49 protein-coding genes (1 of these 49 only partly in view) are annotated in these 57671 nt (G+C 66.3%); 37 read left to right on the top strand and 12 right to left on the bottom strand.

Features of this window, described 5'->3' with window-relative positions:
* Positions 1 to 799, top strand: the 3' portion of a protein-coding gene (locus TK49_RS02460; RefSeq protein ID WP_045785291.1) for an ABC transporter substrate-binding protein. 350 nt of this gene lie to the left of the window's left edge; the window shows 799 of its 1149 coding nt (coding positions 351–1149); its start codon lies off the left edge, out of view; it ends in the stop codon at positions 797 to 799.
* A 67-nt stretch (positions 800 to 866) separates the two neighbouring features.
* On the opposite strand, the gene TK49_RS02455 is transcribed toward TK49_RS02460, so the two are convergent.
* Complete coding sequence (locus TK49_RS02455) at positions 867 to 1880, bottom strand: aldo/keto reductase (RefSeq protein ID WP_045785290.1); 1014 nt, start codon at positions 1878 to 1880, stop codon at positions 867 to 869.
* 85 nt (positions 1881 to 1965) lie between these two features.
* Between TK49_RS02455 and TK49_RS02450 the strand changes: the two genes are divergently transcribed.
* The 14 genes from TK49_RS02450 (at position 1966) to TK49_RS02385 (ending at position 15440) form a co-directional block, all read left to right on the top strand.
* Complete coding sequence (locus tag TK49_RS02450) at positions 1966 to 2904, top strand: LysR family transcriptional regulator (RefSeq protein WP_045785289.1); 939 nt, start codon at positions 1966 to 1968, stop codon at positions 2902 to 2904.
* A gap of 171 nt (positions 2905 to 3075) precedes the next feature.
* A complete protein-coding gene (mnmG, locus tag TK49_RS02445; protein ID WP_045785288.1) occupies positions 3076 to 5025 on the top strand; it encodes a tRNA uridine-5-carboxymethylaminomethyl(34) synthesis enzyme MnmG in 1950 nt (649 codons plus the stop codon).
* Entirely contained in the window at positions 5025 to 5693 is a 669-nt protein-coding gene (gene rsmG, locus TK49_RS02440) for a 16S rRNA (guanine(527)-N(7))-methyltransferase RsmG (RefSeq protein WP_045785287.1), read from the top strand. The genes mnmG and rsmG overlap by 1 nt, the downstream gene beginning before the upstream one ends.
* Positions 5694 to 5732: 39 nt before the next feature.
* Positions 5733 to 6518, top strand: coding sequence for a ParA family protein (locus tag TK49_RS02435; RefSeq protein ID WP_045785286.1), 786 nt, complete (start codon positions 5733 to 5735; stop codon positions 6516 to 6518).
* Positions 6519 to 6544: 26 nt separating this feature from the next.
* On the top strand, positions 6545 to 7459 hold the full coding sequence (locus TK49_RS02430) for a ParB/RepB/Spo0J family partition protein (RefSeq protein ID WP_045785285.1): 915 nt from the start codon (positions 6545 to 6547) through the stop codon (positions 7457 to 7459).
* Positions 7460 to 7940: 481 nt separating this feature from the next.
* Positions 7941 to 8369: an ATP synthase subunit I gene (locus TK49_RS02425; RefSeq protein ID WP_373271744.1), complete on the top strand. Its 429-nt coding sequence runs from the start codon at positions 7941 to 7943 to the stop codon at positions 8367 to 8369.
* A 232-nt stretch (positions 8370 to 8601) separates the two neighbouring features.
* The gene (gene atpB, locus TK49_RS02420) at positions 8602 to 9483 is read left to right on the top strand and encodes a F0F1 ATP synthase subunit A (protein ID WP_045785283.1); all 882 of its coding nucleotides are present in this window, start codon (positions 8602 to 8604) and stop codon (positions 9481 to 9483) included.
* Positions 9484 to 9563: 80 nt separating this feature from the next.
* Positions 9564 to 9830 (top strand): F0F1 ATP synthase subunit C, encoded by a 267-nt coding sequence (atpE, locus tag TK49_RS02415; protein WP_003262709.1) that lies wholly within the window; start codon positions 9564 to 9566, stop codon positions 9828 to 9830.
* A 106-nt stretch (positions 9831 to 9936) separates the two neighbouring features.
* Positions 9937 to 10407: a F0F1 ATP synthase subunit B gene (locus tag TK49_RS02410; protein WP_045785282.1), complete on the top strand. Its 471-nt coding sequence runs from the start codon at positions 9937 to 9939 to the stop codon at positions 10405 to 10407.
* A gap of 2 nt (positions 10408 to 10409) precedes the next feature.
* The gene (locus TK49_RS02405) at positions 10410 to 10946 is read left to right on the top strand and encodes a F0F1 ATP synthase subunit delta (RefSeq protein ID WP_045785281.1); all 537 of its coding nucleotides are present in this window, start codon (positions 10410 to 10412) and stop codon (positions 10944 to 10946) included.
* A gap of 62 nt (positions 10947 to 11008) precedes the next feature.
* The gene (atpA, locus tag TK49_RS02400) at positions 11009 to 12550 is read left to right on the top strand and encodes a F0F1 ATP synthase subunit alpha (protein WP_045785280.1); all 1542 of its coding nucleotides are present in this window, start codon (positions 11009 to 11011) and stop codon (positions 12548 to 12550) included.
* Positions 12551 to 12610: 60 nt separating this feature from the next.
* Positions 12611 to 13486, top strand: coding sequence for a F0F1 ATP synthase subunit gamma (gene atpG, locus TK49_RS02395; protein ID WP_045785279.1), 876 nt, complete (start codon positions 12611 to 12613; stop codon positions 13484 to 13486).
* 42 nt (positions 13487 to 13528) lie between these two features.
* Positions 13529 to 14932: a F0F1 ATP synthase subunit beta gene (atpD, locus tag TK49_RS02390; protein WP_096745665.1), complete on the top strand. Its 1404-nt coding sequence runs from the start codon at positions 13529 to 13531 to the stop codon at positions 14930 to 14932.
* Between the two features lie 91 nt (positions 14933 to 15023).
* On the top strand, positions 15024 to 15440 hold the full coding sequence (locus tag TK49_RS02385; protein ID WP_045785277.1) for a F0F1 ATP synthase subunit epsilon: 417 nt from the start codon (positions 15024 to 15026) through the stop codon (positions 15438 to 15440).
* A gap of 84 nt (positions 15441 to 15524) precedes the next feature.
* Here the strand turns inward: TK49_RS02385 and TK49_RS02380 are convergent, their stop codons facing one another.
* The gene (locus TK49_RS02380; RefSeq protein WP_045785276.1) at positions 15525 to 17846 is read right to left on the bottom strand and encodes a DUF6600 domain-containing protein; all 2322 of its coding nucleotides are present in this window, start codon (positions 17844 to 17846) and stop codon (positions 15525 to 15527) included.
* Positions 17847 to 18413: 567 nt separating this feature from the next.
* On the opposite strand from TK49_RS02380, the gene TK49_RS02375 reads away from it, so the two are divergent.
* The 3 genes from TK49_RS02375 to TK49_RS02365 all read left to right on the top strand — a co-directional run bounded on the left by TK49_RS02375 (position 18414) and on the right by TK49_RS02365 (position 21153).
* Entirely contained in the window at positions 18414 to 19556 is a 1143-nt protein-coding gene (locus TK49_RS02375; RefSeq protein WP_045785275.1) for an RsiV family protein, read from the top strand.
* A gap of 14 nt (positions 19557 to 19570) precedes the next feature.
* On the top strand, positions 19571 to 20032 hold the full coding sequence (locus TK49_RS02370) for a CoA-binding protein (RefSeq protein WP_045787705.1): 462 nt from the start codon (positions 19571 to 19573) through the stop codon (positions 20030 to 20032).
* A 161-nt stretch (positions 20033 to 20193) separates the two neighbouring features.
* On the top strand, positions 20194 to 21153 hold the full coding sequence (locus TK49_RS02365) for an alpha/beta hydrolase (protein ID WP_045785274.1): 960 nt from the start codon (positions 20194 to 20196) through the stop codon (positions 21151 to 21153).
* Positions 21154 to 21160: 7 nt separating this feature from the next.
* Here TK49_RS02365 and TK49_RS02360 read toward each other — a convergent pair whose 3' ends face one another.
* Together TK49_RS02360 and pstS are read right to left on the bottom strand one after the other, a co-directional pair.
* A complete protein-coding gene (locus TK49_RS02360) occupies positions 21161 to 21361 on the bottom strand; it encodes a DUF3562 domain-containing protein (RefSeq protein ID WP_045785273.1) in 201 nt (66 codons plus the stop codon).
* A 150-nt stretch (positions 21362 to 21511) separates the two neighbouring features.
* Complete coding sequence (gene pstS, locus TK49_RS02355) at positions 21512 to 22573, bottom strand: phosphate ABC transporter substrate-binding protein PstS (protein ID WP_045785272.1); 1062 nt, start codon at positions 22571 to 22573, stop codon at positions 21512 to 21514.
* A 194-nt stretch (positions 22574 to 22767) separates the two neighbouring features.
* Between pstS and TK49_RS02350 the strand changes: the two genes are divergently transcribed.
* The 3 genes from TK49_RS02350 to TK49_RS02340 are packed head-to-tail and all read left to right on the top strand — an operon-like array spanning position 22768 to position 24300.
* Positions 22768 to 23091 (top strand): ArsR/SmtB family transcription factor, encoded by a 324-nt coding sequence (locus TK49_RS02350; protein ID WP_045785271.1) that lies wholly within the window; start codon positions 22768 to 22770, stop codon positions 23089 to 23091.
* Positions 23092 to 23107: 16 nt separating this feature from the next.
* On the top strand, positions 23108 to 23602 hold the full coding sequence (locus tag TK49_RS02345) for an arsenate reductase ArsC (protein WP_045785270.1): 495 nt from the start codon (positions 23108 to 23110) through the stop codon (positions 23600 to 23602).
* 5 nt (positions 23603 to 23607) lie between these two features.
* Positions 23608 to 24300: an aquaporin gene (locus TK49_RS02340; RefSeq protein WP_045785269.1), complete on the top strand. Its 693-nt coding sequence runs from the start codon at positions 23608 to 23610 to the stop codon at positions 24298 to 24300.
* Between the two features lie 11 nt (positions 24301 to 24311).
* Here TK49_RS02340 and gstA read toward each other — a convergent pair whose 3' ends face one another.
* The gene (gene gstA, locus TK49_RS02335; RefSeq protein WP_045785268.1) at positions 24312 to 24917 is read right to left on the bottom strand and encodes a glutathione transferase GstA; all 606 of its coding nucleotides are present in this window, start codon (positions 24915 to 24917) and stop codon (positions 24312 to 24314) included.
* 114 nt (positions 24918 to 25031) lie between these two features.
* Here gstA and TK49_RS02330 point away from each other — a divergent pair, with 114 nt between their 5' ends.
* Complete coding sequence (locus TK49_RS02330) at positions 25032 to 25913, top strand: LysR family transcriptional regulator (protein ID WP_045785267.1); 882 nt, start codon at positions 25032 to 25034, stop codon at positions 25911 to 25913.
* 197 nt (positions 25914 to 26110) lie between these two features.
* A complete protein-coding gene (locus TK49_RS02325) occupies positions 26111 to 27913 on the top strand; it encodes a methyl-accepting chemotaxis protein (protein WP_045785266.1) in 1803 nt (600 codons plus the stop codon).
* Positions 27914 to 27924: 11 nt separating this feature from the next.
* Here TK49_RS02325 and TK49_RS02320 read toward each other — a convergent pair whose 3' ends face one another.
* Positions 27925 to 28272, bottom strand: coding sequence for a GFA family protein (locus tag TK49_RS02320; protein ID WP_045785265.1), 348 nt, complete (start codon positions 28270 to 28272; stop codon positions 27925 to 27927).
* 115 nt (positions 28273 to 28387) lie between these two features.
* Here TK49_RS02320 and hemE point away from each other — a divergent pair, with 115 nt between their 5' ends.
* The 6 genes from hemE to TK49_RS02285 all read left to right on the top strand — a co-directional run bounded on the left by hemE (position 28388) and on the right by TK49_RS02285 (position 40467).
* The gene (gene hemE / locus TK49_RS02315; RefSeq protein ID WP_045785264.1) at positions 28388 to 29482 is read left to right on the top strand and encodes a uroporphyrinogen decarboxylase; all 1095 of its coding nucleotides are present in this window, start codon (positions 28388 to 28390) and stop codon (positions 29480 to 29482) included.
* Between the two features lie 583 nt (positions 29483 to 30065).
* Positions 30066 to 32363, top strand: coding sequence for a primosomal protein N' (locus TK49_RS02310; RefSeq protein WP_045787704.1), 2298 nt, complete (start codon positions 30066 to 30068; stop codon positions 32361 to 32363).
* Positions 32364 to 32671: 308 nt separating this feature from the next.
* Positions 32672 to 36643 carry a trifunctional transcriptional regulator/proline dehydrogenase/L-glutamate gamma-semialdehyde dehydrogenase gene (putA, locus tag TK49_RS02300; protein WP_045785262.1) on the top strand — a complete coding sequence of 1324 codons (3972 nt, stop codon included), beginning with the start codon at positions 32672 to 32674 and terminating at the stop codon, positions 36641 to 36643.
* 130 nt (positions 36644 to 36773) lie between these two features.
* Complete coding sequence (locus TK49_RS02295) at positions 36774 to 37907, top strand: branched-chain amino acid ABC transporter substrate-binding protein (RefSeq protein WP_045785261.1); 1134 nt, start codon at positions 36774 to 36776, stop codon at positions 37905 to 37907.
* 197 nt (positions 37908 to 38104) lie between these two features.
* Positions 38105 to 39328 (top strand): cation:proton antiporter, encoded by a 1224-nt coding sequence (locus TK49_RS02290; protein ID WP_045785260.1) that lies wholly within the window; start codon positions 38105 to 38107, stop codon positions 39326 to 39328.
* Between the two features lie 5 nt (positions 39329 to 39333).
* Positions 39334 to 40467, top strand: a complete 1134-nt coding sequence (locus TK49_RS02285; RefSeq protein ID WP_045785259.1) for a YbdK family carboxylate-amine ligase — start codon at positions 39334 to 39336, stop codon at positions 40465 to 40467.
* A 15-nt stretch (positions 40468 to 40482) separates the two neighbouring features.
* Here the strand turns inward: TK49_RS02285 and TK49_RS02280 are convergent, their stop codons facing one another.
* The 5 genes from TK49_RS02280 to alc all read right to left on the bottom strand — a co-directional run bounded on the left by TK49_RS02280 (position 40483) and on the right by alc (position 46145).
* Positions 40483 to 40998, bottom strand: a complete 516-nt coding sequence (locus tag TK49_RS02280) for a GNAT family N-acetyltransferase (protein WP_045787703.1) — start codon at positions 40996 to 40998, stop codon at positions 40483 to 40485.
* Positions 40999 to 41018: 20 nt separating this feature from the next.
* Complete coding sequence (locus TK49_RS02275) at positions 41019 to 43073, bottom strand: OPT family oligopeptide transporter (RefSeq protein ID WP_045785258.1); 2055 nt, start codon at positions 43071 to 43073, stop codon at positions 41019 to 41021.
* 169 nt (positions 43074 to 43242) lie between these two features.
* The gene (locus TK49_RS02270) at positions 43243 to 44517 is read right to left on the bottom strand and encodes a M20/M25/M40 family metallo-hydrolase (protein ID WP_045785257.1); all 1275 of its coding nucleotides are present in this window, start codon (positions 44515 to 44517) and stop codon (positions 43243 to 43245) included.
* A gap of 93 nt (positions 44518 to 44610) precedes the next feature.
* On the bottom strand, positions 44611 to 45138 hold the full coding sequence (locus tag TK49_RS02265; protein WP_045785256.1) for an ureidoglycolate lyase: 528 nt from the start codon (positions 45136 to 45138) through the stop codon (positions 44611 to 44613).
* The gene (alc, locus tag TK49_RS02260; RefSeq protein ID WP_045785255.1) at positions 45135 to 46145 is read right to left on the bottom strand and encodes an allantoicase; all 1011 of its coding nucleotides are present in this window, start codon (positions 46143 to 46145) and stop codon (positions 45135 to 45137) included. Before alc ends, TK49_RS02265 begins: the two co-directional genes overlap by 4 nt.
* Positions 46146 to 46467: 322 nt before the next feature.
* On the opposite strand from alc, the gene TK49_RS02255 reads away from it, so the two are divergent.
* The 3 genes from TK49_RS02255 to TK49_RS02245 are packed head-to-tail and all read left to right on the top strand — an operon-like array spanning position 46468 to position 49135.
* On the top strand, positions 46468 to 47808 hold the full coding sequence (locus TK49_RS02255) for a C4-dicarboxylate transporter DctA (protein ID WP_045785254.1): 1341 nt from the start codon (positions 46468 to 46470) through the stop codon (positions 47806 to 47808).
* 37 nt (positions 47809 to 47845) lie between these two features.
* Positions 47846 to 48541 carry a GntR family transcriptional regulator gene (locus TK49_RS02250; protein ID WP_045787702.1) on the top strand — a complete coding sequence of 232 codons (696 nt, stop codon included), beginning with the start codon at positions 47846 to 47848 and terminating at the stop codon, positions 48539 to 48541.
* A 6-nt stretch (positions 48542 to 48547) separates the two neighbouring features.
* Positions 48548 to 49135: an IMPACT family protein gene (locus tag TK49_RS02245; protein ID WP_045785253.1), complete on the top strand. Its 588-nt coding sequence runs from the start codon at positions 48548 to 48550 to the stop codon at positions 49133 to 49135.
* A gap of 13 nt (positions 49136 to 49148) precedes the next feature.
* On the opposite strand, the gene TK49_RS02240 is transcribed toward TK49_RS02245, so the two are convergent.
* A complete protein-coding gene (locus TK49_RS02240; protein ID WP_045785252.1) occupies positions 49149 to 50060 on the bottom strand; it encodes a LysR family transcriptional regulator in 912 nt (303 codons plus the stop codon).
* Between the two features lie 350 nt (positions 50061 to 50410).
* On the opposite strand from TK49_RS02240, the gene gcl reads away from it, so the two are divergent.
* The 5 genes from gcl (at position 50411) to TK49_RS02215 (ending at position 57346) form a co-directional block, all read left to right on the top strand.
* The gene (gene gcl, locus TK49_RS02235) at positions 50411 to 52186 is read left to right on the top strand and encodes a glyoxylate carboligase (RefSeq protein ID WP_045785251.1); all 1776 of its coding nucleotides are present in this window, start codon (positions 50411 to 50413) and stop codon (positions 52184 to 52186) included.
* A 43-nt stretch (positions 52187 to 52229) separates the two neighbouring features.
* Entirely contained in the window at positions 52230 to 53012 is a 783-nt protein-coding gene (gene hyi / locus TK49_RS02230) for a hydroxypyruvate isomerase (RefSeq protein WP_045785250.1), read from the top strand.
* Positions 53013 to 53243: 231 nt separating this feature from the next.
* The gene (locus TK49_RS02225) at positions 53244 to 54509 is read left to right on the top strand and encodes an IS256 family transposase (RefSeq protein WP_045220114.1); all 1266 of its coding nucleotides are present in this window, start codon (positions 53244 to 53246) and stop codon (positions 54507 to 54509) included.
* A gap of 529 nt (positions 54510 to 55038) precedes the next feature.
* A complete protein-coding gene (gene glxR, locus TK49_RS02220; protein WP_045785249.1) occupies positions 55039 to 55950 on the top strand; it encodes a 2-hydroxy-3-oxopropionate reductase in 912 nt (303 codons plus the stop codon).
* Positions 55951 to 56026: 76 nt separating this feature from the next.
* A complete protein-coding gene (locus TK49_RS02215; protein WP_045785248.1) occupies positions 56027 to 57346 on the top strand; it encodes a glycerate kinase type-2 family protein in 1320 nt (439 codons plus the stop codon).
* Positions 57347 to 57671 lie beyond the last annotated feature (325 nt).

Here is a 57671-nt window from a genome sequence, read left to right as displayed (position 1 = left end):
AGCCTCGGCGCGCATCGTCGAGCCGGTGGACGCCAAGCGCGCGTGGGTCTTCAAGACGCCGCAGAACGATTCGCACATGGCAACGGCCATTGCCGAGCACATGGCAAACCATGGCGTAAAGACCGTCGCGCTGATCGGCTTTGCCGATGCCTATGGCGATTCGTGGGCGCAGGAGTTCGACAAGGTGGCGGGGCTGCGCAAGCTGAAGGTTGTCGCCAACGAGCGGTTTGCGCGCACCGATACGTCGGTGACGGGCCAGGTGCTGAAGATCATGGCGGCCAATCCGGATGCAGTGCTGATCGCAGGCTCAGGTACGCCGGCCGCGTTGCCGGAGCGTGCGCTGAAGGAGCGCGGCTACAAGGGCAAGCTGTACCAGACGCACGGTGTGGCGAATGCCGATTTCCTGCGCGTGTGCGGCAAGGATTGCGAAGGCACGTTCCTGCCGGCCGGGCCTATCCTCGTGGCCGAGCAATTGCCCGACAGCAACCCGGTGAAGAAGCCGGCGCTGGCGTACAAGACCGCGTATGAGAAGGCCTACGACGGCCAGGTCTCCACCTTCGGCGGGCACATGTGGGATGCCGGTCTGCTGCTCGCCCATGCGCTGCCCGAGGCGCTGAAGAAGGGTCAGCCGGGCACGCCGGCGTTCCGCAAGGGCCTGCGCGACGCGATGGAGACGACCACCAACCTCGCCATCTCGCACGGCGTGATGAACATGAACCCGAAGGACCACCTTGGCCTGGACCAGCGCTCGCGCGTGATGGTCGAGATCAAGGACGGCAAGTGGAAGCTGCAGAACTGACGGCGCTTCGCCTTCATCGCCGCACGCAAAACGCACGGTCCGCGCCGTGCGTTTTTGCTGTGAGGGCTCAGGCTTCGACCACGCTTTGCGGGACTGGCGCCGCGCTGCCTTCGGGCAGGGCGGCCTGAATCTCGGCGAGATCCGCGTCGCTCAGCTTCAGGTCTGCCGCGCCGAGCAGGCCATCGAGCTGATCCGGCCGCCGCACGCCGACGATCGCACCCGTGACCACCGGCTTGCGCAGCGTCCAGGCGATGGCGACTTCCGCCGGTGTCCTGCCGTACCGTGCGCCCACGCCACGCAGCACTTCCACGAGGGCCAGGTTGCGTGTCAGATTGGGCTCTTGGAACTCGGGGCTGCGTTGCGCGCGCCAATCATTGGCGGGCAGCGCGGCGATGCGCTCGCGCGTCATGCGCCCGGACAGCAGCCCCGATTGCAGCGGCGAATACACGATGTTGCCGATGCCATGGGCCGCCGTGTACGGCAGGATCGAGGCCTCGATGCCGCGCATCAGCAGCGAGTAGGGCGGCTGCAGGGACGCAATGGGCGCCACCGCGCGGGCGCGTTCCAACTGCGCCGCATCGAAGTTCGACACCCCGATGTGGCGGATCTTGCCCGCCTTGCGCGCCGCGTCCAGCGCCGCAATGGCTGCTTCGATCGACTGCTCGGGTGCCCCGGGCGGGAAGGCCGGCCAGTGGATCTGGTACAGGTCGATCGCGTTCACGTTCAGGCGGCGCAGGCTCTCGTCGATTTCACGTGAAAGCGATGCGGGGTCGAGCGAATGCGAAATCCGCCCCTGCGCATCCCACACCAGCGAGCCCTTGGTGAACACGTACGGGCGCAGTTCTGCGGGCAGCTCCCGCAGCGCGCGGCCGACCACCGTTTCGGCGTGGCCCAGCCCATAGGCGGCTGCCGTGTCGATCCAGTTGATGCCGGCATGCGCGGCCGCTGCGATGGCGCGGATGGTGTCTCCGTCATCCTGCGCGCCCCAGCCGTATTCCCAGTTGCCGCCGCCCGAGGCCCATGTGCCGAAGCCCAAGGGCGAGATGTGCAGGTCCGATTGGCCGAGTTGTCGTGTTTGCATGGCGATGTCCTTCAGAGGTGGGAAGAGGAGTCGCCAGTCTAGGCAGCGCCGGCGTGTGAATTAAGTGGATAGAATCGGATGCACTATGAAGAGGACATTCACAATCGACCCGGACCTGCTGCCTGCGCTTGACGCGCTGCGCCGCGTGGCGGAGGCCGGCAGCTTCACGCACGCGGCGGCGGCGCTGGACGTGTCCACGTCGGCGTTGTCGCAGACGATCCGACGGCTGGAATCGGCGCTCGGGGCGCAGTTGCTCGCGCGCACCACGCGACAGGTGAGCGTGACCGAAGCAGGGGAGGCGCTGCTCGCGGTGGTGCGGCCGAGTCTCGATGCGCTGTACGGCGCCATGGCGGAGGTAGGCGAGCGTGCGACCGAGCCGCGCGGCACGTTGCGCGTGACGGCCTCGCGGGTCGCGTATCAAGCCGTGCTGCAGCCGGCGCTGGCAGACTTCCTGTCGCGGTATCCGCGTATTGAATTGGAGGTATCGGTGGACGATGGGCTCTCCGCCATCGTCGCAGACCGCTTCGATGTCGGCATCCGCTTTGGAGAGCGCGTGGAGCACGACATGGTGAGCGTGCCGATCGGGCCGGCCCGGCGGATTGCGGTCGTGGGCAGCCCCGCCTATCTGCACGCGCACGGCGCGCCCGACACCCCGGATGCGCTGCGCGAGCACCGTTGCATCCGCTACCGCTTTCCGAGCAGCGGCGCGTTGTACGCGTGGGAGTTTGGCGAGCCCGGACCGGGCGGCGCAATCCAGACGGTGGATGTGGCGGGCGGCCTGGTGACCAACGACGTGCTGGCGATGGTCGATGCGGCGCGACGGGGGATCGGGCTCGCGCATGTGCTGGAAGACCTCGTCGCCGAGGACTTGGCGGCTGGGAGGCTGGTCCGCGTGCTCGAAGCGTGGTGCCCGGCCTTGTACCGTTTCCATCTCTATTTTCCACGCATGCCGCAGATGCCGGGCAAGCTGCGCACCTTCATCGATTTCCTCCGCGCCGGTGCCGGAGCCACGCCAGCGCGTTGAAGTGTTTCACGTGAAACACAGTCGCTTCCAGGGAAGCGGTGCATGTTTCACGTGAAACACAAAACGCGCACGAATTTCACGCCGATTGCCGCATCGTCGAACAGCGGGGTAGGTGGACGACTTATAATTCCGCTTCTTCAAATTCCGATGCCTCCATGCGAGGAGGAAGCCATGCTGTATCCAATTGAGTTCGATGTGATCGTGGTGGGCGGCGGACACGCCGGCACCGAGGCCGCGCTGGCGGCCGCGCGCATGGGTTGCCAGACCCTGCTGCTGACGCACAACATCGAGACGCTGGGGCAGATGAGCTGCAACCCGTCCATCGGCGGCATTGGCAAGGGTCATCTCGTCAAGGAAGTCGACGCGCTCGGCGGCGCCATGGCCATCGCCACGGACGAGGGCGGGATCCAGTTCCGCATCCTCAATTCCAGCAAGGGGCCGGCTGTCCGTGCGACACGCGCCCAGGCGGACCGTGTGCTGTACAAGGCGGCCATCCGTCGCCGGCTGGAAAACCAGCCGAACCTGATGCTGTTCCAGCAGGCCGTGGAAGATCTGCTGGTGGAAGGCGATCGCGTCGTCGGCGCGGTGACGCAGGTTGGCGTGCAGTTCCGTGCGCGCGCTGTTGTGCTGACCGCGGGGACGTTCCTGGACGGCAAGATCCACGTCGGCTTGAACAACTACACCGGCGGCCGCGCGGGCGACCCGGCGGCGGTGTCGTTGTCGGCGCGCCTGAAGGAGTTGAAGCTGCCGCAAGGGCGCCTGAAGACGGGCACGCCGCCGCGCATCGATGGCCGGACCATCGATTTCTCGGTCCTGGAAGAGCAGCCCGGCGACCTCGATCCGGTGCCGGTGTTCTCGTTCATGGGCCGCGCAGACATGCACCCACGACAGGTGCCGTGCTGGGTCACGCACACCAACGAGCGCACGCACGACATCATCCGCGCCGGCCTGGACCGCTCGCCTATGTATACCGGTGTGATCGAAGGAGTGGGGCCGCGCTACTGCCCGAGCATCGAAGACAAGATTCACCGCTTCGCCAGCAAGGACAGCCACCAGATCTTCCTGGAGCCGGAAGGCCTCACGACGAACGAGTTCTACCCGAATGGCGTATCGACGAGCCTGCCGTTCGACGTGCAGTTGGACCTGATCCATTCGATGCGTGGGCTGGAAAACGCCCACATCCTGCGCCCCGGCTACGCCATCGAATACGACTACTTCGACCCGCGTGCACTGAAGGCGTCGCTGGAATCGAAGGCGATCTCTGGTCTGTTCTTCGCCGGCCAGATCAACGGCACCACAGGTTACGAAGAGGCGGCGGCCCAGGGGCTGCTCGCCGGTATCAATGCGGGTCTGCAGGTGCAGGGCAAGGAGGCCTGGACGCCGCGTCGCGACCAAGCCTATCTGGGCGTGCTGGTTGACGATCTCATCACGCGTGGTGTGACGGAGCCGTACCGCATGTTCACCAGCCGTGCCGAATTCCGCCTGAGCCTGCGCGAAGACAACGCGGACATGCGCCTGACTGAGATCGGCCGCCAACTCGGTGTGGTCGACGATGCCCGTTGGGATGCCTTCAACCGCAAGCGCGACGCTGTTTCACGTGAAACAGAGCGCCTGAAGTCGACATGGGTGAACCCGGCCACGCTGCCCCGGGAACATGCCGAGCCCGTCCTGGGGAAGGGGATCGAGCGCGAATATGCGCTGGCCGACCTGCTGCGTCGCCCGAACGTCACGTATGAATCGCTGATGGGCATGCAGGGTGGCAAGTACGCGCCCGAAGTGCCGCTGGCGGAGGACCCGTTGCTCGCGGAGCAGATTCGCGAGCAGATCGAGATCGGCATCAAGTACCACGGTTACATCGCGCGCCAAGCGGATGAAGTCGAGCGCCTCGGGGCGAACGAGAACACCCGCCTGCCGGCCGATTTTGATTACTCGCAGGTGCGCGGCCTGTCGATCGAAGTGCAGCAGAAACTCGCCAAGCACAAGCCCGAGACCATCGGCCAGGCATCGCGTATCTCCGGCATCACGCCGGCTGCGGTGTCGCTGCTGCTGGTGCACTTGAAGAAGGGCGTGCTGCGCGGCCAGGTCGGCCGGCGGCCGGCCGCGGAAGGTGAGGCGGCCTGATGCCCAATGCATTGACGGACGCCCGGGTGGAGCTCGAAGCCGGCACGCACGCCCTTGGCCTGTCGCTGGATGCCGCGCAACTGGATCGGTTGCTGGCGTACCAGGGGCTGCTGGCCAAGTGGAACCGCGTCTACAACCTGACTGCCATCCGCGATGCGGGCGACATGCTGACGCATCATCTGCTGGATTCGCTGTCGGCCGTGTCGCGCATCGCAGCGCTGGTGCGCCGCGCGCAGCCTGACGCGCCGCGCGTCCTCGATGTCGGCTCGGGCGGCGGGCTGCCCGGCATTCCGCTGGCCATCGCGTGCCCGGACGTGAGCGTCACGATGGTCGACATCGTGCAAAAGAAAACGGCGTTTCTCACGCAATGCCGCGCCGAGCTTGGTCTCGCCAACGCCCAGTCGCATTGGGGCCACGTGGAAAAACTGGCAGACGCCACCGGCTACGGCGTCATCACCTCGCGGGCGTTTGCCGAGCTGGTCGACTTCGTGAACCTGGCTGGGCATCTGCTGGCACCGGGCGGCCGCATGGTCGCCATGAAGGGTGTCCGCCCGGATGCCGAGATCGAGCGCCTGCCCGCCGGTTGGGCGGTCGAAGCGATCGAACGTCTGGCCGTGCCGGGGCTGCCGGCCGAGCGTCATCTGGTCATCCTCGCGCCGTCGGCGTGAGTCGAACGCTGTTAGCGAGTCATTCACCGCAGAGGAGTCATGTCGAATATTTTCGTGATCGCCAACCAGAAGGGCGGGGTCGGCAAGACCACCACCACGGTGAACCTCGCGGCCGGCCTGGCTGCGCAAGGGCAGCGCGTGCTGCTGGTCGACCTCGATCCGCAGGGCAACGCTTCGATGGGCTCCGGCATCGACAAGCACACGCTGGAGTTCAGCGTCTACCAGGTGCTGGTTGGCCTGGCGACGATCCCGCAGGCGCGCCAGCGCTCGGAAGCCGGCCGCTATGACGTGCTTCCCGCCAACCGCGACCTGGCTGGCGCGGAAGTCGAGCTGGTCGACCTCGAGCATCGCGAAAACCGCCTCAAGCTTGCACTGGCCGAGGTGGATGCTCAGTACGACTTCGTCCTCATCGATTGCCCGCCGTCGCTGTCGCTGCTCACGCTCAACGGCCTGTGCGCCGCGCACGGCGTGGTCGTGCCGATGCAGTGCGAGTATTTCGCGCTCGAGGGGCTGTCCGACCTGGTCAACACCATCAAGCAGGTGCATGCGAACCTGAACCGCGATCTCAAGGTGATCGGCCTGCTGCGCGTGATGTTCGACCCGCGCGTGACGCTGCAGCAGCAGGTGTCGGCGCAGCTGGAGTCGCACTTTGGCGACAAGGTTTTCAAGACCGTGATCCCGCGCAACGTGCGCCTGGCCGAGGCGCCGTCGTACGGCATGCCCGGCGTTGCGTTCGACCCAGCGTCAAAGGGCGCCAAGGCTTACCTGGATTTCGGCGCCGAGATGATCGCCCGAGTGCGCCACCTGGCCGAACTGCCGGCCTGAGGCACAAGACGCGCAAGAGGAACCACATGAGCACGATGAAGAAAAAGGGATTGGGCCGCGGCCTCGAAGCGCTGCTGGGCAGTCCCGCCGAGATTGTCGAGACGGCCAAGCAGGAAGGTGCGCCCACGGTGCTCAGGCTCGACCAGCTGCAGCCGGGCAAATACCAGCCGCGCACGCGCATGGACGAAGGCGCGCTGCAGGAGCTGGCCGCGAGCATTCGGGCGCAAGGCCTGATGCAGCCGATCCTGGTGCGCAAGGTCGAATCCGACGGGCCGCAGCAGAAGTACGAGATCATCGCCGGCGAGCGCCGCTTCCGAGCCTCGCGCCTGGCCGGGCTGACCGAAGTGCCGGTGCTCGTGAAGGAGGTGCCGGACGAATCCGCCGCCGCCATGGCGCTGATCGAGAACATCCAGCGTGAAGACCTCAACCCGCTGGAAGAGGCCCAGGGCATTGCGCGCCTCGTGCGCGAGTTCCAGTTCACGCACGAACAGGCCGCCGAGTCCGTCGGGCGTTCGCGCAGCGCGGTGTCGAACCTGCTGCGCCTGCTAAACCTGGCGCAGCCCGTGCAGACCATGCTGATGGCTGGCGACCTCGACATGGGCCACGCCCGTGCACTGCTCGCCGTCGATGGCGCCTCGCAAATCACCCTGGCCAACCAGATCGTCAACAAGCGCCTGTCGGTGCGCGAGACGGAAAAGCTGGTCGCGTCGACCCTCAAGCCGTTCGAACTCAAATCGCTCAAGCAGAAGGGCGGTCATCAGAACAGCCGCGACGTTGCGCGGCTGGAAGAAGAACTGGCCGATCTGCTCGGCCTGAGCGTGCAGATCAAGTTGGCCGCCAAGGGCCGCGGTCAGTTGACTGTGCAGTTCGGCAGTCTGGAGGAGTTCGATGGCCTGCTCGAGCGCCTGCGTCCCGGCGGCGGCGACGAAGCGACGGCCTGACCGGCAACCACCGCGCAACTGCGACAGTTTGACGCAGGGTCGGTGGACCGCGCCGCCGCGCCGTTTGCGGGCAGCGGCGCGCACCGTAGCGGTGCAATTACCTCCGGGATCATCGACGCTGCGTCGCGTCGACACCATCATGGAATCGCCGGGATCGCGGTGTGCTCAGGTGGATTCGGGTCCCGGCCGCAGCACGGCATTGCGCGCAGCGCGCGGAACAGACCGGCGCAGGGTGCTGTCGAAGGCGCCCGCACGAGCGCACGCTTGCGCGTTGACTGGCGAATGCCATGTCCCGTAGAATCGTGCGGTTTTAAATCCGCCTGACCCAAAGCGGTGCGGCATGATGAGAGACCATTCTTCCATGCAGCCAAGCGAGCGGCAACGGCCCCATTCTTACGCTTCGTTGGAAGCCGCCCGACCATCGTCGGCGCAGGATCCGAAGCGCGACGACTGGGACGATGCAGGTGAGGCGGAGCCGCCAGTGCATGTGCTGTCGCATGACGAAGCGGTCGCCCTGTTCGGCGAGCGCGCCCTGCAGGCTTCGCGCATCACGCCTTTTTCCATCGTGCTCGGCCAGGTGGCCATCACACTGCTGTGTGCGCTCGGTTGGTATATCGGCAGCTGGTTTGCAGGCACGGGGTCTGCGTCAGCCGGCGAAGCCGCGCTGTCGGCCCTGCTGGGTGGCGGCGTGTGCGTCGTGCCTTCGGCGTGGTTCGCGATGCGGCTGTCGACGGCCAGGGGTTTTGAATCCATTGCCCGCCTCGTCGTGGGCGAAGCGATCAAGGTGCTCGGCACCATCGCGCTGCTGGTGGTCGTGGTGGTGGTGTTCAAGGGACTGCACTGGGTGCCCCTGCTGATCACCCTGATCCTGGCGCTGAAGATGTACTGGGTCGGTCTGGCACTGCGCTGACCGCGACGACGGACCCAAGCCTGCGGCCATGCGGCGGGCACACGGAACATGTCAGAACACGGCAGGAACCTGTGGCAGGAGAAGCCCGGGTTCATTGCCCTGACACTCCGAACGAATAAGGTGGCGCGTTTCAGCCGCGTGCAGTCCGCGATCTCCGGGGCAACCCGTCGAGCATCGGGCGCGAACTGGAACGGATCACGAAGAATGTTTCGCAATATTGGACTGAGTCATCATGGCAACTGAAGTCGCAGAAGCCGCCGGCCACGCCGCCGAGCACGCTCTTACGCCTTCCGCGTATATCGCGGAGCATTTGCAGAATTTCAACAGCATCGGCGGCAAGCAGGCGTCGGTGGTCGACTTCTCCGTCATCAACTGGGACACGATGTTCTGGTCCGTGTTGATGGGCGCGATCGGCCTGATCTTCCTGGGCATCGCCGCACGCCGTGTCACTTCGGGCGTTCCCGGCCGCTTCCAGGCGTTTGTCGAACTCGTCGTCGAGATGGTCGACGACCAGGCCAAGGGCATCATCCACGGCGATCGTTCCTGGATTGCTCCGCTGGCGCTGATGGTCTTCGTGTGGGTCACGCTGATGAACGCGGTTGACCTCGTCCCGGTGGATTGGGTCACGGGCGTCAACCATCTGCTCGGCAGCTTCGGCCTGCACGTGCCGCACCATCGCGCAGTGGCCACGGCCGACCTGAACGGCACCTTCGGCATGTCGTTCGCCGTGCTGATCCTGATGATCTACTACAGCTTCAAGATCAAGGGCGCGGGCGGCTTCGCGCACGAGCTGTTCTCCGCTCCGTTCGGCGCCAAGTGGTACCTTGCGCCGTTCAACCTGATCCTTAACATCATCGAATTCCTCGCCAAGGCTGTGTCGCTGGGCATGCGGTTGTTCGGCAACATGTACGCGGGCGAACTGGTGTTCCTGCTGATCGCGCTGCTCGGCTCGATCTGGACGTTCGGTGCCGACTTCTCGGCGCTGGGTTTCGTGGGTCACGTGGTGGCCGGTGCAGTCTGGGCGATCTTCCACATCCTGATCGTTCTGCTGCAGGCGTTCATTTTCATGATGCTGACGCTGGTGTACATCGGCCAGGCACATGACCATCACTAAGTAGCGGTTCAGGTTCTCCGGTTCCGTTTGGTTTTTTCAAGTTCCTCAGTTCTTAGTCTTTCACGTAAAAGGGAGTCATCATGCAAGCATTTCTCGCCAACATCCAAGGTCTGACCGCCATCGGTATCGGCATCATCATCGGCCTGGGTGCCATCGGCGCCTGCCTCGGCATCGCACTGATGGGTGGCAAGTACATCGAAGCCTGCGCACGTCAGCCTGAGCTGATGAACCCGCTGCAAACCAAGATGTTCCTGCTGGCTGGCCTGATCGACGCGGCATTCCTGATCGGCGTTGGCGTGGCCATGCTGTTCGCGTTCGCCAACCCGCTGCTGTCGGTCATCAAGTAATTCTTTTCGGTCTGCATGATGCCGGAGGCGGCCTGGGATGGCGCAACGCGCAGCCCTCGCCGCTTCGTGCATTGATCCGTAGTCACAATACCGAAAGGAACACACCATGAACCTGAACGCCACACTCGTCGCGCAGATGGTCGTGTTCTTCATCCTGTGGTGGGTTGTCGCCAAATTCATTTGGCCGCCCCTGGTGAAGGCGCTCGACGAACGCGCGAAGAAAATTGCCGATGGCCTGGCCGCTGCCGATAAGGGCAAGGCCGAGCTGGAGCTGGCCAACAAGCGGGTCGAGCAGGCACTGGCCGAAGCGCGCAATGAAGGCGCGCAGCGCATCGCGGACGCCGAAAAGCGTGCGCAGATGGCCGCTGAAGAGATCAAGCAGAACGCTCAAGCCGAAGCCGCGCGCATCATCGCGCAAGCCAAGGCGGAAGCCGAGCAGCAGACCGTGCGCGCGCGTGAATCGCTGCGTGACCAGGTCGCTGTGCTGGCCGTCAAGGGCGCCGAGCAGATCCTCAAGCGTGAAGTCAATGCGCAGGTCCACGCCGATCTGCTCAATCAACTCAAGGCTGAGCTGTAATCATGGCAGAACTCGCAACCGTTGCCCGTCCGTACGCAGAGGCGCTGTTCCGCGTGGCGAAGGCCGGCAATCTGGGTGCATGGTCTGAGCTCGTGTCGGAAATGGGGCAAGTCGCTTCCGTGCCCGACATGAAGGCAGTCGCCGATGATCCGAAGCTCTCCAAAGCCGATGTGGCGGGGATCTTCCTGTCGGCGCTGAAATCTCCGGTATCGCATGAGGCGAAGGAACTCGTTGGTCTGCTGGTCGCCAACAAGCGTCTGTCGCTGCTGCCGGAAATTGCCGCGCAATTCCATGTGCTGCGGAATGCCAGCGAAGGCGCCGCCGACGTCGAGATCACCAGTGCGTTCCCGCTCGAGGGTGCGCCCCTGACCGAACTGGTCGCCACGCTCGAACGCAAGTTCGGCAAGAAGCTGCAGGCACACGTGAAGGTCGATCCATCGTTGATCGGCGGCGTGCGCGTGCAGGTGGGCGACGAAGTGCTCGACACCTCGGTGCGCGCGCGCCTGGCGCAGATGCAGTCTGCGCTGACCGCCGCGTAATGCTGATCCGCGTGGCGCCGATGAGATCGCCCGCGGACAGATTGAAGAATTAGGAGCATTCGATGCAACTGAACCCCTCCGAGATCAGCGACATCATCAAGACCCGTATCGAGGGCTTGAAGGCTGGCGCTGACGCAAAGAACACCGGCACGGTCATCTCCGTGACGGACGGTATCTGCCGCATTCATGGCCTGTCGGGCGTGATGCAAGGCGAAATGCTGGAATTCCCGGGCAACACGTTCGGCCTCGCGCTGAACCTCGAGCGCGACTCCGTCGGCGCCGTGATCCTGGGTGAGTACGAGCACATTTCCGAAGGCGACGAAGTCAAGTGCACGGGCCGCATTCTGGAAGTGCCGGTCGGCCGTGAACTGCTCGGCCGCGTGGTGAACGCGCTGGGTCAGCCGATCGACGGCAAGGGCCCGATCAACGCCAAGCAGACCGACGTGATCGAGAAGGTCGCGCCGGGCGTGATCGCACGTCAGTCGGTGAGCCAGCCGGTGCAGACCGGCCTGAAGTCGATCGACTCGATGGTGCCGATCGGCCGTGGCCAGCGTGAGCTGATCATTGGCGACCGCCAGACCGGCAAGACGGCTGTTGCAGTCGACGCCATCATCAACCAGAAGGGCAAGGGCATCTTCTGCGTGTACGTGGCAATCGGCCAGAAGGCTTCGACGATCGCCAACGTGGTGCGCAAGCTTGAAGAGCACGGCGCGCTGGAATACACGATCGTGGTCGCGGCTGCGGCTTCGGACTCCGCTGCGATGCAGTACCTGTCGGCCTACGCCGGCTGCACGATGGGCGAGTACTTCCGCGACCGCGGTGAAGACGCCCTGATCGTCTACGACGATCTGACCAAGCAGGCTTGGGCGTATCGCCAGATTTCGCTGCTGCTGCGCCGCCCGCCCGGCCGTGAAGCCTACCCGGGTGACGTGTTTTACCTGCACTCGCGTCTGCTTGAGCGTGCCGCCCGTGTGAACGCCGAGCACATCGAAAAGATCACCAACGGTGAAGTCAAGGGCAAGACCGGTTCGCTGACCGCGCTGCCCGTGATCGAAACGCAGGCCGGCGACGTGTCCGCGTTCGTTCCGACCAACGTGATCTCGATTACCGACGGCCAGATCTTCCTGGAAACCGATCTGTTCAACGCCGGCATCCGCCCCGCAATCAACGCCGGTATCTCGGTGTCGCGTGTGGGTGGCGCCGCCCAGACGAAGGTCATCAAGAAGCTGTCCGGCGGTATCCGTACCGACCTGGCCCAGTACCGTGAACTGGCTGCGTTCGCGCAGTTCGCTTCCGACCTGGACGATGCGACCCGCAAGCAGCTTGAGCGTGGCCGCCGCGTGACCGAACTGCTCAAGCAGCCGCAATACCAGCCGCTGCAGGTGTGGCAGCTGGCCGCGTCGCTGTACGCCGCCAACAACGGCTTCCTCGACAACGTGGACGTGAAGGACATCCTGGCTTTCGAAAAGGGCCTGCACGACCATCTGAAGACGAAGTACGCCGACCTCATCAACCGTATCGAAGACACGAAGGATCTGTCGAAGGACGATGAGGCCGCGCTGCGTGCCGCGATCGAGGATTTCAAGAAGTCCGCCGCGTTCTAACCGCGTCCCGGAACTGGCTGCGCGTAGCCTGCGCAGCCAGCTTTGAACGGAGAGGAAGCAATGGCCGGAACAAAAGAGATCCGCACCAAGATCAAGAGCGTGCAAAACACGCGCAAGATCACCAAGGCGATGGAGATGGTCGCCGCATCCAAGATGCGCAAGGCGCAGGAGCGGATGCGTGCTGCCCGCCCGTACGCCGAGAAGATTCGCAACGTGGCCGCGCACATGGCACAGGCCAATCCGGAGTACCAGCACCCGTTCATGGTCACGCGCGACGTCAAGCGCGCCGGCCTGATCGTGGTGACGACGGACAAGGGCCTGTGCGGTGGCTTGAACACCAACGTGCTGCGTGCCGTCACCAACCAGCTGCGTGATCTGCAGAACAAGGGCGTTGAGACGCAGGCGACCGCCATCGGCACCAAGGGCATGCAATTCCTGGGCCGTGTCGGCGCGAAGGTCGTGTCGAACGTCGTGCACCTGGGCGATACGCCGCATCTGGAAAAGCTGATCGGTGCGATCAAGGTCCAGCTCGATGCATTCGCCGCCGGCGAGATCGACGCCGTGTACCTCGCGTACACCCGCTTCATCAACACGATGAAGCAGGAGCCGGTGGTCGAGCAGCTGCTGCCCCTGACGGCCGACAAGCTGTCGCAGAGCGACGCCGAGAAGCAGGCCTACTCGTGGGATTACATCTACGAGCCGGATGCCCAGACGGTCGTCGACGAGCTGCTCATCCGCTACGTCGAGGCGCTGGTGTACCAGGCGGTGGCCGAGAACATGGCGTCCGAGCAATCGGCCCGGATGGTGGCGATGAAGGCGGCGTCGGACAACGCCAAGAACGTCATCGGCGAGCTGCAGCTGGTCTACAACAAGACCCGTCAGGCCGCGATCACGAAGGAACTGTCCGAGATCGTCGGCGGCGCGGCGGCGGTCTAATGCCCACGGCAAAAAATTGAGTTATTGGAGATACACATGAGTATCGAAAGCGGAAGTATCGTGCAGTGCATCGGGCCCGTGGTGGACATTCAGTTCCCGCGCGACAAGATGCCGAAGATCTACGACGCGCTCGTGCTGGAAGACAGCGACGAGAAGTCGTTTGCCGAGAAGGGCCTGACCTTCGAAGTGGAACAACAGCTGGGCGACGGCGTGGTGCGTACCATCGCCATGGGTTCGTCCGACGGCCTGCGCCGCGGCATGCGCGTGGTCAACACCGGCGCACCGATCTCGGTGCCGGTCGGTCACGGCACGCTGGGCCGCATCATGGACGTGCTGGGTCGCCCGATCGACGAAGCCGGCCCGATCGCATCGGACGAGCGCCGCTCGATCCACCAGAAGGCCCCGAAGTTCGACGAACTGTCGCCGTCGGTGGACCTGCTGGAAACCGGCATCAAGGTGATCGACCTGGTCTGCCCGTTCGCCAAGGGCGGTAAGGTGGGTCTGTTCGGTGGCGCCGGCGTCGGCAAGACCGTGAACATGATGGAGCTGATCAACAACATCGCCAAGCAGCACTCGGGCTTGTCGGTGTTTGCTGGCGTGGGCGAGCGTACCCGTGAGGGCAACGACTTCTACCACGAGATGAAGGACTCCAACGTGCTCGACAAGGTCGCCATGGTGTTCGGCCAGATGAACGAGCCGCCGGGCAACCGTCTGCGCGTGGCGCTGACCGGCCTGACGATGGCCGAGCGCTTCCGCGACGAAGGCCGTGACATCCTGTTCTTCGTCGACAACATCTACCGCTACACGCTGGCCGGTACGGAAGTGTCGGCACTGCTGGGCCGTATGCCTTCCGCCGTGGGCTACCAGCCGACGCTGGCTGAAGAAATGGGCAAGCTGCAGGAACGTATCACGTCGACCAAGACCGGCTCGATCACGTCGATCCAGGCCGTGTATGTGCCTGCCGATGACTTGACCGACCCGTCGCCGGCAACGACCTTCCTGCACCTGGACTCGACCGTCGTGCTGTCGCGTGACATCGCCGCGCTGGGTATCTACCCCGCAGTCGATCCGCTCGACTCGACCTCGCGCCAGCTCGACCCGCAAGTGGTCGGCCAGGAGCACTATGACGTCGCACGCCGCGTGCAGCAGACGCTGCAGCGCTACAAGGAACTGCGCGACATCATCGCGATTCTGGGCATGGACGAACTGTCGCCGGAAGACAAGCTCGCCGTGAACCGCGCGCGTAAGATCCAGCGTTTCCTGTCGCAGCCGTTCCACGTGGCTGAAGTGTTCACGGGTTCGCCGGGCAAGTACGTGCCGCTGAAGGAAACCATCCGCGGCTTCAAGATGCTGGTGGACGGCGAGTGCGATCACCTGCCGGAACAGGCGTTCTACATGGTCGGCTCGATCGACGAAGCCTTCGAAAAGGCCAAGAAGCTCCAGTAAGCGCGAGGTCTGGCCTTGTGCACGCGCCAAGGCCAGTACTGGCTTCCTGACATCTGTTTAGGAAGCGGCTTTTCTGAGCAAAGGAATCGAGATGGCAACCATTCATGTAGACGTCGTCAGCGCCGAGCAGGAGATCTTCTCGGGCAATGCCAAGTTCGTGGCACTGCCCGGGGAAGCCGGCGAGCTGGGCATTCTGCCGGGCCACACGCCGCTGATCACGCGCATCAAGCCGGGCGCCGTGCGCATCGAGAAGGACGACGGCGGCGAAGAGTTCGTGTTCGTTGCCGGTGGCATTCTCGAAGTGCAGCCGAAGAAGGTGACCGTGCTGGCCGACACCGCAATCCGCGGCCACGACCTGGACGAAGCCAAGGCGAACGAAGCGAAGCGCGCGGCCGAAGAGGCGTTGCAGAATCAGAGCAGCGATCTGGACCTCGCGCGTGCACAAAGCGAACTTGCCGTGGCCGCTGCGCAGCTGGCAGCGATCGCGCGCCTGCGCCGCAAGCGCTAAGGCAGTGTCGAGCCGGCCGTCTTCGGCCGGTCCGGATGAAGAAAGCAGCCCGGTTGGGCTGCTTTTTTTTTGCGCGCCGCGGGCTCAGCGGTGTTCGGTCTCGCGGTGCCCCTCGCCGTGGTTGCCTTGCGGATGCGGCTGGGCGTTGTGATGCGCCTCCTGCGGCGGTTGCGGCGGGCGAAACTCGGGCGTGCGCGGCTGCGGCTGCGGTGCGCGGATTTCGGCTGCTTGCGGGGGCGGCGCGCGATGGGGCGCTTCGGCGTGGACTTCCGGTGCGCGCTGCTGGTCCGGCGCGTGGAACGTGCGGCTCTGTGGCGGCGCAACGTGGGGGCGTTCGTGCATCTGCGCGGTTGCGTTGCCGTTCAAGCGCTCCGGCGGCGGGTTTCCGAGCCGCGCGTGCGGTGTCGGGGCCGTGACGTGCGCGGCCGGCGGGCGTGATTCGGACGTGTGATGCGCGTCTTCCGGAACGGTGGGCCCCTCATGCCGTGGCGGACGTGTCGTCTTGCCCGCCGGGGCGGCCATCTGCGGCGCGGCGGTGCCGGGCGCCGGACCCGGCCGGCCGGTCGGGCTTGCGGACATGAAGCCCTGCGGACCCGGCTCGGCGCGCGCATCGCGCGGACCGTTCTGTGGATGCGGCGCATTGGCGTTCGGCGCATCGAGCAGACCCATGCGCGCGGGCGCATGTTCCTGCGGCGCACGGCCTGGTTCGCCGTCGGGGCGGGCCGGTGCGGCGGGCGCGGCATGCGTGAGGCGCAGGCCCGCTGCCTGCGCGACAAGGGGGGCGGGCGGCATCTTCGCGTTGGGCTGGCCATGCAGGCGCGTGGCGCGCACGTCGGTATTGCCGCCCGTCCACGCGGGGCCGGCACCGGGCAACGTACCGCCTTGCGAGCGGAAGCGCTCGGCCAGCGCGTCATGCCCACCCGCGGGCGTATTGGGCGCGCGCACGGCGATCGCCTGCTTCGCGAACACCTGTGCCGGCGGTTGCGCCCGGGGGCCCGCATTGGCCGCTGCTCCCACCAGGCTCGCGCGTACGGGCGCCAGCGCGGGGGCCGAGACGAACTGGGCATGTGCCAGCTGTGCACGCATCTGCTCGGGGCGCAGGTTCGCCATCGCGCCGTTGACGGGCTGCCCGTTGACGAACGTCTTGGCGGGCACGGCGGTCAGCGCAGCGGGGTTGTTGGCGTTGACGTAACTGACGCGGTTCACGTTGGTGATGCGCGTCACGTTGTTGTGGATGATCGTCTTGTTGACGGTGATGTTGTTGACCACCACCGTGCGGTTGATATTCGTCACATAGGTCGGGCTGGCCGCGTAGACCGGGCGATAGGCCTCGCCCGGGGCGAGCGGGAACCACGCCACACCCGGGGATCCGAGCGAGATGTGGATGCCCCAGCTCACGCCACCACCGCCCCCGCCGCCGACAAAGCCGACGAGCGCCGGCGCATACACCGGCCGCGGCACCACAGGCCCCGGCACCCAGCACCATGTGGTACCGACGTAGGCCCAGCGGCCATAGTGGAACGGGGCAAAACCCCAGGGCGCATCGTCGACCCATGTCCAGCCCCACGGCGCGATCCATGCCCAGTGTCCGGTGCGGTACGGCGCCCAGCCGGCCGGCACCGCGCGCGGCACCCATACGGCACCGTAGCCGGCTTCTTCACGCCACGTGCCATAGTCGTCGAGGGCTTCGTAGCCGGTCATTTCGCGGCCAACGTAGCGCGCCGAGACCGACGCGTCCTCGCGGGCATCGCGCGATTCGGCCCATCGGTCGAAGGCATCGCGGCCAGGGTTGTCGGTGCCGCCGGCCTGCGCGAGGTCGGTGCCGTCAAACCGGATCTGCTGACCGGCCGACAGTGGCAGCGAACGGTCGTCGCCATAGGCTGTGCCCTGTCCTCGCCAGACGGTGACGGTGGTGCTGGAGCCATCGGGCGCGACATCGAGGCGGTACTCGCCCGGCGCTTGCGGCGTAAAGGCGAGGTTGGGCGTATCGATCTCGACGGTCTGGTCGGGCGGCAACGCGCGTACGCGCACCGACAGCGCGCCCTGCGTCAGCTTGACCTGGGTGTTGTGGTCGTCCAGGTCGACGAGCGTGGCGCCGGTGTTCTGTCCGAGCCGCAGCGCCGTGGAACCCACGTGGAGCTCGCTGCGGCTGCCTTGGTCGGACCACAGCCGGTCGCCGCTGGTAAACGGACGGTTGAGCGTCGCCCCGGCCCAGTCGTCGGAGCCGGCCGGTGCGAAGCTCACCGCGCCGGAGAAGTCCGACAGCCGCGCGACGCGCGCAGCCGGATCCGCCGCCATGGCGGCCTGCGCGCCGCACACCAGCAGCACTGCGGCCACGCCAACGGCGCGCAGCACCTGCGGCAGCCGCGTGCCGGCGTATGAGGAACGACGCAAAACCTTGGACATGATGAGCCCTCGCTTCCAGTGGGCGGCCGCGGCCGCGTGTACGTCTTCATTTAACGCGGCGGGCGGGCAAGGGCCGACTTGCCTTTGTAAGCGCGTGTATCGCCCACGTGCACGGCATGAAGGTCGGCGAGGGAAGGGGGCAGGCCCGCGAATTGCACAGGCAAAAAAAAAGCGCGCGGGCCGGGGAGCACCGCGCGGACGGGAAATCCTTTCGAGGGGTCAATTCGAAAGGGAGGGGTAACCTTGCACCGTGGTGTGCGTCGTGCACTTGTGTGCGCCACGGTGCGCCGGCGGGGCACAACCGTTGGACACAAACCGCCGGGGTGCGAACGCATTGTGTGCGACGAACCCGCCAGGGGACGTAACAAAGTGTGTCGGATTGCAATCGAATGCAAGCGCTGCAAAAGTGGCGGGATGTGACGTATGGTGCGCTCGAGCACAACGCTGACGGAACGCCGACAGCACCTGCCCAGTCCCACCGTTTTGCCGTATCGCGCGCCGGGCTTGAAGAACCGCCGGCCCGCAGCACGCGAGCGGTCGGTCGTGCCGGCTCATCGGAGGGGAAGCATGCAAGAAGAAAGTGCGCGCCAACGGGCGCGCAAGCGCGAGGCAGCGGGCGTTTTTGTTACCTTGATGGCGGCACTCGGCGCCACCGGCGCGGCACATGCCGGCGCGGATAAGGTGCCGACGCCGCCTGGGGCGACGCCCAGTGCGCCCTCCGCCGCCCCATCCGTTGCTTCTGCGCCAATCGCCCCTCTTGCAAAATCGACAGAGCAGCGCGAGCGCTACGTCGGCACGTTCTGGCAGGGCATGGTCGAGAAGGGCGCCGACAGCTCCGCGTGGAACATCTGGCTCAGCGTCTACGACCGGTCAGGCGGCGGACAGGACAAAGACAAGGAGGCCGCCGCCGACACGCTCACCGGCGAAGCGTACGACGACCGTCCGGACGGCCGCGCGCTGTGGACGATCGAGGGCCGCAATGCACCCGAGCGCCGCTTCGTGTGGCGCGAGCGCGCCGAGGGGCTGGACGCGTCCGGCCAGTCCGTCGTGCGCGAGGGCGGCATGCTGTCGGGCGCGCTGTCGGCCGACGGCACCACCGCCACGGGCAACTGGAGCGACGGCGGCCGCAGTCGGCCCTTTGCACTCAAGCGCGTCGCGCAGTATCTCGAAGCGACGACGACGTCCGGTCAGGCGAAGCTCACGGAGCGCTACCCGGTCACCGGCGACGCGGCGGTCGATGCGCTCGTACAATCGCTGCGCCTGCGCCGCTGCGACCAGTACGACACCGAGTGCGTTGTCCGCATCAGCGTCGTCGGCGTGGGTGACACCGTGAGCCTGCTGCGCATGGTGTGGGCCTACAGCGGCGGGGCGCACGGCAACTACGGCTTCTCGGCCGGCAACTGGCGGCGTGGTCCGGAAGGCTTCCAGCCCGTTGTGCTGGCCGACGTGCTGAACCCGACGCCCGCCTGCCTGCAAGCCTTCAACACGCAGATTGTCGAGTCCCTCAAGCGCGAAGGCGCACCCGAGGCGCCACGCGGCGCGCTCAAGGAGAAGGACCTGCGCAACGCCACGTTTCCGTTTACGCTGCAAGGCGAGCGCATCGTCGTGCATTACGGGCCATACGAAGTGGGGCCGTACGCGCGGGGTGCGTTCCGCGCCGTCGTGCGGCTTCCCGACCTTGGGGCCGCATGCAGGCGGCCGACCACCTGACTGCATTGCCGACCATGTCCACCCAACCTTCCTACGCAGACGAACAGGCCACCATGCGCCGGCTGCTGTCCGGCAAGACCATCGCGGTGGTCGGACTGTCCCCGCGCCCCACGCGGCCGAGCTACGACGTGGCGCGCTATCTGCAGCAGGCCGGCTATCGCATCGTGCCGGTCAATCCGCAGCATGCGGGCGAGGATGTCCTCGGTGAGCCGTGCCATGCCACGCTGACGGAAGCCGCGACCACGCTGGCCGCGGCGGGACAACGCATCGACCTGGTCGACATCTTCCGTCGCGCGGAACAAGTCTTGCCGGTGGTGCAGGAGGCGGTGGCACTGGGCGTGGGCGGCATCTGGGTGCAGCTGGGCATCGTCAACGACGAGGCCATCGCCGTGGCGCGCGCCGCGGGCATTCCGGCCGTGCAGGACCGCTGTACCAAGATCGAGCACTGGCGGCTCGGCATCGGGCAGCGCGGCTGACGGCGCGCCGCCTTCCACGAAGTGGTCAGTCTTTCCATCGGCAGATCCAGGCGCAGGGCGCGCGCGTGCCGACGCTGGGCGCGTCATTCCGCTTGCCGGCGTATCGCGGCAGGGGAGGCGGTCGCGCTACACTTCGGCGGTTATTGAAACCGACTCATGCCATGGCCGTCGATCCGCAGATCCTGCAGTTCTACCAACGCGTTGCCGAACGATTCGGCGCCTTGCCGGCACCGGAAGATGCCGCCGCGCGCCGCGCGCAATTCGAAGCGATTGCGCAGCTGTCGGATCGGCCCCTGCCCGACGGTGTGGAGGTGTCCGACCTGAGCCTGCCGCTTGCGGGCCGCACGCTCGATGCCGTCGTGTTCCGCCCCAGGCGCGTGGCGCGGCCGCGCCTGCTGGTGTGGTTCCACGGTGGCGGCTGGGTGGTCGGGTCGGCGCGTACGACGCATCGCATGCTGGCAGCGCTGCTTGCGCAGGACACCGGCTGTGCAGTCGTCAGCGTCGATTACCGCCTGGCGCCGGAGCACCCGTTTCCCGCCCCCGCAGACGACGCGCGCGATGCGTTGGCGTATCTGGCCGAACAGCGCTTGCGGCTTGGCTTCGATCCGGGCTTCCTGGCCGTGGGTGGCGACAGCGCGGGCGGGCATCTTGCCGCGCAGGCTGCGGAGGCCGTGCATGTCATGGTCCGCCCGGGCCTCGTGAACGCGCAGTTTCTCGTCTACCCGGTCACCACGCCCGCTTTCGGCAGCGAGAGCTACAACGCGTTCGCACAAGGCCCCGGCCTCACGCGCGACGAAATGCGCTGGTACTGGACGCAGTTCATCGGTGCACAGCAGCTGGCCAAGCCACTCGCCGAGCAGGATGCGCGCATCTTCCCCATGGCGCAGCCGCCGCAGCACACGCCACCCGACACGGTCGTCATCGTGGCCGCGCACGATGTGCTGCGTGATGACGGCCTGCAGTACGCCGACCACCTCGTGCAGCACGGCGCGCAAGTCATCACCATTGAAGCCTCCGGCATGACGCACGGCTTTGCGCGCATCCAGCCCGAGGCCGAACGGGCGCGCGAATGGATGCGCCGCGCGGCGCATGCCTTTGTCGGGATGATCAGCGAGGAATGAGCGCGCGCTAGCCCGGCGTGCGGCGCGGCCGGAACGCCGCCATCACGCGGCGCGTGACGAACAACGAGAGGTAGTCGTGCACCCGCGCATCGGCGGCCAATGTGCGCAATGTCTCCATGTACTGCACGCGGACAAGGTCGGCCGGCGCGCCGGTGTCCTGCGCGATCTTGTCGATCTGCTCATCCTGGTCTGCAATGGCGGTACCCATGTCTGCTTCCCGTGCTGGCTGGCCTGTGCGGCGAATGACCACTATAGGAAACGCGCCGGAACAATCCAGCCCTGTTGCAAAGCTTTCAGTGCGCCGCCTGACTCGCGTCAAGATGGTGCGGCGGCGTCACGCCGACACTGCCTCGGCAGCCTATTTGCTCCAGTTTGCCGGCATGCTCTGCAGGCCGATGGGAGTGCCCGATGCGTCCGTCACCCGCGACAGCTCACGATAGGCGCTCGCCTGCACCCGCTCGGGCAACGGTACGAACTTCGCGCGCGCGGCCAGCTCGTCCCCGTGGAAGTAACCCCACGTCAGAAACTTCAAGGCCGCCAGCGTGCGTGTGCCTGAGCGGCTCACCGCCGGCACGATGATGAACGTGCCCATGGTGATCGGCCACGTTTCCGCGCCGGGCAGATTGACCAGCGGCGCGGTGAAATCGCCCTTGCGGTTCCACGCGCTTTGCAGCACGGCCTCACGGAAGCCGCTGACCTGCGCGCTCACGAAGCGTCCCGCCGCATTGCGCAGCTGCACGCCGTTCAGGTCGTTGTCGACGACGTAGTTGTAGTCGACATACCCGATCGCTCCCGGCGTCGCCTGCACGGCCTTGACCACGTCCGTGCTGCCCTTGGCGGCGGTGAAGCCTGCCGGCCAGCTCACCGTCGACCTGGCGCCGTACGTGGCCTTCCACTCGGGGCTGACCGCGCTCAGGTAATCGGTGAAGTGGTATGTGGTGCCGGAGCCATCGGCGCGCACGACGGGGTGGATTTTCAGCTTGGGCAGCGTCATGCCTGGATTCAGCGCACGCAGCTCCGGGGCATCCCATGTCTCGACCTTGCCGAGGAAGATCTGGGCGAGCAGCTCGCCCGTCAGCTTCAACTGGCCGCGCGGCACACCGGGCACGTTCACAAAGGGAACCGCGCCCGTGACCACCGACGGCACGCAGACCAGGCCGGCCTTGGATGCCTCCGCCGCGGAAAGCGGCACGTCTGACGCGCCGAAGTCGACGTCGCCGGCGCGAATGCGCTTCAAGCCTTCGCCGGAACCCACCGCGTCATAGCTGAGCGTGACGCCGGACGCCGCCGCATACCCCGTCGACCACACGCGATAGACCGGTGCGGCGGCCGTCGACCCTGCACCGCGCACCTGCGCGCCCGCGACCACCGGCAAGCCCGCGGCTGCAACAGCCAGGGCGAAAACAATGTGCTTGAACATGGAAAGCGCCGCAACCGGCGGAGGAGAGCAAAGCTCGCGATTGTAGCGACGCATTGATGACAGGACGGCATGCGAAGCCGTTCGCGTCTGGCCTCGCCGCGCTGTGTGTTGTAAGGCATTCCGCAAACGTTCGGCACGGGAAGTCGGGTCCGGAAGCGATTGTCTGCCCGGAATGTTTCCAATATATTGGAAATATGGAAGAAACCCTCGTCATCCGTTCCTTAGCCGCGCTCGCGCACACCGTGCGGCTGCGTGTGTTTCGCATGCTCGTGGCGGCCGGACCCGCGGGCCTCACGCCGGGCGCCCTCGCAGAACAGCTGGACGTGCCCGGCGCGACGCTGTCGTTCCACCTCAAGGAGCTCATGAGTGCGCAACTCGTGACCCAGGAGCGGAACGGCCGCCACCTGATCTATCGGGCCGCATTCGCGCACATGAACGGGCTGCTCGGCTTTCTCACTGAAAACTGCTGCCAGGGCGCGCCGTGCCTCGATGTCAGCGCCGTTTCCTGCCAATGTTGATGCGCTTGCCTGACGTATGCCGACGAATGTCCTGATCCTGTGTACGCACAACTCCGCGCGCAGCGTGCTGGCCGAAGGCATGCTGAACCACTGGGCACGCAGGCTCTCCAGGGATGTGCGTGCCTACAGCGCAGGCAGTGCGCCAAGCGGCCGCCTGAACCCGTTTGCCGTGGAAGCGCTCGCCAATGCCGGCGTCGACGTGGCCGGCTACCACAGCAAGAGCTGGGATGCCTTCGCGGCAGACGGTGCACCGCACATGCGCATCGTCATCACCGTGTGTGACAGCGCGGCGGCCGAGGCGTGTCCGTATTGGCCGGGCAGCCCCGTCAAGGTCCATTGGGGCTATGCCGACCCGTCCAACGCCCCGGGCGGCGACGCGGACAAGCGCCAGGCCTTCGAGCTGACACGCCAAGCGATCGGCTACCGCATGCTGCAGTTGCTGGCGTTGCCGCTTGACACGCTGAGCAACGCCGAGCTTCAGACCGCGCTCGAGCGCATCGCGCAGACCTGAACGCCATGGCGGACCTGCGTACCCGGCTGCTGGCCGAATCGATGGGAACGGCGTTGCTGCTGGCCATCGTCATTGGCTCGGGCATCATGGCCGAGCGGCTTGCCGGCGGCAACGCGGCAGTGGCGCTGCTCGCCAATACGGCGGCCACGGTCTGCGGTCTGTACGTGCTGATCGAACTGTTCGGGCCGATCAGCGGCGCGCATTTCAATCCGGTGGTGAGCGCGGCGCTGGCCTTGCGTGGCGAGATGCCGCGTGCGGCGCTGGCGCCCTACATGGCCGCGCAGTTTGTCGGCGCCGTGCTGGGAGCGTGGCTCGCGCAGGCCATGTTCGACATGACGCTGCTGCAGTTTTCCACCCGGTTGCGCAGCGGGTCAGGGCAGTGGATGGCCGAGGCGGTGGCGACCGCCGGCCTGCTGCTCGTGGTCCTGCGCGCGCCGTCGGGCAGGGCATCGTCCCTCGTGGCCGCGTACATTGGCGCGGCGTACTGGTTCACGGCCTCGACGTCGTTTGCCAACCCGGCGGCGGCATTCGGGCGCATGTTCAGCAACAGCTTTGCGGGCATCGCGCCGGCAAGTGTTCCGGGCTTTGTCATGGCCGAGTGCGCCGGCGCGGCGATCGGGCTGGGGCTGCACCTGCTGCTGCAGCCGCGTACGGTGCAGCCTGCCCCGCCCAACCTCGTCGAGCGCTCAGGCGACTGAGCTGCGCCGCCTCACTTCACCAGCCCTTCGGCCTTCATCGCTTCGTGCACGGCGGGCCGCGCGCTCACGCGGGCCATGTAGGCCTGCACGTTCGGATAGGCCGTCATCGGCAGCGCGAGGAAGTTACTCCAGTTCAGCACCGTGAAGGCGTAGGCGTCGGCCACGCTGTAGGTCTCGGCCAGATACGGCTGCTTGGCCAGGCGGGCGTCGAGCTCGGCAAAGTGCTTGGCGAGCTTGTCCTTGGTGCTCTGGCGCGTTGCCTCGGGCGTCTCCTTGTGCCACAGCGGGCCGAAACCCTTGTGCAGCTCGGAGCTGATAAAGGTCAGCCATTCGATCACCGCCAGGCGATGGGCGCTGCCGGCCTTGCCGATCAAAGCATGCGCGGGATCGAGGTCGGCCACGTATTGGAGCAGGGCGGCGGCTTCGGTGTGGCGCGAGCCGTCGGAGAACTCCAGCAGCGGCACGTAGCCGCGCGGCGAGATCGTATAGAAATCCGTCCCGTCGGCGGTGAGGTGCTTGGCGAGGTCCACTGCGGTCAGGTCGAACTTTGCGCCCACTTCACGCAGGGCGATGTGTACGGCCAGTGAGCACGTGCCGGCGGCGTAGTAGAGCTTCATGAGAGATCCGTCTTGATTGCGTGTTGAGAACCCGTGACCACCGGGCGGCGGCAACGGCGCTGGCAACACTGTAGGATTGCGCAGATGCCAATGAAATAGGCGGGACAGAAAACCATGCTTGCACAAACGCAATACCGCCTGAGCGCCGCGGATCTCGAGATCGTCCTGGCGCTGGCGCGCGCCGGCACCCTGGCGGCCGCGGGCGAGCGGCTCGGGGTGGACGCGTCGACGGTGTTCCGGTCGTTGCAGCGCATCGAGCGCGGACTGGGCCAGGCGCTGTTTGCCCGCTCGCGCACCGGTTACCTGGCGGGCGAACTGGCGCTGCTGCTGGCCGAGCAGGCGGAGCAGGTGGAATCGGCCCTCGAGGCGGCCCGCGCCGTCGTCCATGCCGCGCCAGAAGAGGTCTCGGGCACGGTGCGCATCACCACCACCGACACCATCCTCGTGGGGCTCGTCGCGCCGGCGCTCAAGGCGCTGCAGGCGCAGCATCCGAACCTCGGCTACGACCTGCACGCGGGCAACGAGCTGGCGAGCCTCACCCGCCGCGATGCGGATATCGCCGTGCGCGCCACGCGGCGCCCGCCGCAGCACCTGGTCGGCAAGCACCTCGGCACCCTTCGCGTGGCGCTGTACGCGGGTCGGACGAGCGGCCTGACCTATGCCGACGTCGAGGCCGGCCGCACGCCGTGGATCGCCATTGACGAGGCGATCCCCGAACACCCTTCGGTGGGCTGGCGCAAGCGGCATTTTCCGAAGGTGGTGCCCACGTATTCCGTCAACAGCCTGCAGGTCGTGGCCGAGATGGTGGCCGCGGGCATGGGCGTCGGCATCCTGCCCGTGCTCACGGCGCGGGTGCGCAGCGACCTGGTCCTGCTGCGCGACCTGCCCGACGCCAACCCGTCCGAGCTGTGGCTGCTGACGCATCCGGAGTCGCGCCATCTGCGGCGCATCGCGACGGTGTACGGGCACCTTGCGCAAACGCTGCGCCTGGCCTGATCCGCAGGTGACGCACCGGGCCGGGCCCGAAGCCGGTCGGCAGCCCCCTCGCATGGGCGGACGGCCGCGCCTCAAGTTCGCGGCGGGGCTGCCGTAGCTTGCTCAGTGGCCCCCGACAGCCGGCAGTGATCCTGAAGGGCGCTACGGTCGCACCGTACGCAGACAGATTCATGCAGGACGTTCCATCCGGAAGCATCATGATCTCCTCCCTTCGCACCCGCATTCTCATCATCTCGTCGGCTACCGTGATCGGCGCATTGGCCCTGTCCGGCGCCGCCACGTATTCCATCGTGCGCAGCAACACGATGGAGAGCATCGACCAGAACCTCGCCGCCATCGCCAGCGGCAACACGCTGGCCATCGACAAATGGGTCGCGGCCAAGGCGCAGGCCGTCAAGGCCACCGCCGAGGTCATCGAGCACGGCGACCCGCAGGGCTTCGGCAAGCAGATGGGCAACGCCAACGGTTTCCCGATCATCACGATCGGCTGGACCGACAAGTCGTTCATCTCCACCAGCAGCACCACGCCCAAGGACTACGACCCCACCGGCCGCCCCTGGTACAAGCAGGCCATTGCAGCCGGCAAGCTGCTCGTCACCAAGCCGTATGGCGACGTGTCGACCGGCGTGCCGTACGTGTCGTTTGCGGCGCCCCTCGTGAAGAACGGCGAGACGGCCGGCGCGCTCTCGGGCGCCGTGCCCCTCGACGGCGTGCGCGAAGTCGTGGCCGCGGTGCATCCGACGCCATCGAGCCTGGCGTTTGTGGTGGCCAAGGACGGCCAGGTCATCGCACACCCCGACGCCAAGCTGATGCTCAAGCCGGCCACCGACGTGGCGGCATCGCTCACGGCGGAGACGCTGGCGAACCTGGCCAAGGCCACGTCGCCGCTGGAAGTGGAGCTGGCCGGCGCGGCCAAGCTGCTCAAGGCGCAGGCCGTGCAGGGCACCGACTGGTATCTGGTGATCGCGCTGGACAAGGCCGAGGCCACCGCCGGCCTGCGCAATGTCGTCAAGGCGCTGGCCGTGGCCATGGTGCTGCTGACGCTGGCGGCCGTGGGCATCGCCGCGTTCTTCACGTCGCAGTCGTTCCGCCGGCTGTCGCAGGTGCGCGATGCAATGGACACCATCGGCGCGGGCGGCGGCGACCTCACGCACCGCCTGCCTGTGGTCGGCAACGATGAAGTCGCGCAGATCAGCGCGTCGTTCAACACTTTCATCGACAAGATCGGCGCGGTGCTGCTGGAAGTGCGCGCCAGCGTCGAGAACATGAAGTCGGCCACCGGCGAGATCGAGATGGGCAACCGCGACCTGTCCAGCCGCACGGAAGCGTCGGCCAGCAACCTGCAGCAAACCTCGGCGGCGCTGACCGAGCTGACGACGAGCGTGAAGAGCTCGGCCGACGCCGCGATGCAGGCCACGCGCCTGGCGAGCGACGCCAGCCAGGCCGCCACGCGCGGCGGCGAGGTGGTCTCCAGCGCGGTCAGCACGATGGACGAGATCGCCAAGTCGTCGGCGCGCATCACCGAGATCATCGGCGTGATCGACAGCATCGCGTTCCAGACCAACATCCTCGCGCTCAATGCCGCCGTCGAGGCGGCCCGCGCTGGCGACAACGGCCGGGGCTTTGCCGTGGTGGCCGGCGAGGTGCGCACGCTTGCCCAGCGCAGCGCCACCGCCGCGCGCGAGATCAAGGACCTGATCCAGGCATCGGAAGCCAGTGTGAAGACCGGCGCCGAGCGCGTGCAGGCCGCGGGCGCGACGATGCAGGAGATCGTGCAGGGCATCGAGCGCGTCGCCCACATCATCGGCGAGATCGACGGCGCGATGCACGAGCAGAGCGCCGGCATCAGCCAGATCGACCGCAGCGTTGCCGAGATGGATCAGGCCACGCAGCAGAACGCGGCGCTGGTGGAACAGTCGACGGCCGCCTCCTCAATGCTCAACGAACAGGCGCACAGCCTGGCGCGCACGGTGGGCCTGTTCAAGCTGCGCGCCGGTTAAGCGCGCGGGGGCTACATCGAACGGCCGTCGAAGTGCTTGACGGGCACGCTGTCCAGGTCGATGTCTTCCAGGCAGCGGATGTTGACCGCGATCGTCGGTGTGCCATCGGGCATCTTGCCCTCGGCATACGGGTGGATGCCGCACGTCGGGCAGAAGCGGTGATTGATCACGTGCTTGTTGAAGACGTAGGTGCTGGCGTTGGCTTCCGGTGTGAGCAGGCGCACCTTGTCGCGAGGCACGAACCACAGCAGTGAGCCCTTGCGCCGGCAGATCGAGCAGTTGCAGGCCATGGCGCTTTCCGGGTGGCCTTCGACTTCGAAGGCGACGTGTCCGCAGTGGCAGCTTCCCTTGTGTGTCATGCAGGGCTCCTCGGGGGGTGGGATGGAATGGGCGGGCTCCACTATAGGCGACACCGGCGGATGGCCCAAAAACACCATCCCTTACAATGGCCCCCTTCGTAAAACCGCATCCGCCATGTCCGCACCGCTCGCCAACGACACCTTCCTGCGCGCCCTGCGCCGCCAGCCGACCGACTACACGCCGCTGTGGCTGATGCGCCAGGCGGGCCGCTATCTGCCCGAGTACAACGCCACGCGCGCGCGAGCCGGCAGCTTCCTCGGCCTGGCCAAGTCGCCGGCGTATGCGACCGAGGTGACGTTGCAGCCGCTGGATCGCTACCCGTTGGACGCGGCAATCCTGTTTTCCGACATCCTGACCGTGCCCGACGCCATGGGCCTGGGGCTGTCGTTCGCGCAAGGCGAGGGGCCGCGCTTTGCCAAGCCGGTGCGCACGGAAGCCGATGTGGCGGCGCTGTCGGTGCCGGACATGTCGTCGCTGCAATACGTGTTTGACGCCGTGGCGGAAATCCGCCGTGCGCTCGTCCAGGACGGCCGGCAGCGCGTGCCGCTCATCGGCTTCTCGGGCAGCCCGTGGACGCTCGCCTGCTACATGGTGGAAGGCGGCGGTTCGGACGACTTCCGCACCGTCAAGTCGATGCTCTACGCGCGCCCGGACCTGATGCACCGCATCCTGGAGATCAACGCGCAGGCCGTGATCGACTATCTGAATGCGCAGATCGATGCCGGTGCCCAGGCCGTGCAGATCTTCGATACGTGGGGCGGGGCGCTGGCCGACGGCATCTACCATGAGTTCTCGCTGGCCTACATGGCGCGCGTGGTGCAAGGCATTCGCGCTGGCGCCGACGGCCAGCGTGTGCCGGTCATCCTCTTCACCAAGGGCGGCGGCCTGTGGCTCGAAGCCATGGCCGAGACCGGTGCCGACGCGCTGGGTGTGGACTGGACCGTCAGCCTGCAGCGCGCCCGCCAGCGAACGGCGGGCCGCATTGCCCTGCAAGGCAACCTGGACCCCACCGTGCTGTTTGCCGAGCCGGAGGCGATCCGCGCGCAAGCGCGCCGCGTGCTGGAAGACTATGCAGCCGGCGGTGGCAGCGATGGCCACATCTTCAACCTCGGCCACGGCATCTCGCAGTTCACCCCTCCCGAGGCGGTGTCGGTGCTGGTGGACGAGGTGCACAGCTTCAGCCGGACGCTGCGCGCAAAGGCGGCTTAACGGGGCCATGCTGCGGCGCGATGGCGTTTGAATTGAGCCGTCGCGGTGCGTGAAGCCGGCGGCACGAGTGGAATCGTCGCCGCTTTGGTGCGCCGAGGGTGAGTGACTACTCGCCCGCCGGTGGCCCCATCTGGCCCTGGCCTGCTGTCAAGCGATTTATTTCGCGCGTTTTGGTGCGCAAGCGGGCTGTCAAGACTTGACTTATGCACAAAGCTGTCGCGGCGGGGTTTTTTCGCGGCGCAACAGGAGGTGCTTGCCACATCCATCGCATAAGTGTTTGATTTTTTTGGAAGAATGCGGCGTGCGCGGAAATCGTGCAAGCTAGAAAAGCGCTGGATTTATCGGCCTTCGCGGGCGCCGCGAGCGACTTTTCAACAAAGTTATCCACAGCTTGTGTGGATAGCCTGGAAAACCGGTCACCGATCAGGGCGTCAAGGCACAAATCTCAAGTAGTACTTGAACATCGCGCCGGCTGGGGCGGTCGTTGCGGCGGCAAGGTGAGATGGCGGGTGCGCTTTTCTGACGTGCGGCTGCGCCGATGCGCTGCAACAATCTCTTGGCCTTTCAACCGCTTGTGCTTCGCATGACCACCACCCACGTCGACGTTGCGATTACCGATGGCCCCGTGGCGGCCGCCATCGCGCGTGTCGTGATCGACACGCCGCTCGACGCCGTGTTTGACTACCGTTGCGCGCAGCCCGTGCTGCCGGGGCAACTCGTGGTCGTGCCATTCGGCAACCGCCGCGTGGTGGCGCTCGTGGTGGAGACCGCCGCCACCACCGACGTGCCGCAAGACAAATTGCGCGACGTCGAGCGCGTGCTGGACTGGGTGCCGCCGTTGGACGCCGAATGGCGTGCGCTGGCCGAATTTGCCGCGGGCTATTACCACCGCGCGCTCGGTGAAGTGACGCTGCCCGCGTTGCCGCCGCTGTGGCGGACCCCGGGCAGTTGGGACAACCTCGCCCGGCAGGCCACCGAAACGGTCTACGTGATGGTGGAGCCGGCCCGTGCGGCATTGCTGGACAGCGTTCCCAGGCGCGCCCCCGGCGCCATGCGGCTGGCCGAAGCGCTGACCGGCGACGGCGAGCTTTCCACCAGCGCCGCCGTCGCGCTGCACGGGCAGGCCATTGCCAAGCTGCGCGACTGGGCGGCGCTCGGCTGGCTGCGCGCCGAGTTGCGCCCGAAGCTGCTGCTGCCGCAGCCGCCGTCGCTGCCCGAGCCATCCGGCGCGCCGGCCTTGAATGCCGAACAGGCGGCGGCCGTGAGCGCCATTGCCGAGGCCGGAGCGCAGGGCACGTTCAGCCCCTTCCTGCTGTACGGCGTGACGGGCAGCGGCAAGACGGAGGTCTACCTTCACGCGATCGCCGACACCCTGGCGCGCGACCCGGCTGCCCAGGTCCTGATGCTGGTGCCCGAGATCAACCTGACGCCGCAGCTCCAGGCGCGCATCGCCGCGCGTTTTCCCGGCGTGCCGATGGCCGCCCTGCACAGCGGCCTGGCGGAGCAGCCGCGCGCGCTGAACTGGCTGGCTGCACACCGCGGCGAGGCGCGCATCGTGCTCGGCACACGGCTGGCGATGCTGGCGTCGCTGCCGAACCTCGCGCTCATCCTCGTCGACGAAGAGCACGACACGTCGTACAAGCAGCAGGAAGGCTTGCGTTATTCGGCGCGGGACCTGGCGCTGTGGCGGGCCAAGCAGCGCCAGATTCCCGTCGTGCTCGGTTCGGCCACGCCGTCGCTGGAAACCTGGTGGCGCGCCGAACAGAACGCCACCACGCGCCTGACGCTATCGCACCGCGCGCAAGCCGAGGCGGTGTTGCCGCGCGTGTCGCTCATCGACCTCAATCTGGAGCGCCGCGCCGGGCGGGAGATCCGCGACGGGCTGTCCAAACCGCTCGTCGACGCGATGGCGGAGCGCCTCGCGCGCGGCGAACAGAGCCTGCTGTTCCTCAACCGCCGCGGTTACGCGCCGGTGCTGTCATGCGATGCGTGCGGCTGGCTGTCGGGCTGCCCGCGCTGCTCCGCGTACCTGGTGCTGCACAAGCCCGAGCGCCGCCTGCGCTGCCACCACTGCGGCCATGAATCGCGCATCCCGCATCACTGTCCCGACTGCGGCAACGTCGATATCGCCCCGCTCGGGCGCGGCACGCAACGCATCGAAGAGACGCTCGGCGAGCTGTTCCCGCAGGCCCGCGTCGCCCGCATCGACGCCGATTCCACCCGCCACAAGGGCAGCGCCGAAGCGCTATTCGACACCGTGCACGAAGGCAGCGTCGATATCCTGATCGGCACGCAGATGGTCGCCAAGGGGCACGACTTCCAGCGCGTGACGCTGGTGGGCGTGGTCGCGCCCGATTCCTCGCTGTTCTCGCACGACTTCCGCGCGGGGGAGCATCTCTTTGCCTCGCTGATGCAGGTGGCGGGCCGCGCGGGCCGGGCGGGCTTGGCCGGCGAGGTGCTGATTCAGACGCGGTATCCCGACGCACCGGCGCTGCAGGCGCTGGTTCGGCACGACTATGACGGTTTTGCGCGCCAGCTGCTGCGGGAGCGCAAACAGGCCGGGCTGCCGCCGTTTGCCTATCAGGCGTTGTTGACCGCAGAGCACAAGGAAGTCGCACGCGCGCTGGAGTTCTTGGGCGCCGCGCGTTCGGCTGGTGAAGCCTTGGCCGCTGAATTGGGCGCGCCGGTGTTTTTGCATGATCCGGTGCCCATGACGATGGTGCGCCTGGCCAACCGCGAGCGGGCGCAGTTGCTGGTGGAATCGGGTTCTCGCGCGGCGTTGCAGAAGCTTTTGACGGCCTGGACTGAGGGGTTTGCGGGGATTGGCAAGACTGTGAAGGGGGTGCGGTGGCAGTTGGAGATTGATCCTTTGAGGATTTGAGGGCTGGTGGTCCACCCTCCTTTCGTTCCCTGCCGGGACCGACTTACTTTTCTTTGGGCAAGACCAAAGAAAGTGAGTCAGCCCCGGCAGGGGATGAAACAAGGGATGCACCAAAAGCCAAAAAACCCACCCACCAAAACAATAAAGTCGCCCCAAAAGCCCCCAACCCCCTCTCCGGTTGCACCCCAATCTACCCATTTCGAACCAAGGGGTTTCACTAGGTTGCACCATCGGCTTCGCCAGGCGTATGATCCGCCCAATTTGCCGGCCACAAGCCTTGGCAATGGCAGCTTTGGATAGGAACCCACATGGCTACAACCACCCTCGGGGTCAAGCTGGACGATGCTTCGCGTGAACGCCTCAAGCGCGTTGCGCAGTCCATTGACCGCACGCCGCATTGGCTGATCAAGCAGGCGATCTTCACGTATCTGGATCAAGTGGAGCGGGGGCAGCTGCCAACTGATGCAAACGGCCCGGCGGCGGATGGCCTCCCGTCCGCCGCCGCAGCCGTCTCGGACGTGCACGAGGGTGACGAGCCCACGGTGCAACCGTTCCTCGAATTTGCGCAGAGCGTGCAACCGCAATCGGTCCTGCGCGCTGCCATCACGGCGGCCTACCGCCGGCCGGAAACCGAAGCCATTCCGATGCTGCTGGAGCAGGCCCGCCTGCCGGGCGCGCTCGCCTCGGACGCGAAGCAGCTCGCCCGCAACCTCGCCGGCAAGCTGCGCACGCAAAAGGTCGGCACCGGCCGCGAAGGTCTGGTGCAGGGCCTGATCCAGGAATTCTCGCTGTCGAGCCAGGAAGGCGTGGCGCTGATGTGCCTGGCCGAGGCGCTGCTGCGCATTCCCGACAAGGCCACGCGCGACGCGCTCATCCGCGACAAGATCAGCAACGGCAACTGGCATTCGCACCTCGGCCAGAGCCCGTCGCTGTTCGTGAACGCGGCCACCTGGGGTCTGCTGCTGACGGGCAAGCTGGTCGCCACGCACAATGAAGCGGGCTTGTCGCGCGCGCTCACGCGCATCATCGGCAAGAGCGGCGAGCCGCTGATCCGCAAGGGCGTGGACATGGCGATGCGCCTGATGGGCGAGCAGTTCGTCACCGGCGAAACCATTTCCGAAGCGCTGGCCAACGCGCGCAAGTTCGAAGCCGAGGGCTTCCGCTACTCCTACGACATGCTCGGCGAGGCCGCGATGACGGAGGAAGACGCCCAGCGCTACCTCGCGTCGTACGAGCAGGCCATCCGCGCGATCGGGCAGGCTTCGGGCGGGCGCGGCATCTACGAAGGGCCGGGCATCTCGATCAAGCTGTCGGCGCTGCACCCGCGCTACAGCCGCGCGCAATACGAGCGCACGATCAACGAGCTGTATCCGCGCGTGAAGGGTCTGGCGATGCTGGCCCGCGAATACGACATCGGCATCAACATCGATGCGGAAGAAGCCGACCGCCTGGAGCTGTCGCTCGACCTGCTGGAGCGCCTGTGCTTTGCACCGGAGCTGGCCGGCTGGAACGGCATCGGCTTCGTGGTGCAGGGCTACCAGAAGCGCTGCCCGTTCGTGCTCGACTACATCATCGACCTGGCCCGCCGCAGCAAGCATCGCCTGATGATCCGCCTGGTGAAGGGCGCGTACTGGGACAGCGAGATCAAGCGTGCGCAGGTCGACGGGCTGGAGGGCTATCCGGTCTACACGCGCAAGGTCTACACCGACGTGTCGTACCTGGCGTGCGCACGCAAGCTGCTGGCCGCGCCGGACGCGATCTTCCCGCAGTTCGCCACGCACAACGCGCACACGCTGGCGGCCATCTACCACATGGCCGGCCAGAACTATTACCCCGGCCAGTACGAATTCCAGTGCCTGCACGGCATGGGCGAGCCGCTGTACGAACAGGTCGTCGGCAACAAGCCGGGCAAGCTGAACCGCCCGTGCCGCATCTATGCGCCGGTCGGCACGCATGAAACGCTGCTCGCCTACCTGGTGCGCCGTCTGCTGGAAAACGGTGCCAACACCTCGTTCGTGAACCGCATTGCGGACGAGTCGATCCCGCTGGACGACCTCGTCGCCGACCCGGTGGAGGTGGTGGAGAAGATGCACGCCGAGGAAGGGACGCTCGGCCTGCCGCATCCGAAGATTCCGCTGCCGCGCAATCTGTATGGCAACGTCCGCGTGAACTCGGCCGGTATCGACCTGGCCAACGAGCAGCGCCTGGCGTCGCTGTCGTCGGCGCTGCTGGCGGGCACGAGCACGGTCTGGACGGCCGAGCCGACCATCGGCGATGCGCCGTACACCGGCGGCACACCGCAGCCCGTGCGCAATCCGGCAGACCTGCGCGACATCGTCGGCCACGTGACCGAAGCCAATGAGGCGGACGTCGACGCCGCACTCGCGGCCGCCACGGCTGCCGCCCCAATCTGGCAAGCGACGCCGCCGGAAGCGCGCGCCGCGCTGCTCGATCGCGCCGCCGACCTGATGGAAGGCGAGATGCAGCACCTGATGGGCCTGATCATCCGCGAGGCGGGCAAGACGCTGTCCAACGCCATCGCCGAAGTGCGCGAGGCCGTCGACTTCCTGCGCTACTACGCGGCGCAGGTGCGCGGCGGGTTCTCGAATGACACGCATCGCCCGCTAGGCCCGGTGGTCTGCATCAGCCCGTGGAACTTCCCGCTGGCGATCTTCACCGGCCAGGTCAGTGCCGCGCTGGCTGCGGGCAACCCGGTGCTGGCCAAGCCCGCTGAACAGACTCCGCTGATCGCGGCGCAAGCCGTACGCATCCTGCGCGAAGCCGGCGTGCCGGCCGGTGCCGTGCAACTGCTGCCGGGCCGCGGTGAGACTGTCGGCGCGGCGCTGGTGAAGGACGGGCGCACCAAGGGTGTGATGTTCACCGGTTCGACCGAAGTTGCGCGCATCCTGCAGCGCACGCTGGCCGGCCGCTTGGATGCCAACGGTGCGCCGATCCCGCTGATCGCCGAGACCGGCGGCCAGAACGCGATGATCGTCGATTCGTCCGCGCTGGCCGAGCAGGTGGTGGCCGATGTGCTGTCGTCTGCGTTCGATTCGGCGGGGCAGCGCTGCTCGGCGCTGCGCGTGCTGTGCCTGCAGGATGACGTGGCCGACCGCGTGCTGGCGATGCTCAAGGGCGGCATGGCCGAACTGGCGATGGGCAATCCCGACCGGCTGTCCACCGATGTGGGCCCGGTGATCGACGCCGAAGCGCGCGACAACATCGTCGGCCACATCGAGGCGATGCGCGCCAAGGGCCGCCGCGTGCACCAGACGCCGGTGCCCGATGCCTGCGCGCACGGCACCTTCGTGCCGCCGACGGTCATCGAGCTCGACAGCTTGTCGGATCTGACGCGCGAGATTTTCGGCCCCGTGCTGCACGTGATCCGCTGGAAGCGCACCGCCGACAACACGGGCCTGACCAAGCTCATCGAACAGATCAACGGCACGGGCTACGGTCTGACGCTGGGCATCCACACGCGCATCGACGAGACCATCGCGCACGTCGTGGATCGCGCGCACGTCGGCAACCTGTATGTGAACCGCAATATCGTCGGCGCCGTGGTCGGCGTGCAGCCGTTCGGCGGCGAGGGCCTGTCGGGCACCGGCCCGAAGGCGGGCGGCCCGCTGTACCTGCTGCGCCTGCTGTCGACGTGCCCGCAGGACGCCATGCGCACCGCATTGCAGCTGACCGCAGGCGCCGGCACCGAAGTCGACACCGACGCGCGTCGCGCGCTGCTGGCCCCGTTCGATGCCCTGACGGACTGGGCCCGCAAGCAATCGCCGGCGCTGGCAGCGCTGTGCGAACGCCTGGCGGCCGCCACGGCGACGGGCGCCACGGCCACGCTGCCGGGCCCCACCGGCGAGCGCAATACCTACACGCTGTTGCCGCGCGATGCGGTGCTGTGCGTGGCGGCGGATCCGGCCGACTGGCTGCGCCAGCTGGCGGCCGTGCTGGCCGTCGGCAGCGTCGCTGTGGTGCAGGAAAACCCTGCCATTGAAGCGGTACTGCGTACCCTGCCGGCGGCAGTACAATCGCGCGTCCGCGTGGTGGGGACGCTGGAAGAAGCGGCCTTCGACGCGGTGCTGCACCACGGCGATTCGGACCATCTGCGCGCCATCTGCGAAGGCCTGGCGCGGCGTGCCGGCCCGATCGTCGGCGTGCAAGGTCTGCCGCATGGCGGGGAAGGGCTGGCGCTGGAGCGCCTGCTGATCGAGCGTTCGCTGTCGGTCAATACGGCCGCGGCGGGTGGTAACGCCAGCCTGATGACCATCGGCTGACGGGGAGCAAGAGCAGGATTCGCGGTTCGATTCGTACGACGGGTGCGGATGGGATGCGAAGCGGGAGGAGGGCGGCGGTGATCCCGTCGCGCTATGGATCCAAATTGCGTTTGAACTAGGAGACGCACAAATGAAATTGAAGCAACTGTGGGTGGCGGCGGCGCTGTGTGCGCTGGGTGGTGCAGCATCGGCGCAGGAAGTCATCAAGCTCGGCTACGCCGGCCCGATGACCGGTCCCCAGGCCCAGTACGGCAAGGACATGCAGAACGGCCTGACGCTGGCCGTGGAGGAGTTCAACGCCACCAAGCCGAAGATCGCCGGCAAGGAAGTCAAGTTCCAGCTGATCTCGGAAGACGACCAGGCTGACCCGAAGACCGGCACGACCGTCGCGCAGAAGCTCGTGGACAGCGGCATCAAGGGCATGCTCGGCCACTTCAACTCGGGTACGACCATTCCGGCTTCGCGCATCTACAACAATGCCGGCATTGCGGAAATCGCGATGGCCACGGCGCCGGAATACACCAAGCAGGGCTACAAGACGACGTTCCGCATGATGACTTCCGACACCCAGCAGGGTTCGGTGGTCGGCACGTACGCCGTCAAGAAGCTTGGCTACAAGAACATCGCCATCATCGATGACCGCACCGCATATGGCCAAGGCCTGGCGGACGAATTCGAGAAGGCCGCCAAGGCTGCCGGCGCCACCATCGTGCGTCGCGAGTTCACCAACGACAAGGCGACCGACTTCAAGGCCATCCTCACGCAGATCAAGGCCAAGAAGCCGGACGCCGTGTTCTACGGCGGCGCGGAAGGCCAGTCGGCACCGCTGGTCAAGCAGATGCGCGAGCTGGGCATCAAGTCGACGCTGATCTCGGGCGAAATGTCCAAGACCGACGAGTTCATCAAGCTGGCGGGCGCGCAGGCTGCCGAAGGCGTGGTGTGCTCGCTGGCCGGCCTGCCCCTGGAACAGATGCCGGGCGGCGCCGCTTACAAGCAGCGCTATGAGAAGCGCTTCGGCACGCCGGTGCAGACGTACTCGCCGTACGCCTATGACGGCGCGATGGCGCTGATGCAGGCCATGGTCAAGGCCGGCTCGTCGGACCCGGCGAAGTACCTGCCGATCCTGGCTGCCACCAACATGCAGGGCGTGACCGCCAAGCACTATGCCTACGACGACAAGGGCGACCTGAAGGACGGCGGCATCACCGTCTACAAGGTCACCGGCGGCAAGTGGGTCCCGCTGGAGAGCGTGGGCGGGAAGTAATCCGTCCGGCTTCCGCCGTCCGCAGTATGAGAACCGCCCCCCGGGGCGGTTTTTCTTTGCCTGCGGTAATGCGCTCAAAACGCAGACTTGCCGGTATCTGCATCGAAAATCATCGATCTATTGTTAAATATCGTGTAACGAGGCGGTATCGCGTGTCAGTGCTTGGCTGACTTTTACATTTGGGTGCTTCGGGTACCATGTCGGCCATGACAGGACTTCACGATCTCTTCCCCTCGTGGCCGCCGGAACCGGGCGGCCTGTTCTGGATCGGGCTGGCGCTGGTGGGCGCGGCCCTGTGCGGCGAGTTTGCGCGCGTGGCGCTGCGGCTGCCGCGCATCGTGGGCTATGCGGCGGCCGGATTGGTGGCGGGTGTGCTGGGCCGCCCGCTCATCGACGCCGACATGCTCGACCAGACCCACATCCTCATCGAGATGGCGCTGGCGCTCGCGCTGTTCGAGCTCGGGCACCGGCTCTCGTTCGAGTGGCTGCGCGCCAATCGTTGGCTGTTGCTGACCAGTGGCTTCGAGAGCCTGCTGACCTGGGGCCTCGTCACGTGGGTGCTGCAGCTGTTCGGTGTGGCGGTGCCGGTGGCGGTGGCCGCAGGCGCCATCGCCGTGGCCACGTCGCCGACGGTGCTGCTGCAATTGAAGAACGAACTGCGCGCCGAAGGCCAGGTGACGGAGCGGCTGCTTTCGCTCGGCGCGCTCAACAGCATCTACGCGAGCGTGCTGGTGCCGCTGACCGCGGGCTGGCTGCACAGCGAATACGGGCATTGGGGTGCGGCGCTGCTGCATCCGCTGTACCTGCTGGCAGGTTCCGTGCTGCTGGCCTGGGTGGCGGGCAAGGTCGGCCATGCGCTGTATCACCGCATGGCGGGTGACGATCACTACGCGTTTCTGGTGCTTGTCGGCCTGGTGCTGTTTGCCCTGGCGATGGCCAAGCTGCTCAAGCTCTCGGTGCCGCTCACGCTGCTGCTGGCGGGCGTCGTGTTCAAGCACCAGGACGATCACCCGCGCGTGTGGCCGTCGCACTTCGGCAGCGCGGGCAGCATCCTGATCGTGGTGATGATCGTCTCGCTCGGTCTGCCGCTCAAGGCATCGGACTGGGTGATCGGCGGTGTGGCCGCAGTGGCGCTGGTGCTGTCGCGCTTCATTGCCAAGCTGGCGGCGACGACCGCGCTGGGTTCGTTCTCGGGCCTGTCGATGCGCCAGAGCGTGGCGCTGGGCCTGGCACTCGGACCGATGTCGGGACTGTCTTGGCTGCTCATGCACGACACCGCGGTACTGTATCCGCAAACCGGCGGGCCGCTGGCCGCCATCATCCTGTGCACGCTGGCGATCCAGCAGATTGCCGCACCGATCCTCACGGCACGTTCGTTGCGTTGGGCGGGTGAGGTACGGCAGGAAGAAGGGAGGCACTGAGCCCCATGTCGCTTGAACCGTTCTCGAAATCCGAAGCACTGACGTTTGGCGTCGAGCTGGAACTGCAGCTCGTCAATCGTCACGACTATGACCTGGCCTCGGCCTCGCCGGACTTGCTGCGCATGCTCAAGGGCAAGGAGTATCCCGGCGACATCAAGCCGGAGATCACCGACTCGATGATCGAGATCTCCACCGGCATCTGCCACAGCCACGACGAGGCCCTGTGGCAGCTGCGCGAGATGCGCGACCGCATGGCCGAAGCGGCGACGGCGCTGAACATCGGCATCTGCGGCGGCGGCACGCACCCGTTCCAGCAGTGGAGCCAGCGCCAGATTTCGCAGTCGCCGCGATATCAGTACATCTCGGAGCTGTACGGCTATCTGGCCAAGCAGTTCACGGTGTTTGGCCAGCACGTGCACCTGGGCTGCCCGAGCCCCGACGATGCGCTGTACCTGCTGCACGCCATGTCGCGCTACGTGCCGCACTTCATCGCGCTGGCGGCGTCCTCGCCGTTCGTGCAGGGTGTGGATACGGGGTTTGCCTCGGCGCGCATGAACTCGGTGAGCGCGTTTCCGCTCTCGGGCCGCGCGCCGTTCGTGCTGACATGGGATGCCTTCATTGCGTACTTCGACAAGATGCACGCCACCGGCGTGATCGAAAGCATGAAGGATTTCTACTGGGACATCCGCCCCAAGCCCGAGTACGGCACGATCGAAGTCCGCGTGATGGACACGCCGTTGACGGTCGAGCGCGCCGCCGCCGTCGCGGCCTACATCCAGGCGCTGGGCCGCTGGCTGCTGCTCGATCGCCCGTTCATGCCGGTGGAGGACGACTACCTCGTCTACACCTTCAACCGCTTCCAGGCGTGCCGCTTCGGGCTGGCAGGCGAATACGTCGACCCGGCCACCGGCAACCGTGGCGCGCTGGCCGATCACATCCTGGAAACCAGCAAGCTGCTGTCGGAGCATGCCGAGGCGCTGTCGTCCGAAGGCGCGCTCGACATGGTGCGGGAGGTGGTGGAAGCGCGCGATGCCGATGCGGAATGGATCCGCGCGGCCCAGCGCGAAACCCGCAACCTGCACGAGACCGTGCGGCGCGGTTGCGGCCGATGGGCGCAGGCCGCCACGCAGCCTGCGTGAAGCACCGGCGGACGGTCAGCCGTTGCCGGCCGGGCCCGGCGCCTGCAGAGCGCGCTGCATGAAGACGAGGTCGAGCCACTGGCCACGCTTGATGGCGGCCTCGGGCATGCGACCCACCTCCTTGAAGCCGAGCTTTTCGTGCAGGCGGATCGACGCCGCATTGGCCCCGTCGATGGCGCCCACCATCACATGTTTGCCCAGCGCTGCGGCGCGCTCGCACAGCGCCTCCACGAGCACGCGGCCGAAGCCCTTGCCGCGCCAGTCGCGGTGGATGTGCACCGAGTGTTCGACCGTCGTGCGGAAGCCCGGATACGGCCGGAAGTCGCCGAACGACGCAAAGCCTGCGACCTGCCCGTCGTCGTCGGCCACCAGGACCGGATAGCCCTGCGTAGCGCGCAGCGCCAGCCACGCGCGGCGGTCTTCCAGGGTGGACAGCGTCTCCGTGTACACCGCGTTGGAGTTGGCGATCACGTCGTTGTAGATGGCGAGGATCGCGGGCAGGTCGGCTTCGGTGGCGTCGCGCAGCAGCATGGTGAATCGTCGGGCGTCAGTCAGTGAGTCGGGCGCACGGCCAGCACGCGGCGCGCGAACGCCCAGCATACCAACGCGAAGACGATCAGCCCAAGCCATTGCGCCGTGCCTTCGAACGACGCGCCCACGACCGCCAGCGGCGCATCCTTGCCCGTGGCGCCGATGATGGCCGCCATCAGCACGCCGACCAGGCTTTCGCCCACGATCAGGCCCGAGGCGAGCAGCACGCCGTGGCGGTTCGGCACTTCGGCATAGCGCTCGTACGGCACGCCCGCGGCCTGCGCGCGCCTGGCCAGGATCTTCTCGATGATCCACGCCAGCACCGCGCCCGTCACCAGCACCGTGCTCACGGTCGGCGGCAGGTAGATGCCGATGCCCACTGCCAGCACCGGCAGCCGAGCGGCACCGCCACGCTGCTTGAGCGCCCAGTCGATGGCGATCAGGATCACGCCGACGGCGATGCCCGCGATCACCATGTTCCATTCCAGCTGGTGCGTGAAGATGCCGGTGGCGATGGCGGTCATGAGCGTCGCCTGCGGCGCGGACAGCGCCTGCGACGCGTCCATGCCGGCACGCGGCAGTGCGCCGGGGAAGCCGTACGCGTTGTACAGCAGCTCCAGCACGGGCGAGATGACCGCCGCGCCCGCCACGCAGCCGATCAGCAGCGCCACCTGTTGCCGCCATGGCGTGGCGCCGACCAGCCAGCCGGTCTTCAGATCCTGCAGGTTGTCGTTCGAGATGGTCGCCACGGCCACCACCGCCGAGGTCGTGAAGATCGCCAGCGCGATGCCGAGCCGGCTCGCTTCCGGCGAGCCCAGCAGGCCGTTGTCCGCGCCCACGGCCAACAGCAGCAGCGACACCAGCGTGATGGCGATGATGCCGATGCCCGAGATCGGGCTCGACGACGAACCGATCAGCCCGGCCATGTAGCCGCACGCCGCGGCCACCAGGAAGCCGAACACCACGGCGAAGACGACCGCGCATGCAATGAGCGTCCAGCGCGAGCCGGCCGACAGCATGGTGGGCGCCAGGAAGGCCGCAAAGGTGATCACCAGCACGGCCACCATGGCCAGCGTGACCAGGAGGATCCAGCGCGGCGCCATGTCCTGCTCGGTGCGCTGCGTGGCGTCCGCTTGCGGGCGCAGGCTGCCGAATGAGCGCTTCATGCCGTGCAGCACCGGGCCGATGAGCGTGCCGAGCGTCCACACGGCGGCCACGGCGATCACGCCCGCGCCGATGAAGCGCACCTGCGTGCGCCACACGTCGGTGCCGAACGCGGCGAGCGTCTTGCCCGCCGGCATCGGCGTGATGGACGTCAGGTACGGCACCGCGATGCCCCACGCGATGACCAGGCCCACCAGCATGGCGATCCCGGCCACCACGCCGATCAGGTAACCGGCACCCAGCAGCGCGGTCGAAAACCCGAGCGGCAGCCGCACGACCGATGCGCCGGCGGCAAGCCACCAGCTCGCGCCTTCGCCCAGCACACGCAGGCCACTGGTCGCAAACGCGACCACAGCCGCCACGATGCCGCCGGTGGCGATATCGCGCATGCCGGTGGCAGCGGGCACCGCGTCGTCGGCCGTGGCATCGGAGCCGTCGGCGAGCTGGCCGCTGCCCACCCGCAGGATTTCCGCCGCGGCCACGCCTTCGGGGTAGGGCAGGTCACTCTGCACGACCATCGCGTGACGCAGCGGAATTGTGAACACCACGCCGAGCATGCCGCCGGCCATGCACACGCCGAACGTCTGCCAGAACGGGAAGCCTTGCCAGTGGCCGATCATCACGAGGCCCGGCAGGATGAAGATGATGGAAGACAGCGTCCCGGCCGCGGACGCCTGCGTCTGCACCATGTTGTTCTCGAGGATGTTCGTGCCGCCCAGCATGCGCAGCACCGCCATCGAGATGACGGCGGCCGGGATCGCGGAAGAGAACGTCAGGCCCACTTTCAGGCCAAGGTACACATTGGATGCGGTAAAGATCACGGTGATGATGGCACCGAGGATCATGCCGCGCAGCGTCAGCTCCGGCAGGGTTGCGGCCGGAATGTGCTTGGAAGGATGGGGGGATTGCATCCTGCGGGTCTCCGATGAGGGTTTTGTGGCCCGGATTATAGGAGGGGCAGGAGGCGGGTGAGGGCGTCGGGGGTTGCAGCGAACCTCTAATCCGCTGCTCTGCGGCGGATTGCGCAAATGCAAAGGGCCGGCAAGGCCGGCCGCACGCAGCGATGCAACGATGCGGCGATCACGCGCCCAGCAGTTCCGCCACCGCGCAGCCCACCACGACCGTCGCGCCGCGCAGGTCGTGCAGCCGCAGGTTCTCGTCGGTGTTATGGCCGCGCGCTTCCATCAGCGTACGCGGCCCGGCACCGTAGAGAACGGTCGGGACGCCGCGCGCGGTGTAGTGCCGGGCATCGGTGTACAGCGGCACGCCGTGGACCGGCACGTCGCCGCCGAACACCGCCTGCGCATGGCGACGCAACGCCCCGATGAGCGTCTGCACGCCCGGCAATTCCGCCAGCGGTTCGGCCAGGATGATGCGCTCGACCGACACCTCGATGCCCGGGCGATCCGCCGCGGCGCGCTCGATCACGGCACGCAGCTCTTCCTGGGCATCGCGCCCGGCCTCTTCCGGAATCATCCGGCGGTCGATGCGGAACGTCACCAGATCGGGCACGACGTTCGTGTTGATGCCGCCCTGGATCAGGCCGACGTTCAGCGTGGCGTGGTCGATGCCCGGCACGGCGGACTTGCGCGTCGCCAGTTCCCCGCGATACGCATACACGGCCTGCAGGATGTGCGTGGCCGCCTCGATGGCGTCGATGCCGGTGTGCGGCATGGCGGCATGCGCCTGCCTGCCGCGCACGGTCACCTCCACGTGCAGGCAGCCGTTGTGCGCCGACGTGATGCCGTATGCAAAGCCGGCCGAGATGGCGTAATCGGGCTGGCTCAGGCCCTGGTCCAGCAGCCATTTCGGGCCGACATCGCCGCCGGTCTCCTCGTCGTAGGTGAAATGCAGCTCGACCGTACCGTTGAGCTTCGCCCCGCGCTGCTCGGCGTCGATGAGCGCCAGCAGCGCCCACGTGTACGTCGCGAAATCCGATTTGGACACCGCCACGCCGCGGCCGAACATGGTCGGGCCGTGGTCGGTCTGGACGATCTCGCCGCCGTACGGATCATGCGTCCAGCCCAGGCCGGGCGGGACGACATCGCCGTGTGCGTTCATGGCGACGGTCGGGCCGCCGCTGCCGAACGTGTGGCGCACGATGAGGTTGGTGGCGCTGGCCATGCCGGCTGCGCGCACCTGCGCTTCGGGCACCGCATGCGCCTCGACGGTCAGGCCAAGGCCTTCCAGCAGTGCCTTGGCGCGCGCGGCGTGCGGGGCGCAGTCGCCGGGCGGGTTGTCCGACGGCACCTTCACCAGCTCGCGCAGGAAGTCGATCTGCTGCGCGTGCCCCGCCTCGACAAACGCGCGGATGTCCGCGTCGATGCCGGTGGCGGTGAGTTGAGCCTGGGTCATGTCGATGTCTCCGTATCGGTATTGGCGAAGGACGTTCAAAGTGACTGAGCCCCCGTTGTACGGGGGCTCAGGATGGTGCGGACGGCGAGGCGGCTACTGCGCGGCGCGCAAGGCCTCTTCGGTCAGCCATACCGATTCGGGCAGATCCTGCTCGTCGCAGTTGTGGCCTTCGCCGCCGCGGTCGACGACGATGAAGTCGCTGACCTGCTCCAGCGCCAGCAGCGGGTGATGCCACACGCCGCGCGCGTAGTTCACGCCCTGCCAGCCGCGCGACACGAAGGCGCGCAGCTTGGACGGATCAAGCCCGCCCGCAGGCGCCACGACCACCAGGTACGGCTTGTCGTTCAGCGGGATGAAGGCCTGGCTGCCGCGCGGATGGCGCTCCAGCATCTTCACTTCGAACGGCAGCGTGCGCGGCTGGCCGCGGAACAGGTTGATGAGCGCCCGGCCGCCTTCCCCCACGTCCACGTTGGCGAGGTCGTGAAAGCGCGTGGTGGTGCCCTGGTTGATCGGGAACTGCTTGGCGCCCTCGAGTTCGATCACATCGCCGAACGGGGCGAAGGCTTCACGCGTGAGCGGCTCGATGGTCAGCGCAATGCGCGCGATGGCGTCCTGGCTCATTCCAGCACCCCCCACAGGCGCAGGCGCGACACACCGCCGTCCGGGAACATGTTGAAGCGCACGTGCGTGACGACGCCCATGTCGGCGATCTCCGCTTCGTAGTAGTGCTGCAGGTCCATCTGCAGCTTCTGCTCGGGCAACAGCGTCTGCCAGAACATCGCTTGCGTCTTGAGCGAGCTGTCGGTGCCGCCCACCACGCGCGCGGCCTGGATGGACACGCGGTCGGCAAAGTTGCCCTTGAAGTGCGCCGTATCGACTTCGATCTTGCGGATGCGGCCCGGGTGCGCCAGCGCGATGATGCACCAGTCGTTGCCGGGCTCGCGGCGGCGGCGCGTCTCCCAGCCGTCGCCCATGTTCACGCCGCGGCCCGGCATGAGCATGCGCGAGGCCGGCCCGAAGTGTTCGTTGTTCGCTTCGACCACGTAGGCGCCGTTTTCCATCGCGGCGAGATCGAACAGCTGGGTCCGGTCCGCGCCCTTCCAGTCGACTTGCGGCTGGCCATACACGCGCAGGCGCGCGATGCCGCCGTCCGGGAAGATGTTCAGGCGCAGGTGCGTGTACGCGCCCGGGTCGGTCACGGCCACGTAGGCGTGGCTGTTGCCCTGCAGCGTGGTCGAGGGAACGATCTCGGTCCATTGCGTGGCATCGGTCGGCTCGCCGTCGGCCACGTAGGCGGCCTCGATGGACGCCGCCGGCGGGAAATTGCCGGTGAAGTGGCTCGTGTCGATGTCCACGCCCTTCACGACGCCCGGGCGGGCCAGCCGGACGATGCAGTAGTCGTAACCGCCGTTGCGGCGACGGCGCGTTTCCCAGCCGTCCATCCACTTGCCGTGGTCGTCGTATTTGCCGGGGATGAACACTGCCGGTTCGGGATTGAGCATGCGGCTCTTCGGTGCAAAGAACTCGTCGGTGGCGAACGTCGCTTCAGCGCCCAGGCGAGGGTCCGCCAGGTTCGGATAGCGGCGCGTGAAGTCGGGAGCGTTCGGATCGAGCGTAGGCATCGCCATGGGGGTCTCCTTGGGATCGGTCTCTGGATGGTATACGGCGGCCCCGATCGGCGAACTGCCGGACAACTGCAATACGAGAGGTCGGGCCGACGGTGCAGCATGTGGGCCAGGTGCGCAGGGCATTGCCGACTGCATGCGGGTCATCCTAGCATGTGAATTCAAAAATTGCATACAAAAATTGGATCGCCTATGATGCCGTGAACGCTCCAACAATCCAGCGCGACAACTTTGTGCGATGCAGCGAGCGCGACAGGGCTTTCCCGACAATCGCGATAGACGAAACGGGCGCCCAAGACACCTGAAATCCAAAGGAGGATTCACCATGCAACGCTTTACGCGCCCGCTGTTCGGGCAGGTTTTGATCGCCCTCGCGGTGGGCATCGCGCTGGGCATCTGGGCGCCCGACTTCGCGCAGCATCTCAAGCCGCTGGGTGACGGCTTCCTGAAGCTGATCAAGATGCTGATCGCGCCGATCGTCTTCTCCGTCGTGGTGGTGGGGATCTGCGGCGCGGGCGAGCTCAAGAAGGTCGGGCGCGTGGGCGGCAAGGCCGTCATCTACTTTGAGATCGTCACGACGATTGCGCTGGCGCTCGGCATCGGCCTGGCCTACGTGTTCGGCCCCGGCCACGGCATGAACGTCGACCCGAAGACGCTCGATCCGGCCGCCATGGCGTCGTACATGGACACCGCCAAGCAGGTGGAATCGACCGGCGTGGCCGCCTTCCTCCTCAAGCTGATCCCGGATACGTTCGTGAGCGGCTTTGTGAAGGGCGACATCCTGCAGGTGCTGCTGGTGTCGATCCTGTTCGGCTGCGCGCTGTCGCTGCTGGGTGAGCGGACCAAGCCGCTGGTCAACCTGATCGATCAGCTCTCGCACGTGCTGTTCCGCATGATGGCCGTGATCATCCGCCTGGCGCCGCTGGGCGTGCTCGGCGCGGTGGCGTTCACCGTCGGCAAGTACGGCGCCGGCTCGCTCAAGCAGCTGGGCTTCCTGGTGCTGCTGTTCTATGCGGCCGTGGCGCTGTTCGTGTTTGTGGTGCTCGGCACCATCCTGCGCGTGGCGGGCTTCAACATCTTCAAGCTGATCCGCTTTCTGCGCGCCGAACTGCTGGTGGTGCTGGGCACGGCATCGTCCGACGCGGTGCTGCCGTCCATCATGAACAAGCTGGAGAAGATGGGCATCAAGCGCTCGGTGGTGGGGCTGGTCATCCCGACGGGCTACTCGTTCAACCTCGATGCGTTCTCGATCTACCTGACGCTGGCCGCCGTGTTCATCGCGCAGGCGACCAACACGCCGCTGTCGATGCATGACCTGCTGCTGATCCTGGCCGTGGCGCTGATCACGTCCAAGGGTGCGCACGGCATTCCGGGCTCGGCCATCGTGATCCTGGCGGCCACGCTGTCGGTCATTCCCGCCATTCCGGCGATCGGGCTGGTGCTCGTGCTCTCCGTCGACTGGTTCATCGGCATTGCCCGCGCCCTGGGCAACCTGATCGGCAACTGCGTCGCCACGGTGGTGATCGCCGCGTGGGAAAAGGACATCGACCGCGTGCGCGCGAACGACGTGCTCGACGGCAAGATCGACATCACCGAAGAGGGCGAGGCGATCCCCCACGGCCATGGCATCGCGGCGCCGGGTGCGCCCACGCTGCCGCATGCCTGACGCGGCACGCCTGTCGGACGGCGGTAAAATCGGCGCCATGACCGAAACCACCGCCGCCGACATCTCCTCCGAAGGCATTGCCGACGACATCGCACAGGCGATCGTCGCGCATCGGCTGCCGCCCGGCACCAAGCTGCGCGAAGAGGCGCTGGCGCGGGTCTACCACGTCAGCCGCACAAAGATTCGTGCCGCGCTGCTGATGCTGGCCAAAGACAAGCTGATCCGCATGGAGCCGGATCGCGGCGCGTTCGTCGCCAAGCCCGATGAGACCGAGGCCCGCGAAGTCTTTGCCGTACGGCGCGTGCTGGAAGTGGCACTGGCGCGCGAGTTCATCGCCAAGGCCACGGCGGCCGACTATGCGCGGCTCGAAAAGCACTTGGCCGAAGAGCACAGGGTGGCGGCCAGCGCCAACCTGGCGGACGTCCCGCGCCGCAACCGCCTGATGGCCGACTTCCACCTGCTGCTGGCCGACGTGGTCGGCAACAGCGTGCTCAAGGAAATGCTGCGCGAGCTCTCCGCCCGCAGCTCGGTCATCACGATGCTGTATCAATCCACCTACGATGCGGTGCGCTCGTCCGAAGAGCACACCGCCTTTCTGGAAGCCGCCAAGCGCGGCGACGTGGAAGGTGCCATCGCCCTGATGGAAGAGCACATGGCGCACACCGAGGCGTCGCTGAAGTTCGAATCGCCGGGTGGCCGCGCGACGGACCTCGTTGCCGCGCTGCTGGCCTGAGCGCGCGTGCCGACGTACACGCTGCGCGCGCCGGTGTCGGCCGAGCTGGACATCAGGAAAAGCCGCTTCATCGCATGGGCTGTGCCGGTCGAAGACCGCGCCGCTGCCATGGACGTCGTCGCGCGTCTGCGGGCCGAGCACCCGACTGCCACGCATGTCTGCTGGGCGCTGCTGGCCGGCGGCCAGTCGGGGATGTCCGATGATGGCGAGCCCTCCGGCACCGCAGGCCGCCCCATCCTCGAAGTGCTGCGCCACCACGACCTGGACGGCACGCTCGGTGCCGTGGTGCGCTACTTCGGCGGCGTGAAGCTCGGCGCGGGCGGCCTGGTGCGCGCCTACACCGATGCCATCGCCACCGCGCTCATGCAGGCCGAGCGCGTGGAGCGCATCGCCAGCACCACGCTCACGCTCGTCACCGATTACGCCGATGAGGCGCGCATCCGGCGGTGGGTCGACGAAGGCGGCTATGCGCTGGTCGAGGCGGCTTACGATGCCGGCGTTGCGCTCACCGTGCGCTTGCCCGTGACCGATGAGGCGGCTGCGCGTGCGACGCTGCGGGACCTGACGCAGGGACGCGTCGTCATCGCCGAGTGACGCTGAGCGCGCCTCACCCCGCCCGCGACCAATACCCCGGCTGCGCAAACACCGCCTTCAGGTGTTCGATGAAGAACCGGATCTTCGCAGGCACCGGCCGCTGCTGCGGGTACACGGCGAGGATGTCGTAGTCGGGCAGCGCGTAGTCATCCAGCACGGTCATCAGCGCGCCGGATTCGAGTTCCGGCTGGATCTCCCACGTTGAACGCCACCCCAGGCCCAGGCCTTCGCCCATCCAGCGGTGCAGCAGTTCGCCGTCGTTGCAGTCGAGGTTGCCGCTGACCTTCACGGTGACGGCCTTGCCGTTCTGCTGGAAATACCAGCCGCGCTGCTGGCCGCCCTGCAGGTTGAAGGCGAGGCAATTGTGCTTGGCCAGGTCGTCGAGTGTGCGCGGCACGCCGTGCTTGGCGAAATACGCCGGCGTGCCGCACACCACGCGCTTGTTCGAAGCCAGCCGGATCGCCACGAAGTTCGGATCGATGGCCCCGCCGATGCGGATGCCGAGGTCGTAGCCCTCGCGCACGAGGTCGACCACGCGGTCGGTCAGGTTGAACGAGATGCGCACGTCGGGGTTGGCACGCAGAAAATCCGGCGCGTGCGGCGCGACGTGCTTGCGCCCAAACGCGGCCGGCGCCGACACGATCAGGTGCCCCGTCGCCTTGTGGCGGCCCTCGGCGACGAGCAGTTCTGCGCGGTCCAGTTCGCCCAGCGCCTTCTTGCACTGCTCCATGAAGACCGCGCCCTGTTCGGTCACGGCAATGCGCCGCGTGGACCGGTGCAGCAGCTTCACGCCCAGCCTGGCTTCGAGCGCGTTGATGCGGCGCCCGATCATGACGGGCGTCACGTCCTGCGTGAGCGCGGCGGCGGCCATGCTGCCGTGCTCCACCACGGCGATGAACGCCTCGATCTGCTTGAGCTTGTCCATTCCATCATTCCAGTTCGCAATGTCACGCCATTCTAGTGAGCATTCCGTACGCGGATTGCGCCTATTCAGCGCATATCACCTGTGACGAATGGAAAAAATCGGTGTGTGCGGAGTGATGCGAGGCGTGGTCCTGCATCGCTCTTTTTGCGCCGCAGCAAATCAACTGAAAGCGGCATGAATCCTGGCGTCCTCGGCGGTGACACGGCTTCGGCATTGCTGCGCCACGCGAGAGCATTCGATATACAAAGTTAGCAATCAACTGACGAAACCTGCGTTTATCGGTATCGGCATGCGGGAATAGGATCAGCCCCAACGTATTCCCACCTTCCCCTTCCTGGAGACACACCACCATGCCGAAGATGAGAGCAATCGACGCCGCCGTTGCGGTGCTGGAGAAAGAAGGCATCACCACCGCCTTCGGCGTGCCGGGTGCCGCCATCAACCCGCTGTACTCGGCCCTGCGCAAGAACGGCAACATCGCCCACGTGCTAGCCCGCCACGTGGAAGGCGCCTCGCACATGGCCGAGGGCTACACCCGTGCCGAGGCCGGCAACATCGGCGTGTGCATCGGCACGTCGGGCCCTGCCGGCACCGACATGATCACCGGCCTGTACTCGGCCTGGGCAGATTCGATTCCCATCCTCTGCATCACCGGCCAGGCGCCGCGCGCACGCCTGTACAAGGAAGACTTCCAGGCTGTCGACATCGAATCGATCGCCAAGCCGGTCACGAAGTGGGCCGTCACCGTGCGTGAGCCGGCGCTGGTGCCGCGCGTGTTCCAGCAGGCGTTCCACCTGATGCGCTCGGGCCGCCCGGGCCCGGTGCTGATCGACCTGCCGTTCGACGTGCAAGTCGCCGAGATCGAATTCGATCCCGACACGTACAGCCCGCTGCCGGTCTACAAGCCCGCGGCAACGCGTGCGCAGGCCGAGCGCGCCATCGAGATGCTGTGCCAGGCCGAGCGCCCGCTGCTGGTGTGCGGCGGCGGCGTGATCAACGCCGATGCGGCCCAGCTGATGGTCGAGTTTGCCGAGCTGGTGAACGTGCCTGTCGTCCCGACCCTGATGGGCTGGGGCGTGCTGGCTGATGACCACCCGCTCAACGCCGGCATGGTCGGCCTGCAAACGTCGCACCGCTACGGCAACGCCACGCTGCTGGCGTCGGACTTCGTGTTCGGCATCGGCAACCGCTGGGCCAACCGCCACACCGGCAGCGTCGACGTCTACACCAAGGGCCGCAAGTTCGTGCACGTCGATATCGAACCGACCCAGATCGGCCGCGTGTTCGGTCCGGACCTGGGCATCGTCTCGGACGCCAAGGCAGCGCTGGAGAAGTTCATTGAAGTCGCCCGCGAGCTGAAGGCCGCCGGCAAGCTGCCGTGCCGCAAGAGCTGGAACGCCGACGTGCAGAAGCGCAAGCGCACGATGCTGCGTCGCTCCGACTTCGACAACGTGCCCATCAAGCCGCAGCGCGTGTACCGCGAGATGAACCAGTACTTCCCGCGCGACGTGCGTTACGTGAGCACGATCGGCCTGTCGCAGATCGCCGCTGCGCAGTTCCTGTCGGTCAACCAGCCGCGCCACTGGATCAACTGCGGCCAGGCAGGCCCGCTGGGCTGGACGATTCCCGCCGCCATCGGCGTGAAGGTGGCCTCGCCCAACAGCGACGTGGTGGCCATCTCGGGTGACTACGACTTCCAGTTCATGATCGAAGAGATGGCGGTGGCCGCGCAGTTCAAGGTGCCGTACATCCACGTGGTGGTGAACAACTCGTACCTGGGCCTGATCCGCCAGGCGCAGCGCAACTTCGACATGGACTACTGCGTCCAGCTCGCCTTCGACAACGTCAACGCACCCGAGCTGAACGGCTACGGCGTCGACCACGTGAAGGTGGTGGAAGGCCTGGGTTGCAAGGCGATCCGCGTGTTCAAGCCCGAAGACATCGAACCCGCCTTTGCGCAGGCCCGCAAGCTGATGGCGGAGTTCTCGGTGCCGGTGATGGTGGAAGTGATTCTCGAGCGCGTGACCAACATCGCGATGGGTACGGAGATCGACAACGTGGTCGAGTTTGAAGAAGTGCTCGACCTGGAAGACACCCTCACGGAAGCCGAAGGCGTCACCGCATAAAGACGGCGCGCCATTCCCTCACCGTCCGATACAAGGAGAAACCATGACCAAGCTGGCAGCCAACCTGACCATGCTGTTCAACGAACAGGCCTTCCTCGACCGCTTCGAAGCCGCCGCGCGTGCGGGCTTTCGCGGGGTGGAGTTCCTGTTTCCCTACGCGTTTCATGCCGACCAGATTGCCGATCGCCTGAACCGCTTCCAGCTCGACCTGGTCCTGCACAACCTGCCGGCCGGCAACTGGGACGGCGGCGAGCGCGGCATCGCCATCCTGCCGGACCGCGTGAGCGAGTTTCAGGACGGCGTGGGCGAAGCCATCAAGTACGCCAAGGTGCTCGGCGTGAAACAGCTCAACTGCCTGGTGGGCATCCGTCCCGAAGGTGTGAGCGAAGACGCGGCGCGCAAGACGCTGGTGGAGAACCTGAAGTTTGCGGCGAAGGCACTGAAGGCCGAGAAGATTGATCTGCTGATCGAGCCGATCAACACGTTCGATATTCCGGGCTTTTACCTGAACCGCACGCAGCAGGCGCTGGACCTGATCAACGACGTGGACGCGTCCAACCTGTACGTGCAGTACGACATCTATCACATGCAGCGGATGGAAGGCGAAGTGGCTGGCACGCTGAAGCGCCATCTGGACAAGATCAAGCATGTGCAGCTGGCGGACAACCCTGGGCGCAATGAGCCGGGGACTGGGGAGATCAACTATCAGTTCCTGTTCCGTTGGTTGGATGAGATTGGGTACACGGGGTGGGTTGGGTGTGAGTACAAGCCTAAGGCTGGGACGGTTGAGGGTCTCGGCTGGCGGGCTGCTCACAACGTTGGCTGAGATTTTTGTTCGGTTTGGTTTTGCTCCGGTGGTGCATCCCTTGTTTCATCCCCTGCCGGGGCTGACTCACTTTCTTTGTCTTGCCAAAGAAAGTAAGCAAAGAAAGGCGCGCCCGAGATGGCGAAGGATTCCTTGAATTTATGTCGCAGGGAGGGGAAGGGAAAAACTCGCTTCGCTCGAGCCTGTCAGGAATTTTGTGTTTGAGGCATAGCATGTTGGAAAGGAGCATCTATGCCAAGCAAGAAGAAACCGGCGGCAGCCGGCACGGCGGCGCTGCCGTCTATTCCCCACGAACTCATTGAACAACTGACCGGCGGCACCACGCCGATGACGGCCGAACAGATCAACGCCACCACCATGGCGCTGAAGAAAGCGCTGATCGAGCGGGCGCTGGGCGCAGAACTGTCGTACCACCTGGGCTACCCGCCCGGCAGCGCCCGCCCCGAGGATGCAGCCAACCAGCGCAACGGCAAGTCCGCCAAGACGGTGCTGACTCAGGACGGGCCGCTGCGCATCGAAGTGCCGCGCGACCGCGCAGGCTCCTTCGAGCCCATCCTGATCCCCAAGCACGAGCGGCGTTTCACCGGCTTTGACGACAAGATCGTAGCCATGTACGCGCGGGGCATGACGGTGCGTGAGATCCAGGGCTTTCTGGCCGAGCAGTACGGCACCGAGGTCAGTCCTGAATTCATCAGTTGCGTCACGGATGAGGTAATGGCCGAGGTCACCGCCTGGCAGGCACGCCCGCTGGAGCCGATGTACCCGGTCGTATTCTTCGACTGTCTGCGGGTCAAGATCCGCGAGGATGCCGTGGTGCGCAACAAGGCCATCTATCTGGCGCTGGGCGTGCTGCCCGACGGCACCCGCGACATCCTGGGCCTGTGGATCGAGAACACCGAGGGGGCCAAGTTCTGGATGAAGGTGTTCAACGATCTGAAGACCCGTGGTGTAGCCGACATCCTGATTGCCGTCACCGACGGCCTCAAGGGCATAGCCGAGGCGCTTGGGGCGGTGTTTCCGACCACGACGCTGCAGACCTGTATCGTGCACTTGATCCGCAACAGCCTGGACTATGCCAGCTGGAAGGACCGCAAGGCGCTGGCAGCGGCGCTCAAGCCCATCTACACGGCGCCCAGCGCAGAAGCCGCAGCGGCCCAACTCGATGCCCTGGAAGCTGGTCCCTGGGGGCAGAAGTTTCCCACGGTGGTGGCGGCCTGGCGCCGGGCCTGGGAGCGCGTCATTCCGTTTTTTGCGTTCAGCCCGGCGGTGCGCAAGGTGATTTACACGACCAATGCCATCGAGAGCCTGCACAGTCAGCTGCGCAAAATCATCAAGACGCGGGGGCACTTTCCCAGCGATGATGCCGCCACCAAGCTGCTGTGGCTGGCCTTGCGCAACATCACGGCTGACTGGGGCCGAGCAGCCAGGCAGTGGAAAGACGCCATGAACCAGTTCGCCATCGCCTATGGGGAGCGCTTTACACGACCGGCCGCGTAATATGTCCACCGGGCTCGTCTGAAACGGCAGCCCGAATAAAAAGCCTTGAACACAAAAATTCAGACAGCCCCCTTCGCTCAGACAGTTTCCCTTCCTTTTTCCTCCCTGCAACAGAAATTCAAGGCGCCATCTAGGGCAACAAAGTCAACGGCCAAACCATCGACCACGACTGCAGCAGGAACCAGCAGCACAACGCGAAGCAAAGCGAGCAACACAGCAACAAACAAGAGCCACCTAGGACAGCACACAGATTGTGTGGCCGTACCCTGCCCTAGATGGCGCCTTGAATTTGTGTAAGCGGGCGGAAAAAGGAAGGAGGCTGTTTGAGCGCAGCGAGTTTGCCTCCTTCCCCGCCCGGTTACACAAATTCAAGGAGGGTGTCGCCATCTCGGGCGCGCCTTTCTTTGCTTACTTTCTTTGGCAAGACAAAGAAAGTGAGTCGCCCCCGGCAGGGGGTGAAAGGGAGATGAACCACCAAGGGTCAAACAAGCAAACCACCAACACATCCAAACCAAGGAGATCCCTCACCATGGCAAACAATCTCAACCTCGGTTTCATCGGCCTCGGCATCATGGGCGCCCCCATGGCAGGTCATCTGCGCGCCGCCGGCCACACGCTCTTCGTGCACGACGTCAACCCGGCACCCGCCGCGCTGGTGGAAGCCGGCGTGACGGTCTGCACGAGCGCAGAGGAAGTCGCCAAGCGTGCCGACATCATCTTCATCATGGTGCCGGACACCCCGCACGTTGAAGCCGTGCTGTTCAGCGAGAAGGGTGTCGCCAAGGCGCTGAAGGATGCCGGCAAGGACGCTGCTGCCAGCAAGATCGTCGTCGACATGAGTTCGATCTCGCCGATCGCGACGAAGGACTTCGCAGCCCGCATCAACAAGCTCGGCGCGCAATACCTGGATGCTCCGGTGTCGGGCGGCGAAGTGGGCGCGAAGGCCGCATCGCTGACGATCATGGTGGGCGGTGAGCAGGCTGCGTTCGATCGCGTGGCACCGCTCTTCCAGCTGATGGGCAAGAACATCACGCTGGTGGGCGGCAACGGCGACGGCCAGACCACCAAGGTGGCCAACCAGATCATCGTGGCGCTGAACATCCAGGCCGTGTCCGAAGCGCTGCTCTTCGCATCGAAGGCCGGCGCCGACCCGGCGAAGGTGCGTCAGGCGCTGATGGGGGGCTTCGCGGCCTCGCGCATCCTGGAAGTGCACGGCGAGCGCATGGTCAAGCGTACGTTCGATCCGGGCTTCCGCATCGAGCTGCACCAGAAGGATCTGAACCTGGCGCTGCAAGGGGCGAAGACGCTGGGCGTGGCGCTGCCGAACACGGCCACCGCGCAGGAACTGTTCAACACCTGCGCCGCCAACGGCCTGGGCAAGCAGGACCATTCGGCGCTGTGCCGCGCGATCGAGATCATGTCGAACCACGACATCGCCTGAATGCGCGCCTAAGTTGTGTGCACTGTCGCAGCCTTCGGGCGGCGGCAGTCTTTTTGCTGTTTCCCCGCTTTCTGCCATGCACCACGACCAGTCTGCCCAGGCCGCCCTGCGCGCCGCCTTGCCCAATCCGTCGCCGCGCGCGCTGTTGCACGGCCTGTTTGATACCGCGGTGGCTGCGGTCAGCGCTGCGCAATGCCTGCCGGCATTCCTGCCCGAACCGCCGCGTGGCCGCACCATCGTCATCGGCGCTGGCAAGGGCGCTGCAGCGATGGCCGAGGCGGTGGAGCAGCACTGGAAGGGCGAGCTGTCCGGCCTGGTCGTCACGCGTTACGAGCACGGCCGTGCGCCCGGCACGCAGGGCCGCATTGAGGTGGTTGAAGCCTCGCACCCCGTGCCCGATGCAGCCGGCCAACGCGCCGCGCAACGCATGGTCGGCCTGCTCGAAGGTTTGACGGAAGACGACCTCGTGCTGTGCCTGATCTCCGGCGGCGGCTCGGCCCTGCTGGCTGCACCCGCCGAAGGCCTGACGCTGGCCGACAAGCAGTCCGTCAACCGTGCGCTGCTCAAGAGCGGCGCGAGCATCGGCGAGATGAACTGCGTGCGCAAGCACCTCTCGTCGATCAAGGGCGGGCGCCTGGCACTGGCGTGCGCACCGGCACGCGTCGAGACGCTGCTGATCTCGGATATTCCCGGCGACGACCCGACGCTCATCGCCAGCGGCCCGACGCTGCCCGACGCCACCACCTGCGCAGATGCGCTGGCCGTGATCGATAAATACGGCATCGACGTGCCCGAAGCGGTGCGCCGTCATCTGGAAAGCGGCGCGGGCGAGACGCCCAAGCCCGGCGATGCACGTTTCAAAGGCCATCGCAGCCACGTCATCGCGACGGCCCAGCACGCGCTGGAAGCGGCCGCCGCGCAGGCACGCGCGCTCGGTTACGAGGCGCACATCCTGTCGGACAGCATTGAAGGCGAGGCGCGCGATGTGGCCGAAGTGCATGCCGGCATCGTGCGTCAGATCGTGGCGCGCAATCAGCCGTTCACCAAACCGTGCGTGATTCTGTCGGGTGGTGAAACCACGGTGACCGTGCGCGGTAATGGGCGCGGAGGGCGCAATGCCGAGTTCCTGCTGGCGCTGGGCGTGGCGTTGGATGGTCTGCCGGGGGTGTATGCGATTGCCTGCGATACCGATGGCATCGATGGCTCGGAAGACAACGCTGGCGCGATGTTGACGCCGGATAGTCTGGCGCGTGCTGAAGCGCTTGGGTTGCGGGCTAAGCAATTGCTCGACAACAACGATGGGTATGGGTTTTTTGATGCGCTGGGGGATTTGATTGTGACTGGGCCGACCCGGACTAATGTGAATGATTTTCGGGCGATTTTGATTACCGGCTAATTTTTTGGGCGAGGGGGATGGGGTTTTGGTTTTGTGGTGCATCCCTTGTTTCATCCCCTGCCGGGGCTGACTCACTTTCTTTGTCTTGCCAAAGAAAGTAAGCAAAGAAAGGCGCGCCCGAGATGGCGACTTCCCCTTGAATTTATGTCGCAGGGAGGGGAAGGGAAAAACTCGCTTCGCTCAGACAGTTTCCCTTCCTTTTTCCTCCCTGCAACAGAAATTCAAGGCGCCATCTAGGGCAACAAAGTCAACGGCCAAACCATCGACCACGACTGCAGCAGGAACCAGCAGCACAACGCGAAGCAAAGCGAGCAACACAGCAACA

Origin of the sequence: Ralstonia mannitolilytica, from assembly GCF_000954135.1 — a bacterium.
Lineage (GTDB): Bacteria > Pseudomonadota > Gammaproteobacteria > Burkholderiales > Burkholderiaceae > Ralstonia > Ralstonia mannitolilytica.
The sequence above is the reverse complement of the archived record's forward strand: the minus strand, read 5'-3'. Positions and strand labels throughout refer to the sequence as shown.

Coding starts and splice junctions, on each gene's coding strand:
- TK49_RS02280 (WP_045787703.1), bottom strand. CDS start 40,998: ATGCTGCTGCGCGACGCCACCGAAGCCGACCTGCCCGCGATCCTCGCC.
- putA (WP_045785262.1), top strand. CDS start 32,672: ATGGCTACAACCACCCTCGGGGTCAAGCTGGACGATGCTTCGCGTGAA.
- atpE (WP_003262709.1), top strand. CDS start 9,564: ATGCAAGCATTTCTCGCCAACATCCAAGGTCTGACCGCCATCGGTATC.
- TK49_RS02410 (WP_045785282.1), top strand. CDS start 9,937: ATGAACCTGAACGCCACACTCGTCGCGCAGATGGTCGTGTTCTTCATC.
- TK49_RS02350 (WP_045785271.1), top strand. CDS start 22,768: ATGGAAGAAACCCTCGTCATCCGTTCCTTAGCCGCGCTCGCGCACACC.
- TK49_RS02270 (WP_045785257.1), bottom strand. CDS start 44,517: ATGACCCAGGCTCAACTCACCGCCACCGGCATCGACGCGGACATCCGC.
- TK49_RS02255 (WP_045785254.1), top strand. CDS start 46,468: ATGCAACGCTTTACGCGCCCGCTGTTCGGGCAGGTTTTGATCGCCCTC.
- TK49_RS02455 (WP_045785290.1), bottom strand. CDS start 1,880: ATGCAAACACGACAACTCGGCCAATCGGACCTGCACATCTCGCCCTTG.
- atpA (WP_045785280.1), top strand. CDS start 11,009: ATGCAACTGAACCCCTCCGAGATCAGCGACATCATCAAGACCCGTATC.
- TK49_RS02325 (WP_045785266.1), top strand. CDS start 26,111: ATGATCTCCTCCCTTCGCACCCGCATTCTCATCATCTCGTCGGCTACC.
- TK49_RS02295 (WP_045785261.1), top strand. CDS start 36,774: ATGAAATTGAAGCAACTGTGGGTGGCGGCGGCGCTGTGTGCGCTGGGT.
- TK49_RS02450 (WP_045785289.1), top strand. CDS start 1,966: ATGAAGAGGACATTCACAATCGACCCGGACCTGCTGCCTGCGCTTGAC.
- atpB (WP_045785283.1), top strand. CDS start 8,602: ATGGCAACTGAAGTCGCAGAAGCCGCCGGCCACGCCGCCGAGCACGCT.
- TK49_RS02215 (WP_045785248.1), top strand. CDS start 56,027: ATGCACCACGACCAGTCTGCCCAGGCCGCCCTGCGCGCCGCCTTGCCC.
- TK49_RS02340 (WP_045785269.1), top strand. CDS start 23,608: ATGGCGGACCTGCGTACCCGGCTGCTGGCCGAATCGATGGGAACGGCG.
- gcl (WP_045785251.1), top strand. CDS start 50,411: ATGCCGAAGATGAGAGCAATCGACGCCGCCGTTGCGGTGCTGGAGAAA.
- TK49_RS02345 (WP_045785270.1), top strand. CDS start 23,108: ATGCCGACGAATGTCCTGATCCTGTGTACGCACAACTCCGCGCGCAGC.
- TK49_RS02435 (WP_045785286.1), top strand. CDS start 5,733: ATGTCGAATATTTTCGTGATCGCCAACCAGAAGGGCGGGGTCGGCAAG.
- TK49_RS02430 (WP_045785285.1), top strand. CDS start 6,545: ATGAGCACGATGAAGAAAAAGGGATTGGGCCGCGGCCTCGAAGCGCTG.
- TK49_RS02250 (WP_045787702.1), top strand. CDS start 47,846: ATGACCGAAACCACCGCCGCCGACATCTCCTCCGAAGGCATTGCCGAC.
- TK49_RS02360 (WP_045785273.1), bottom strand. CDS start 21,361: ATGGGTACCGCCATTGCAGACCAGGATGAGCAGATCGACAAGATCGCG.
- rsmG (WP_045785287.1), top strand. CDS start 5,025: ATGCCCAATGCATTGACGGACGCCCGGGTGGAGCTCGAAGCCGGCACG.
- TK49_RS02240 (WP_045785252.1), bottom strand. CDS start 50,060: ATGGACAAGCTCAAGCAGATCGAGGCGTTCATCGCCGTGGTGGAGCAC.
- TK49_RS02375 (WP_045785275.1), top strand. CDS start 18,414: ATGCAAGAAGAAAGTGCGCGCCAACGGGCGCGCAAGCGCGAGGCAGCG.
- TK49_RS02290 (WP_045785260.1), top strand. CDS start 38,105: ATGTCGGCCATGACAGGACTTCACGATCTCTTCCCCTCGTGGCCGCCG.
- TK49_RS02330 (WP_045785267.1), top strand. CDS start 25,032: ATGCTTGCACAAACGCAATACCGCCTGAGCGCCGCGGATCTCGAGATC.
- TK49_RS02365 (WP_045785274.1), top strand. CDS start 20,194: ATGGCCGTCGATCCGCAGATCCTGCAGTTCTACCAACGCGTTGCCGAA.
- TK49_RS02275 (WP_045785258.1), bottom strand. CDS start 43,073: ATGCAATCCCCCCATCCTTCCAAGCACATTCCGGCCGCAACCCTGCCG.
- TK49_RS02370 (WP_045787705.1), top strand. CDS start 19,571: ATGTCCACCCAACCTTCCTACGCAGACGAACAGGCCACCATGCGCCGG.
- TK49_RS02380 (WP_045785276.1), bottom strand. CDS start 17,846: ATGTCCAAGGTTTTGCGTCGTTCCTCATACGCCGGCACGCGGCTGCCG.
- TK49_RS02265 (WP_045785256.1), bottom strand. CDS start 45,138: ATGAGCCAGGACGCCATCGCGCGCATTGCGCTGACCATCGAGCCGCTC.
- TK49_RS02285 (WP_045785259.1), top strand. CDS start 39,334: ATGTCGCTTGAACCGTTCTCGAAATCCGAAGCACTGACGTTTGGCGTC.
- hyi (WP_045785250.1), top strand. CDS start 52,230: ATGACCAAGCTGGCAGCCAACCTGACCATGCTGTTCAACGAACAGGCC.
- TK49_RS02385 (WP_045785277.1), top strand. CDS start 15,024: ATGGCAACCATTCATGTAGACGTCGTCAGCGCCGAGCAGGAGATCTTC.
- glxR (WP_045785249.1), top strand. CDS start 55,039: ATGGCAAACAATCTCAACCTCGGTTTCATCGGCCTCGGCATCATGGGC.
- TK49_RS02320 (WP_045785265.1), bottom strand. CDS start 28,272: ATGACACACAAGGGAAGCTGCCACTGCGGACACGTCGCCTTCGAAGTC.
- atpG (WP_045785279.1), top strand. CDS start 12,611: ATGGCCGGAACAAAAGAGATCCGCACCAAGATCAAGAGCGTGCAAAAC.
- TK49_RS02225 (WP_045220114.1), top strand. CDS start 53,244: ATGCCAAGCAAGAAGAAACCGGCGGCAGCCGGCACGGCGGCGCTGCCG.
- TK49_RS02405 (WP_045785281.1), top strand. CDS start 10,410: ATGGCAGAACTCGCAACCGTTGCCCGTCCGTACGCAGAGGCGCTGTTC.
- hemE (WP_045785264.1), top strand. CDS start 28,388: ATGTCCGCACCGCTCGCCAACGACACCTTCCTGCGCGCCCTGCGCCGC.
- mnmG (WP_045785288.1), top strand. CDS start 3,076: ATGCTGTATCCAATTGAGTTCGATGTGATCGTGGTGGGCGGCGGACAC.
- TK49_RS02310 (WP_045787704.1), top strand. CDS start 30,066: ATGACCACCACCCACGTCGACGTTGCGATTACCGATGGCCCCGTGGCG.
- pstS (WP_045785272.1), bottom strand. CDS start 22,573: ATGTTCAAGCACATTGTTTTCGCCCTGGCTGTTGCAGCCGCGGGCTTG.
- gstA (WP_045785268.1), bottom strand. CDS start 24,917: ATGAAGCTCTACTACGCCGCCGGCACGTGCTCACTGGCCGTACACATC.
- alc (WP_045785255.1), bottom strand. CDS start 46,145: ATGGCGATGCCTACGCTCGATCCGAACGCTCCCGACTTCACGCGCCGC.